This window comes from Kitasatospora sp. NPDC087315 (assembly GCF_044744345.1).
Taxonomy (GTDB): Bacteria; Actinomycetota; Actinomycetes; order Streptomycetales; family Streptomycetaceae; genus Kitasatospora.
Window position 1 is genome coordinate 1 of sequence record NZ_JBIUYD010000010.1, and the last position, 57,671, is coordinate 57,671.

Sequence of the window (57,671 nt, forward strand, 5' to 3'; positions counted from 1 at the left end):
GCCCCTCAAACGCGCCCAACACCGCAACTGGCCACCACCCCAACCAGCCACCGTCACGATCACCAAGCGAGACACGAATTAAGTCACCGGCATTGCGCCTAGGGTCGCCCGGCCCGCGCCGGGCCCGTACGGTCTAGACCGCGATCGCGCCCCGCCGCCCGGCCCACCGGACGGCGGGGCCCATGGCCAGTCCCGCGCCGGCCAGCAGCACACCGAGCGCGGCCCAGCCGAGCAGGCCGAACCCGATCACGGCGGTGCTGACCACGGCCGGGCCGATCATCAGCGAGGCGGCGCTGCCCGCGTTGTGGACTCCCTGGTAGGCGCCGTGGGCGCGTTCGTCGGCCAGGTCGTAACTGAGCGCCCAGCCACCGGCCTGGCTCAGCACCTCGCCGAGCGCCTGCAGCGCCACCCCGACGAGCACCACCACGGCCGCGACGACCGGGGGCAGTCCGTGGGCGAGGCCGATCACCACGCAGGAGGCGGCGAGGATCAGACCCGCCCGGCCGCAGACCCGGGCGGCCGTCGCCGGGTCCTCGGTGCCCCGGGTGGCCCGGACCTGGAGGGCGATCACCAGCAGGGTGTTGACGATCAGGGTGCCCGCCACGGTGATCCGGGGCGCGTCGGTCTGCTGGACGATCCAGAGCGGCACGCCGACCTCCAGCAGCGCGAACTGGAGGCAGAACAGCGAGTTCAGCGCCGTCACCACCAGGAACGGCCCGTCCCGCAGGGCCGGGTTGCGCTGCCGCCCGGGCCGGCCGGGCCGCTCGTGCCGTCCCGGGGCGGGGGCCGGGAGCCGCAGGTACAGCACGGCGACGACCGCGAAGGAGACGGCGTCGGCCAGAATCGCCGTCAGATAGACCGGCCGGGTATCCGCCTGGAGAGCGATCGCGCCGAGCGCCGTACCGCCGCACAGGCCCGCGTTGGTCACCACCCTGAGGTAGGCCCGGCCCGCCACCCGGCGGTCGGCGGGCAGCACTTCGGCGTAGAGGGCGTTGCGCACCGCGGCGGACCCCCGGTCGACGGCGGTGACCGCACAGGCCAGCGCGACGAAGGCCGGATAGCTGTGCACCAGCGCGTACCCGGCGGTGCCGACGGCCTCCAGCGCGACCAGCAGCACCAGCACCCGCCGCGCGCCCCAGCGGTCCGCGGCCCGCCCGGCCGGCATGCTGGCGGCGACCCCGCACAGACCGGCGACGGTGAGCCCGAAGCCGAGCCGGGCGGCGCTCAGCCCGAGGACGCGGGTGAAGAAGAGCACGCCGACGGCGAGCGAGAGGCCGTTGCCGAGGGTGTTCACGAGGGTGATACCGGCGAGCCTGCGCACCGCCGGATCGGGGTGCAGCAGTCGTGATGTCCTGGCCGGTCCGGTTTCGGGCAGGTCGGAGCCGCGTGCGGAGGTCTCCGCCGGTGAGGTGGTCATGTCCTCGATCCCACCGCCTCCCGCTCCCGCACAGTACTGATTTAGGCTCTGGCTAAAAGGACGGCGACGACGGGGGGCGGACAGGTGCACCGGTTCAGGCTCGGGCTGTCCGACCTCGCCACCACCTGGTTCGCCTGCTCGCCGATCCAGGAGGCCGCGCTCAGCCTGCGGATGTGGACCCACCCGGGCTTCTACGCGCTCCAGTCGTCCGCCTTCGAGCGGCTGCGCCCCGCCTTCGCCCGGCTGGACTCGACGCTGCTGCTCTCGCTGGTGGGCGCGAACCGCTGGATCCCCGACTTCCTGACGCCCCGACCGGCCTCCCCCGCCCCGGACTTCCGCACCGAACTGGCCGTCGTCCGCGCGTTGCCGCCCGAGCGGCTGCGCCCCGAGCTGGAGCAGGTCTTCCTGCCGCACGGCCGACCGCTGCCCGCCGTCCTGTCGGCCGGGCTGGCCGATCCGGCGCGGCTGCTGGCCCGGATCGCGGACGGGCTGGAGGAGTACTGGGAGGTCTGCCTGGCGCCCTCCTGGTGGCCGCAGGCGCGTGCGGTGCTCGAGGCGGACCTGGTGTACCGGGCGCGGCTGCTGGCCCAGCACGGCGCGGCGGCGCTCTTCGCCGACCTGGACCACCGGCTGCGCTGGGAGGACGGTGTGCTGTCGATCAACCGCCGCTGGACGGACTGGGACGGCGAGATCACGGTGGACGGTCGCGGGCTGGTCCTCGTCCCGACCTTCTTCGCCCGCGGTGCGATCACGATGATCGACAACGACCTTCCGCCGCAGATCAGTTACCCGGCCCGCGGCCAGGCCGGCATGGCCGGGCCGACCGCCCCCGTCACCCCGCGCGCGCTGGAGCTGCTGCTCGGCGCGCCGAAGGCCCGGCTGCTGACCCTGCTCGCCGAACCGGCCTCGACCACCGACCTCGCCTACCGGCTGGGCGTCACCCCGGGCGCCGTCAGCCAGCACCTGGCCGTGCTGTCCGACACCGGCCTGGTGACCAGGGCCCGGCACGGCCGTTCGGTGCTCTACTCCCGCAGCCCGCTCGGCGACGAGCTGACCGGCGGCCCCCGGCGCGCCTGAGGTGCGCCGCACGGATCCTGCCGGACCGCCGACCCAAGCCCTCGGCCCAAACCCCCGATCCGGTTAATCAACTCGCCATTGGTACAGACCTGTTGACGCATTGGTCCAGTCCTCCTACAGTGCCCATGCCCCCGTCTCCCCACGGCGCGGGCACCGATCGGCCACGCACCACCCGTACGGTTCTACGTCACCCTGTCCAACCCCCACAGCCACAGGGAGAACCATGTCCGCTCGACCCCGGGCACACCGCCCGCGAGCGCGCAGCAGACTGCTGACGCTGCTCTCCGCCCTGCTCCTCCCGCTGGCCGCGCTCACCGTGCTGGCCACCCCTGCGAACGCCGCCGGAAAGCTCACCGCCACCTTCACCACCGTCAACAACGGCTCCTGGTGGCAGGGCACTTACGTCGTCCACAACGACAACACCGCCGCCGTCTCCGGCTGGACCCTGGAGTTCGACCTGCCGGCCGGCGCCACCATCGCCAACAGCTACAACGGCACCGCGACGGCCAACGGCAGCCACGTCACCGCCACCAACGCCTTCTACAACGCGAACGTCCCCGCGCACGGCACCACCGAGCCGTACAGCTTCTGGTTCGTCGCCAACGGCCCGCTCGGCACGCCGACCGGCTGCCGCATCAACGGCGACAAGTGCGACGGGAGTTCGGACGTCCTGCCGTCCGCGCCCGGCACCCCGACGGTGACCGACTCCACCGCCCACAGCCTCGCGCTGCACTGGCCGGCCGCCACCGGCGGGGACTTCCCGGTCGTGTCCTACGAGGTGCTCAACGGGAGCACGGTGGTGGGCACCAGCACCACCACCGACGCGCTGGTCACCGGGCTCACCCCGGCCACCTCGTACACCCTGACCGTGCGCGCCAAGGACACCCGGGGCAACACCGGCCCGCTGAGCGCGTCCGTCACGGCCTCCACCTTCGACCCGGCCACCGACCCGGTGCCGCCCACCGCGCCCACCAACCTCCGCACCACGGCGGTGGGTTCGTCCGACGTGACGCTCGCCTGGAACGCCGCCACCGACAACGTGCGGGTGGCCGCGTACGACGTCTACCAGGGCGCCACCCTGGTCAAGACCGTCACCGGGTCCACGCTGACCGCCAATGTGGGCGGCCTCTCCCCGTCCACCGCCTACACCTTCACCGTCAAGGCCCGCGACGGCGCCGACAACGCCTCGCCCGCCTCGGCGCCGCTCTCCGTCACCACCGCCGACCTGGTCGGGGCCGGAAAGTACGCCCGGGTCGGCTACTTCACCCAGTGGGGCATCTACGGCCGCCAGTACTTCGTCAAGAACCTCGACACCTCGGGCAGCGCGGCCAAGCTCGACGTCATCAACTACGCCTTCGAGAACATCGATCCGGTCAATCTGACCTGCCTGGCCGGCGTCACCAGGGGTACCACCTCCAACCCGCAGGACCCGGACCAGGGCACCGGCGCGGGCGACGCCGACGCCGACTACGCCCGCCCGATGAGCGCCGCCCAGTCGGTGGACGGCGTGGCCGACGACGGCTGGGGCAAACTCCGCGGCAACCTCAACCAGTTGAAGAAGCTCAAGGCCAAGTACCCCAACCTGAAGGTGGTCGTCTCGCTCGGCGGCTGGACGTACTCCAAGTACTTCTCGGACGCGGCCGCCACCGACGCCTCCCGGCAGAAGCTCGTCAAGTCCTGCATCGACACCTGGATCAAGGGCAACCTGCCGGTCTACAACGGCGCCGGCGGTGACGGCGTGGCGGCCGGGATCTTCGACGGCATCGACCTCGACTGGGAGTGGCCCGGCTCCGGCGACGGCCACCCCGGCAACCACTACAGCGCCAACGACAAGGACAACCTCACCCTGCTGCTCGCCGAGTTCCGCAAGCAGCTCGACGCGCTCGGCGGCTCGCACAAGCTGCTGACCGCCTTCACCCCGGCCGACCCGGTCAAGATCAACCAGGGCTGGGACCTCTCGAAGATCTTCAACTACCTTGACATCGCCAACGTCCAGGGCTACGACTTCCACGGCGCCGGCAGCGACAACTCGTGGGAGCCGAACCGCACCGGCCACCAGGCCAACCTCTACGCGGACACCCAGGACCCGTACAACTTCCACTTCAGCGTGGACGCGGCCGTCCAGGCCTACCTGGGCGCCGGGGTCAACCCGCGCAAGCTCACCATCGGCTTCCCGTTCTACGGCCGCGGCTGGCAGGGCGTGGCGGACGGCGGCGCGGCGGGCGAGTGGCAGACCGCGACCGGCGCGGCGCCCGGACAGTTCGCCGAGGAGGCCGGCACCCGCGGGTACAACAACCTCATCACCACCTTCCCCAACCTCACCGTCTACCACGACCCGCAGTCCATCTCGACCTACGGCTACACCGGCCCCGGCGGCCAGTGGTGGACCTTCGACGACACCTGGTCGATCGCCCAGAAGACGGCCTACCTGAAGTCGAAGAACCTGCTCGGCAGCATGATCTGGGAGATGTCCGGCGACACCCCGAACGGCGCCCTCATCACGGCGCTGGACACCGGGCTCAAGTGACCGGAGCCGCCGGGGCGGGCGCGACCAGCGCCCGCCCCGGCGGCACCCCGGTGCCTCGTACCCGGTGGGCCCGCTACCGGGAGGCCAGCGAGGTCAGCCGCCGGGCCACGCGGTACTGACGCAGCACCTGGGCGAAGGTGGTGTGCCCCTGGGTCGTACGGGCGAAGGCCCGCCAGGCCGGGCTGACCAGGCAGACGGCGGCGTGGAACAGGTACGGGCGGCGCTCGAACGCGGCCAGCATCTGCTTGCCGGCCCGCATCTCCACGCCCAGCCCGGCCTTGATGGCGAAGGCGTAGTTCAGCCCCTCGCGCCGCACCTCCCCGGCGTTGCCCGCCTCGGCGACCTTCACCGCCCACTCGCCGGCCAGCCGGCCCGAGCGCAGCGCGTACGAGATGCCCTCACGGGTCCACGGCTCCAGCAGCCCGGCGGCGTCCCCGGCCACCAGCACCCGGCCGCGGGAGAGCGGCGAGTCCTCGGCCCGGCAGCGCGTCAGGTGCCCGGACTCCACGCTCGGCGGGAAGCCGGACAGGCCCAGCCGCCGGATGTAGTCGGCCAGGTACTGCTTGGTGCGCTCGCCGTCGCCGCGGGCCGAGATGACCCCGACGGTCAGGCTGCTCGTCCCGGTCTTGGGGAACACCCAGCCGTAACTGCCGGGCAGCGGGCCCCAGTCGAGGTGGATCCGGCCCGCCCAGTCCTCCGCGACCTGCGGCGGGACGGGGATCTCCGCCTCCAGGCCCAGGTCGATCTGGTCGAAGGAGACCCCGACGTGCCGGCCGATCCGGCTGGCGCTGCCGTCCGCCCCGACCACCGCGCGCGCCTCGAAGGTGCGCCCGTCGGCGGCGGTGACGACGGCCGTCCGGTGCTCGCCGCCGCGCTGCTCCACGCCGGTGACGGTCACTCCGGTGACCAGCACCGCGCCCGCCTGCTTCGCCGCCTGCACCAGGCGCAGGTCGAACTCGTCCCGGTTGACCAGCCCGAACAGCATCCGCCTGGAGCGCCGCGTCCGGGTGAACCGGCCGTCGTACGCGAAGGTGACGGCGTGCACGCGGTCCTGCAGCGGCAGCCGGAAGTCCGGCGGCAGGCTGTCGCGGGAGGGGCCGATGATGCCGCCGCCGCAGGTCTTGTAACGGGGGTGCTCGGCCTTGTCGAGCAGCAGGACGCGGCGGCCCTGGGCGGCGGCGGCGTGCGCGGCCGACGCTCCGGCCGGTCCGGCGCCGACCACGACGACGTCCCAGACGCCGTCGAGCGGGCCGCCGGACCCGGGCCGCGGCGTCTCGGGCGTCTCCACGGCCGCCTGTTCGGCCGGCTGAGCGGCCGGCTGCCGCTCGGGTTGACGCGGCTCGGACGGCAGTGCCTCGGACGGCTGTCCGGACGCCTCGGCGTCGAGCGGGCTACGGGAATCGGAGCTTCCGGAGTCAGTCACGTCGAGCAATCCTATGCGTCCCCCCGACCGCCGGTCGCCGCGCCGCCCCGAACCCCGGAGGATCCTCCCGGGCGTCCGTTCGACTCCGCCTATGATCGGCGGTACCCCCAGCCGTCGCCGTCCGCCCGGACCACCCCTCGGACGGACCAGCCACCCTCGGAGCACCCCGATGCCACAGCAGCCCCTGGCCGACGCCGTCCGGTCCCTGATGGACCGTGCCCGCACCGACCTCGCCGAACTGGTCGCCTTCCGCTCGGTCGCCGACCCGCGGCAGTTCCCCGTCGAGGAGTGCGAGCGGGCCGCCCGCTGGGTCGCCGACGCCTTCACCGCCGAGGGCCTGACGAACGTGCGGCTGCTGGACACCCCCGACGGCACCCAGTCCGTCTACGCCGAACTGCCCGGCCCCGAGGGCGCGCCGACCGTCCTGCTGTACTCGCACTACGACGTGCAGCCGCCGCTCGACGAGGACGCCTGGCTCAGCCCCGCCTTCGAACTGACCGAGCGCGACGGCCGCTGGTACGGGCGCGGCGCGGCCGACTGCAAGGGCAACATCCTGATGCACCTGACGGCGCTCCGGGCGCTGCGCCAGGTGTACGGCGACGGCTACCCGGTCGGGCTGAAGATCATCGTCGAGGGCTCGGAGGAACAGGGCACCGGCGGCCTGGAGCGGTACGCCGAGGCGCACCCCGAGCTGCTCACCGCCGACGTCATCGTCATCGGCGACACCGGCAACTTCGCCGCCGGCCTGCCCACCGTCACCGCCTCGCTGCGCGGTATGACGGTCGTCGAGGTCGCGATCACCACACTGGGCGGCAACCTGCACTCCGGTGCCTTCGGCGGTGCCGCCCCGGACGCCCTCCAGGCCCTGGTCAAGGTGCTGGCCTCGCTGCACGACGAGCACGGCGACGTCGCGGTGGCCGGCCTGACCCGGGACCAGACCTGGTCCGGCGTGCAGTACCCCGACGAGCAGTTCCGCGCCGACGCCAAGGTGCTGGACGGCGTCGCGCTAACCGGCACCGGTACCGTCGCCGACCGGCTCTGGGCCCGCCCGGCCGTCACCGTCCTCGGCATCGACGCCCCGCCGGTGATCGGGGCCACCTCCTCCGTCCAGGCCGCCGCCAAGGCCCTGGTCAGCCTGCGGGTGCCGCCGGGCACCGACACCGCCGCCGCCCAGGACGCGCTGGTCGCCCATCTGGAGGCGCAGGTCCCGTTCGGCGCCCGGATCCGGATCGAACGGCAGGGCAACGGCGCCCCGTTCAGCGCGGACACCACCGGCCCGGCGTACGAGGCGATGGGCGAGGCGATGGCGGAGGCGTTCGGCACCCCGATGGTCGCCTCCGGCGAGGGCGGGTCGATCCCGCTCTGCAACACCCTGCGCTCGCTGTACCCGCAGGCCGAGATCGTGCTCATCGGCGTCGAGGAGCCGACCACCCAGATCCACGCCGTCAACGAGAGCGTCGATCCGCGGGAGCTGGAGCGGATGGCCCTGACCGAGGCGCTCTTCCTCCGCCGCTACGCCGAACTGCGGTCGGTCTGACCCCTCCCGCCCCCGGCCGGTCGCCGCTACGCGGACTCCCGCTCCGGCCGGGGCCGTTCACCGTTCCCGCGATCGCCACGTCCACCGTCGGCACCGCCCACCAGCGGTGCGTCAGCCGGCCCCGACCGTAGACCCCGGGGAACAGCGACTCCGCGAAGAACGGCACGTCGGGCGCCATCGACCCGGCGACCAGCGCCGACGCCACCAGCGGCCCGCGCTCCCCCGCCACGCGCAGCAGGGGCAGGACGGCCGCCGGGTGGCTCAGGGTGAACGGCATGCCCTCATCCTCCCGCCGCCGGCTCCGCCGGGGTGTGTCCGACGACGCGCCCGCCCGGCGCGACCTGCCGGGGACACCCCTTACGCCGCGTCGGCCGCCCGGGCCAGGCCGAGCCCGGCCCGCCGTCCGGCCTCCAGATAGCGCAGTTCGCCGCAGCGGCGGGCGTCCAGCGCGGCGGCGAGCCGCCGGTACCGGCCCGGGGGCAGCAGGCCGGCGGCCTCCTCCAGGCTGACGAAGCGCCAGCCGCGCAGTTCCTCCTGCTGGAGCAGCAGCCCCTGACGGGCGGTGGCGTCCAGCAGGCCGCCGTCGTACACGAGGCGCAGGCCGCCGCGGCGGGGGCCGGTGCGCGGCTCCCAGTCCACGGCGAGCAGGCGCAGCACGGACGGGTCGAGGCGCAGGCCCAGCTCCTCGGCGGTCTCCCGGAGGGCGGCGTCGGTCGGCGCCTCACCGCGTTCGACCACCCCGCCGGGGAACTCCCAGTCCGGCTTGTACACCGGGTCGACGAGCAGGACCCGGTCCTGCTCGTCGAAGAACAGCACGGCGGCGGCCACGGTGTCGCCGGTCGCGTCGGGGGTCTGGGCGATGGGGCAGCGGGCCGAACCGTCCTGGACGAGGGCGGCGAGCCGGACGGCGGTCTCGCGCGGGGTGAGGCCGCCGGTGTCGAGCAGCCGGGCGTCCCGGCCGAGCCAGCGCCGGGCGGCGCGGTAGCGGGGCAGGTGCTCCAGACACCAGCGCCGGACCAGCGCGCTGCGCTCCGGGTCGCCGGGGCACTCCTCGCGCTGGGCTATGCGCTCGCGCAGGATCGTTTCTCCAGGGTCCAGGACGAGATGGTGCACCGCGATGCCGTGGGAGGCGAGTCCGCCGAAGATCTCGTCCCGGTAGTCCTCCCTGAGCAGGGTCATCGGGACGACCAGCGGGCCCGGCACCTCGCCGAGCAGTGCGGCCGCCGTCTCGGGGACGAGCCGGCGCCAGGCCGGCAGGTCCTGGAAGTCGGAGACCGCCGCCAGCCGGTCCGCTGGCAGCATCCCGCGCAGGCCGGCCCCCACCAGCTCGGGATCGAACAGCGTGCTGCCGGGCAGCAGTTCCACCAACTCGCGGCAGGCACTCGTCTTGCCCGCCCCGAACGTGCCATTAACCCAGACGATCACTCGTACTCCAGGATGGGAAGGCCGCTGAACAGCGACGGAGCAGGATTCGCGGGGCTGTCTGGGAGAGGCATGGGAAAAGTCGGCGTCCACAGCGCGGCCCCCACCACTTCCTTCTCCCACACTCTCTGGAGATACCCAACTATCCGCTCCTCCATCACGAGTGTTACCTCGCTGTAGGTGCCCTCCACTCCCGGCAGCTCATGGCCCATCCGCTCCTCGACTGCCACCCGTGGGATGTCGCCTGGCTCGTCCAGCTTCGCCTTGTGCCAGTGCCGCAGCCGATAGATGGCCTCTCCAGCCATCTCCTCGACGGCCGGCAGCGCTGGCCGGGCCCACCGCTCGTACCGAGGCCGGGACGCGCGCTCCTCGGCGCCGTCCCGGATTGGGAACCAGTAGGTGTTATCGAAGTTCGTGCTTAACAGCGGCTTGCCCTGCATCGACAGGAACATCCACGGCTGGTCGTGCGACGCCAGGAGGGCCTGGTGCATCTCGTGCAGGAACGGCGGGATGACGATCGTCCTCCAGCTGTCGTACTTCGGCGTAGCCAGCACTGCTCTCTTGTCGGCCCGATAGGTCTGGTACTGCACCCGGAGAGCGTGGAGGGACTCGTACCGCTGGAGGGCTTCCACGCGCAGCTCGGCGTCCGGCTCGGAGGCGGGCCAGTACGGCGAGGCGTAGCCGCGCTGCAGTCCGAACATCTCACCCGGCGGCCGCAGTCCGGTGAAGGCGATGGTCCAGATATAGGTCCACCCAGCGAATCCCCAGACGTAGTAGGCGTTCTGGGCCGCCTGGTGCACGGATCGGGTGGACAGCTGCCGCTTGACTCGGCGCACCTGCTTCTTCTTGTACAGGCCTCGCCGCTTCTGCTCCACGATGGGCGACTCCTCGCGGTATTTGTACTTCACTACCGCATCGTCCATGATCATCTTGAATGTATTCAGGACCCCCTTCGCGTAGTTGTGCGAGTATTTGGCCTGCACGAATTTCCTGAACGCGTCGTACTGGATGGGCGTGATCTCGTCCACCGTGCTCTGCGCCCAATAGGGGCGAATCACAGCCGACAGCCGGGACTTGTACGACAACATAGAATTGCTGCGCAGACTGACCCCTTTGAACCAGAGGTCGCAGTAGTCCGCCATGTTGATCGGGGCGGCGACCCTCTGGCCCCGACGGTTCCGCACGTCGGACTCCCGGTCGAGGCCAAAGGTGAACGCCTCATCCTCATCCGCGAACGGCATACCGTCCAGATTCTTGGACGCGGACCCGTACAGCTTCGTGGTCGTCGGCTTGCCGTCGTCGTCCAGCTTGTACTGCCCGGTCCACCACTTCACGCGGATGCTGTTCCCGCGGACTTCCGTGTACGGCACCTGTCATCTCCCACTTCGATGATCGGCGCGCGGGTGCCGGCGGACACTCCATCCGCTGATCCCTTCCGCCACCCGTCCTACCGTGAACGCCCGGTCGGGCATCCACGACATGACAGGCAATCACGGCCCTGGGCTTCCATGAACTGCCTCACGCGCTTTCGGACCACGTGATCTTCGGCAACCCCGGACGGCAGGACGCACACCGTCTCTCCTGTTACTTGTTACTTGCTACTTGAGCCGTGGTAAGGCGCAAAGGTTGTACGGGGATTGAAGCGAATCCTTTTCATTCCACCATATCGCCCGACCTCCGCAGCGCCTCCACGAACTGCTCACTAAAAGCGTCAAGCTCCCCGATCGATACGTTCGGCATCGCCTTTCTCGCAGCGTTGAACACAGCTCCGCGGACGGCATACACACTTAGCCCGACCCCAGTCGATGCCGACTCGCCGCCGGCGGAGCCAACAAGGACTGGCTCGGCGCCTTCAGTCCCCTCAACACAGCCCCCGTAGCCCACCCGAGCGTCCGGTCGACCTTTGCATAGGCCACCTCGCGAACATCTACCCCCTCCTCAACTCGTCGCCACATGCCCTTGGAGATACCTGCCGCCTCGACGACCGCGAAGCGCGAGGGGTAGAGCTCCAGTCGGTGCGCCTTGACACGTGACGCAAGTCGGGCGAGATCGCGAGTTCCCATACTGACATCCTCACAGGGCCAGCCGTCGCCAGCTAGGCCCATCCGCGAGACAGGCCGACTCATGATCGAAAGACCCCAGACAAGGCCATCCAGATCCATTCGACTACACCATACAGCCCACCAGATAGCCCACTAGAAGGCTATCTAGATCTATACAATCGAGGCTGACTAAGGTTAGATTGCTGGGGTACACCAACCGTTGACCTGCGGGGTTGACGGGGACGCGAGCCGCACGGAACGCGTACACAGCTGGCACCACAGGCGGGGATAGCCGCCTCCGTCACCTCGAAAACGGCACTCGTAGATACATGAGCCCCGCCACACATCACCCTCCGCGCAGCCCTCGGCACCGCCGACGACCGCCTCGCGCCGCATCCGGACGAAGCACACCAGCCTGAAAGGACATGACGATGGCCACCAAAGCCTACGAGCTCTACGGGGTGCCCACTGCCCCCGAGGACCCCGCGCAGGAGTACATGACGGTCCAGGAGACCGCCTATGTCTTGAAGTGCTCCGTCTCGTGGCTGCGCCGCTTCCTCCGCAACCATTCCACGCTCTGCGGCCGGACCGGCCGCGGCGGCCGGATCATCACCAACCGCGAGCAGCGCGCCGCGATCCATGCCACGCGCTCGGCCGGCGACCCACGTACGGGGCGGCCGATACCGCGCCGACGCAGTCCTCGCCGCGCGACTGTGAAGACGCCCGTCGCCCCCTGATCAGACGAACACGCCGCCTGCAGCGATGCACCGTCGCTGGGCGACGAGGAGTTATTGACTTCGGCTCGTTAGGGTGATTCTTCTTGAAGTTCCTGATGGGCTCGGAGTGTTGTCTGTTTCCCGTGGTGTATGAGGTATGCGGATGGGGGCAGGCCAACTCCTGCGGGGCGTCAGCGCCGTGAGACGGTACGGATGCAGGCGGCCGGGCTGTTCGAGCGGAACATCGGACCGCCGGAGGTGGGTCCGTATGGTCAATGGTGGATCTTCGAACAGGAAGTGACACCTGATGACAGACGTGACCGTCTCGGCCGAGGCCGTTGAGGAAGCAGAGCCCGCCGGCCTGGATCCGGTCGTGCTGGATGACCAGCTGATCGGCCGGCTGGCGACGGGCTCTGACCCCGGAATTTGGACACCGGAGACACTTGGATCTTGAGGGTCCAGGAGAACGGAGTCTCCGTGGGGATGAAGCACTACCCCGCCGAGTTCAAGGTGGACGCGGTCGCGTTCTACCGGTCGAGGCCGGGAGCGACGTTCAAGTCCGTCGCTGGTGGTCTCGGGGTGAACACCGAGACGCTGCGGAACTGGATCCGGGCCGCGGCGGGCTGCCGGATCCCCGCGCCGCCACGCCACCGCTGCACGGCGACATGCGTGGTGCCCAGGGCGATGCCGCGCTGCGCGGCGAGATCCCGCATGCGTTTGGCCAGGCCCTTGTTCGAGGCCCCCGCCTCCGCCATCAAGGCAGCTAAGCGATCATTCGGCACTTCTGACCCCCGGGCCATCCCAAAAGCGACGACGCGAGCACCCATGGTGACACAGGCGGCACGGGGGGGGTCAGGCGTGACCCCCCCCCGTCCACGGCAAAGCGTTCACGTGAACCCCCGCACTGGGGCCACCAGAAGTGCTTACAGACATGCGACAGCGATGTTCGGCGCCGGCGGGGCGGATCCGGCCTGTTTGTTGAGGAAGACCTCGACGTGTTGGCGGCGAAGCTCTTCGCCAACTGGCCGGAGGTCCGCGAGGAGTGTAAGGCTGAGCTCGGCCGCCTCCTGGCTGGCCCCTGAAGCACGAAAACTCCCCGGCTCACCGGGGCGTTTTCGTGTGTGCGCTCAGGTCAGCGCAGGCCGTCTGTGTCGTCGTGCTCTTCGCCGACCGGGAGTAGCCGACGACTGCCCCCCTGGTCCTCCCTGTAGATGACAGCGGAGACCGCGCTGTCGTAGGCATCGTTGAGGCCGTTGCCGCTTGCGCCTAGCATGTTCTCCCAGTCGATTCCCATGCCTACGAGCCTAGCTGTACTGCTCGAGGAACACGGAACTGCCGCTCGGGATCGGCGTACACCGTCACCGGGCTCGGGCCCGGCGCTCTCCCGCTCCGAACAAAGCTGTTTGCATAGCTTCTGCACCTGCTGGCACAGGTCGGTTATCACTGTGTCCTTCTCCCGCAGCATCTGCTCCTCCCCTACGAGCCGGCCCAGCTCGGCCTCGCGCCGGTCGGCGTCCTCTGGGCTGGGGCGAGCCCCACGGTCAATGGGGGCCCGGGCGGGCATACCGGCTGCCGCGCGCAGGTGTGCGGTGATCTGCCCGAGGGCTACCTGGGGCCGGGCGGGGTCGACCCTGTTCAGCGGGTGCCACTGCCAGGGGTCGGGAGGCGCGGCAGCGATCGACCTGTCGGGTACGCCGACAGGGGCGGCTTCGACGTCGTTGGTGGCTCTTCGGTTACCACCGAGCTGAGCCCAAACGGTTTACGGGGCGATCTCGGCGGGGCAAGGTGGGCAACCTGCCGTACGGATGGAATGCCCCCTGGCTCGCCCGTAGGAGGAGCAGCGTGGAACCCACCGTTCTGCCGTGGCTGCGGCATCACGCGTCGTGCCCAGACCCATTGCGTCGGCCGGTGGCGGCCGTTCAAGAGTTCTCGGCCGCCGAGTTCAATCCGTCCGGAGACTACGTCGACGGCCACCGCGGTCGCGGACCGATGCCGGGCCTGCGGCAGAGAGTTCGACCAGAGCCGACCGGAGGCGGAAGCCCGAGACGGTGAATGTCTACGACCGGGAGTTCGACCAAGCCGCCCGGAACAGCGTCATGAGCCTGGGCCTGGGACCTATCCAGCCAGGTTGTTGCGGGCATCACGCATCCGGGCGTCGAGAACGGCCTGGGTCTCAGGGTCGAGTTCGTAGTCGCCGGCGGTTTCAGGGTTGACGTCCAGCGCGTGAGAGCGGAAGCCCTCCCGCTCGGCGGAGAGCTGCTGGATGGTCCGGGTGATCCGGTGGATCTTCTGGCGCAGCCTCTCCCATTCCTGCTCGGCGAGGGCGAGCTCGGCGAGCTGGTTCTGGATCTCAGCCTCGTTCTCCCGGGCGTAGCTATCGCTGACCAGTGTGATCAGAGGAACCCCGAGAGCCTTGGCGGCGGTGACCGCCTCATCTAGTCTCACCGCGCGGGTCTGCTGCTCGATGCGCGTGATGGCGGTGGCGTCAAGGTTCGTGCCGAGCAGTGCGGACATACGGCGCGCCAGCTCCGCCTGGCTGATGCCGAGGCGTTCGCGTTCTTGACGGAGTCGGCGGGCGAAAAGGTCCCCGGGCAGTGGGTTCATGGCGGTATGGCACTTCCTGGTCAAGATCGCGATTGACGGGGCGTATGGGGGTGGCCCGCCTCGAAATTGAGCAGGCCAGCGTCGCAGCAGTGCTGGGGCAGCACATTACACATCTCGCACTGCGGATTCCACAGGAGTCCACCACGACCTGCGGTCGCGCGTTGCGGCGTCGATTCACCTAGCTTCCGAGCACCTTTCAACTGCTTGTCGATAGCCTTTCACGAACCTCTGCTATCCGCAGTTCGAATGGGGTACATTAGCCATCACGGACGTTCACATACATGAGCCGACAGGCGGGTCGGCGGCATGCAACCAGTCACTCAAGCTCTATCGGAACCCGCCCGGGTGGGCGAGCTGCGCTTGTCGCCTTGTGACTCACTGCCATGTCACTGAATGATTCGAAAGGCGAGAGGAAAGAACTATGACGAAGATCTACGAGGCAGCCGTCCTCACACAGGCCTCCCTGCCGAGCGCAGCCTGGGACCTGACGAGCTTCCTGCAGAACGCCAAGTCCCAGATCCAGCTCTGGGGCGGTCTTCTGCTCATGCTGCTCGGCGCCGCCGGCTTGATATGGGGCGGTGTGCTTCTGATCAAGAAGCTGATGGCCAACCCGCAGTCCGCGGGCAGCCAGCAGGGCTGGGGCACGATCGCGCTCCTCATCCTCGTCTGCGGAGCCCTGGGTACCGGCGGATGGTCGCTGATCTCGACGATCGGCTCCGGCGGCCAGCAGACCATCACGGACCTCGGCGGCGGCACGGTGATCGTCCAGACCGCCGATCAGGTCAGCGGGTTCCTGAGTGGCCCTTCCAAGTAGGAGGCCGTCACAGACCGTGCACAAGACCGGGGATAGAGGCGTCGAGCGGACCGGGTCGGTTGAGGTGCAAGGCCTCCTCCGGCCCGGTTCGGCATTTCCGGGACCGCAGCACAGCGCAGGCACGAAGGAGAGCAGAACATGGGGATCAAGGACAAGGCACTGGCCTTCAACAGGAAGTTCAAGCTCGACTCGCACCACGCGATCGAGCGCTTTGGGGTGTTCTTCGGCATCTTCGCGGTCACGGGTGCGATCGTGATCAGCGCATCGGGTGCCTTGGCGTACCAGGCGGAGCGTGACTCGCTATCGCAGACGGCGCTGTACACCAGCGACTTCAAGACGTCTAAGACGAATCTCGACGGCAGCGTCGACGGGGTCTACACCAACAAGAGCGGCAACAAGGCGCTCGTGATGATGCACTTCAGCCCGACCGCTCAGATCTCGTACAACGCCGCGGACTACAAGGCGTTCCTGCTCGGGTCGGACACCTCGCTGAACAGCGAGCCGGTCAGCACCAGCGGGATCAAGGGATCCTTCTACGTCTTCGGCTCGACCGGCTACGTCGGGGTCCTCCTGAACGCCGACCGGCCCTTCGACCGCCAGGTGCTGAACCTGACGGTCCGTGGGAACGCCGAACTCACCACTCCCGGAGCGAAGCAGCCGCAGAGCAGCGGCAAGCTGGCTAGCGACGAGACCTTCTCCAAGTACGACCAGTGGCGGGTCTTCTTCAATCCCGGCGCGTCCGGCGCCCAGAAGATCGCGGCGCTCGACGCCCTGGCCTTCGACCCTGCGCAGGCCTACTACGAGGTCGCGCTCAAGGCGAAGGAGGCCGAAGCCAGGGATGCCCTGGACCAGAAGCTCGTCGAGATGCGCACGAATCTGACGCAGATTCAGTCCTACACGTCCGACCTGCAGACGACGAAGCTCGACGGCCTGTTCCTGCGCCCGCCGACCGTCCCGGTCTCGATCGCCACCGACAAGATCACGGGCGTCTCCGCAGCCGAAGCGAAGGACGGCGTCTCGACGCTGGCACTGCAGACCGAGCACGTCGCCCCGGGCGGCTTCGACCTCAACTGGCGTCCAGGCAACGTCTACGACGGCTACCTCCACGCCCTGGTGCCGACCGGACAGAGCTACGCCCAGTTCTTCACCAAGAAGCGTGACGGGGGCTCGGATCCGACCAGCCGTCAGACCTCGGACATGCAGTGGATTCTCTCGGACGGCACCAGCCTCACCAGGGACTACCAGTCCTCTGACGTGACGATGCGCCCGCTCATGAACATCATGAACAACCTTTCACAGGCGTATCAGAACTACTCCAGGAACAAGTCCCAGTACGAGTCGGACCTCTCGCTCGACCTGCTCCGACTGGACGTGAGCTTGAGGGATGTGCAATCCAACAGCACCATTCGCGACGACAAGGACTTCCTCACCACGCTCTATTGAGTGCGGCGAGGAAGTTACGCAGCCCACCACCTGGCATTAAGCAGGAAAGGAAGACAACATGGCCACCGACAAGCCGAATCGGAGTCTCAAGAAAGGGACGGCGAAGGACCAGCCGAGCACGTCGGTGAGTCAGGGGATGCCCCGGCAGGGTCGTGGGACCAAGAGCCTCGGCCCTGAGGAGGGCACCGAGGGCCCACCCGAAGGCAAGGCCTGCGTGCCCAAGCAGTTCCCGGGGCCGGGAGCTGATTCTTCCGGTCCTTCTGGCGCGGCGAACACTGCGCCGAAGATGCCGGACGCGGCAAGCACCGCAGACACCACAGATGGTGCAGCGACCGCAGGCAAGGCGGCTGGCGCCGCGAATGCCGGGTCGAAGATCAAGCAGGGCATGAACGGCGTCGCCGGGAACATGGCCGGAGGCGCGGCCCAGAAGGCGATCGAGGGAGACGGCAGCAGCGCGACCCGCCGTAACGCCGGGCGCTACGCGGGGACTGCCGTCTCCGGTGCCGTGGCAGGCGCACAGGCCGGCGGGCTTCCGGGAGCTGCCATTGGTGCAGCGAAGAACGTCGGAGTCGAGGGGGCCCAGGACGCGGTCAAGGGCGTGTCCAAGGTCACCGGCGGCGGCCCGGACGCCAAGCCTGCCGACCAGCGTGAACTGGGTGCTGGCGGCACGGGCTACGAGCGCGGCGCGCCGAAGGACGACGAGGGCCTGGGCACGAAGGCGGCCAAGGGCGTCGCCGTCGGCGGTGGCGCGGCCACCGCCCCGCCAGCCATGGGCGTGGTCATGGCCATGGCCTTCCTGAACTGGCTGAAGGCCATGTTCTTCGCGGCCATGGCGATGGCTATCAACGCCGGGAAGCTGCTGTGGACGCTCTTCGTCAACATCCTCAAGGCGGTCGGCCACGCGATCGCTGCACCGTTCATGGCGATCGGCAGCTTCATAGCCAACACGGCCGGCGCGGTCTTGGGTGTCACGGTGACGGCCACGGTGGCCCCTGTCGCCGCCGCGATGACGGGCATAGCTGCGGTGACGGCCACCGTGGCCCTGCTGGGCACGGTCCTCACGGGCGTCCTCAACTCGACGGCGCAGACCGAGGGCAGCATCAACGCGAACGGGGCAGCGTGCGCCGTCAACGCAGGCAGCGTCGGCAACGGCTCCGGGGCTACCGTACCGGCGGACGTGGAGAAGAACGCCAAGGAGATCTACTCGGTGCTCAGCAGCTGGGGGATGCCGAAGGAGAACATCGCGGGCATCCTCGGCAACTGGTCACAGGAGTCCGGGATCGACCCGACGAGTGTGCAGAACTTCCCCACGGGAACGTACGCCATGACCGCTGCGAAGGCCAGCGCCGCACAGAACACGGACAACGGCATCGGTCTCGGACAGTGGACGGGCGGCCGTAACACATTGCTGCGCCAGTACGCGAAGAGCAAGGGCGTCGACTGGTTCACGATCAAGGCTCAGGTGGCCTTCATGGTCGATGGTGACAACCCGGGCGATGCCAGGGTCCTCAAGGACATGCTCAAGAGGTCGCAGGGCTCGCCGCGTGCGGCGGCGCTGCACTTCCACGAGAACTGGGAGCGCTCTGCCGACGGCGCGGCCGGGCTCACCGCACGAGGCGGCAAGGCCGAGATGTGGTTCGGCAAGATGAGCGGCTGGTCGGTCGACAGCTCGATCGTGGGCGGCGTCGAGAACATCGTCGGTGGGATCATCGAGGACGGAATCAACACGATCCTGGGCAACTGCACCTCCCAGGGCGGCAGTTCCGTCTTGCTGAAGAACGGCGGGATGACACAGGAGGAGGCCCAGGACCTCGTCGACCTTTTCAACAAGGAGGGCGACAAGTTCCTCGACGATCGGTACGGTCCGGGCGGAGGCCCTGGCTCCTGCGGCGACAACCACGCGATGAACTGCGTGAGCTTCTCGACGTACTTCGTGAACAAGTACACGACGTTCCAGACCTACCCGGTCGGCGACGGCAAGGAGACGGCATACACGATTGCCAGGGAGGCCGGCAAGCAGATGTCCTCGACCCCGACGGCGTACTCGGTGGGCTCCGGCCCGGGCTCAGGCCCCGCCGGCCACACTCTCGTGGTGCTCGGCGTCCAGGGCGACAAGGTCATCCTCGGCGAGGCCGGCTACTGCGCCTTCATGGGTCGGGTTCGTGTCGACAGTGCGGCGCGGATGGCGGCCGAGGGCTGGAAGTTCGTGGACATGTCGGATTCCATGCTCCCCTCCGGGGGGATCAAGACGGTCTGATGCGCTGCATCTGACCTGGGGGTGAGAAGCCGGTGCAGGGCGACCTGGGCACCGGCTTCTCCATGTCCGGCGCAGGCCATGCGTGCCGACTCTACTTTTCGACACTCCCATTGAATGGGTTCAGACTCGGCCGTTAATGCCTTTCTGTATAGACTTGAGTCGCCTATGAGGGCAACATGGAGTGAGGAGTGCGTTCGGTGACGACAGCCCATGACGAGTCCGATAGCCCGGGACCCGACCAGGAGACCGGATCGATGCCCGAGGAGAAGCCCGCGGCACCGAAGACGCGCAAGAAGGTCACCGGAGCTGAACTCGAAGAGCACTTCGCGGGCTGGGCGAAGCGCCAACGAGAACGGGGCCAGGTACCCAGCCGGGAGGACAACGCGCGTCTGATCCGACGCAGTGTGACCGCGGCGATGGGGGTCGGGATCCTTGCCCTGGTCGTCGCCACGGGCGTGGCCGGCGAGAGTTTCAAGGCGAGCACGGCGGACAACGAGGTCCAGCTCGTCCAGCTCAAGGGGCATCTGGACGATGCCCAGTCCACGCCCGTGACGACGGACGACGGCGCTCAGCTGTCCAAGCTCACCGAGGCGGCAGCCGCCGACGCGAAAAAGGTCGCGTCCGGGGAGCAGACCTTCGCCACGCTGTACCACCAGGCCGGCGTCCAGCCCAGCCCGAACAACGGGGTTCCGAACCAGGCCACGCTGGAGATCATCAAGCACCGCAGGGACATGGCCCCGCTGTTCAGCAAGAGCTCCTTCCTGGTCAGTGACGAGGAGGCGTACAGCACCTCGTCGCTGACGCCGTTCGATGCGACCACCGAGATCGACCCGCGCCACGCCTGGTACATCCGCTACGACGGCCAGAACGCAGCCGCCCCGAGCACGTACGCGTGGAAGGTCGAGACGGTGATGCCCGATCTGAGCGCGAAGGACGGCTCGGTCGCGACAAACCAGGCAAAGGTCGTCTGGCTGTGCCGGGACACGGAGAGCGGCGAGGTGCTCGCCTGGGCGAGCGCGCGCTACGTGCACAACGGGACGACCGGGGCCTTCGACCGCTTGGCGCTCGTGGTGACCGCCACTGGGGCTCAGTACGAACACCAGGTGATCAAGGTGGCGGCCGGGTCCGGAGTCCCTGAACTGGGCGACACGGGCCCACAGAAGAAGGACGGGAAGCGGTGACGGAGCAGCCGGCAGCGCCCACGCGGCGGGGATCCCTCCGACGCAACCTCGCGGCCCTGGTGACGGCGGCGACCCTCGCGGTCGTCGCGACGGTTGCCGGCGTGACCTGGAGCAGCCAGCGCGCGGCCCTGGCCGAGCAGGAAGCCCAGATCAACGATGTCGAGGGTCACCTGGCAGGCATCCAGAAGAAGAACGCCGAGCAGGTGAACGCGGACGTCATGGCGGCCCTGGGTGTCAGCCGGAACCGACTGAGCACCGACGGTGAGCGCATCACGTCGCTTCTCTCGACGACCTTCACGTGGGACTCGGGACAGGGCTACGAAGCGGCGCGCGAGAACCTGAAGAGCCGGTTCGGTCTCACCGAGAACGAGACGTTCCTGAAGTCGTTCATGCCTCCGTCGAGGTTCAACAAGGACGCCCAGGGGCGGCGTTACTACTACATCGACACGGTAGGCCTGAACTCGGCCCTCGGCGCGGATCCGGGCATCGAGGTCGTCGACGTCAAGGCGGGCTTCTACACCTACGCCGTGCTGGCCGACGTCGAGGTCACCTCCGACGCGGCGTCCCAGAACAAGGCGAGCAAAGCCAGCGTCACGGCGCACCGGCGCGCGCTGCTCTTCGTCACGGTCGACGCCCAGGGCAAGGTCTCGAATCTCTCCGGCACCCCAGCGAGTGGCGAGACCCGCCATTCCAAATGATCCAGACTCCCTTTCAACTCGCCTTATTGATAGAGTTGTATTGATATCTGAGTGGTACGGCGAGTTGGGGATCAATGGCATCGACACAGACCGGTGAGTCGGGTGAGGGCGTGGTACGCAAGACGCGCTTCGTCGCGACTTCCGCGTCCCCGTGGGAGGGCGCGGACACTCCTGAGCAGACGGAGCCCGCAGGCGGACTGTGCAAGCGCACGCTCGTAGTCGGCGTGAGCATGGGTGTGGGCGCGCTGCTGTGCTTCGCATTCTCCGCGGGGTTCTCCGGCGGTCAGGGCGCGGTGAGCGATACGGCTGCGCCGGAGATCTCCTCACTGCAGGAGCAGATCAGGATCACCGAGGCGAAGACGGCGGCGCTACCGAAGGCCGACGACGCCGAGCGTGGTCTGACCGCGGCCCTGACTGCGGCTGGTCAGGTCGCGGAGCTGCAGAACGACTACCGCTACCTGACTCCCAGCGTTGCAACCGATGTGGGAGAGCTCGACACGGCGACGTCTCATCGGACTCTGCGCAACCTCATGCCCTACTTCGCCCCCTCGGTGCACCAGGCGGACCTGAGGCCGTGGTATCTGCTCGCCAGTGACAAGGACGTGGCGGCTGGTGTCGGGATCCCGATGAGCTTCAACTCCGGCTTTGAGTGGATCGCCCAGGTGCCCTACCTGGTCAATGACGACGGCACCGTCACGGTGACCTGGCTGGCGATGGAGACCAGGACGGGTGCAGGCGAGAAACCGGCGGTGCTGGCCTGGGCCCGCGCCGATTACGGCCTGGTCCGCAAGGCATTCGTGAGTATCCAGACCGGCACGACGGCCCCGGGCGAGGCCCTGAAACAGGGGGTGAAGGCACCGTGAACGAGGAGATCAAGGACAGGCTGCGCCAGCACGCCGGGAAGATCCTGCTCGGCGGCAGCGGGGCGCTCCTCGCGCTCTCGGTGCTCACGCTCGTCTCCGGCCTGCTCAGCGACGGCACGGTGACGTCGCTGGACGCCTATCGGGCCTCCGGCAAGACCCGCGATGCCCTCGCTGCCGCCAGCGAGGAACGGCCCTCCCCCAAACCGACCGGGTGAGCGGAGCGCCCGCCGCTTCAGCACGCACCCCAGAAGACCCCGACGAGACGTGAGGACACGAACATGTCGACCCAGACCCTGGAGAAGACCGAGACGACCGCCCCGACGAGCACGGCCGCGACGGCGAAGGAGGCCACGGCGAAGGCCGTGAAGGAGCAGAAGGACTCGAAGCCGCGCACCGGATGGCGGCGTCTGGCCCCGAAGAAGGAGGCCGGCGGGTTCTCCGTCGTGGTGTGGGCGGGGTTCTTCCGGGCCATCGTCCTTCTCGCCGACTACGTGCTGGCGTTCGTCACGGCCGTGGTCATCATCCCGCTGCTGGGCGCATGGCTGCACCAGCAGTCGGGAGCATCCCGGGGCGCGCTCAGTGCGGACGGAACCGTCGCCATGTGGCTGATGCCGCTCCTCTTCCTGTCCGCACTGCTCGCCGCGGGCGAGATCGTCGTGATGCGCGGCATGTGGCGCTGGGCAACCCGGATGATCGCGAAGATCCGGAACGCCCGGGGCGAGGCGGCCGGGGTCGACGTCACACCGAAGTCCACGACGAGGACCACCAACCAGAGCAAGACCAACCGCAAGAGGAGCAAGTGATGCGCACCGCAGGACTGACCATGAACGACGTATGGGCCCACCGTGTCCTGCGTGAACGGGGAGTGGAGACGTACCGGCTGGAGGGGGTGACCGCCGAGCTCGGCGTCATGGTCGAATCGCTCGACCTCAAGCACCGGAGCAAGGAGGAGAACTACCGACCGTATCTGCACATGACGGGCGAGCTCCGCTCGGTCACCCCGGCCACGGCGCTGCCGTTCGGCATCTCCCAGGTGACCTACTCCCCCGGCCAGGGCGAGAAGGTCGATGCTTTCTACGAGTTCGATGACCAGCAGTTGGTCGTGCTCGCCAGCAAGGGCTACTTCACAAGCGGCTTCGCCGTGCCCGAGCAGGTCACTGGAATCGAGTGGGAGCTGCCGGCCACGGCGGACATGCTCGTGCTCGCTCCGTCGGGGGCACAGACCGAAGACGGTACGCCCGTGGTCTTCACCCAGATCCACGGCATCGGGGGCCTGGAGATCGATCTCGAGTCCAGCGGCTACGACCTCGCTGGCTACTTCGCCGACCACTCCAAGAACGGCGTCCCGCGGACTGAGGCTGTGGTCGATGCGCGCGGACTGAAGGCGCGCTCGGACGCGATCAACTCCCTGTTCACCGAAGCCGAGCTGGGCCTGGACACCGACGTCGAGCAGATCGTCGGGGCGCCCGTGCCCGAGGCAGCGCCGGTTGTCGACGGCATGAGCGCTCGCCTGCGGCAGATCGAGGCGGAGATCGCCGCCGAACGGGAGCAGTACCAGACCGAGCGTGCGAGCACCGAGGGCACCACGGAGAACCTCTACCGGAAGCGTGTGGCCGCACCACTGCACAGGGCCGAAGAGCAGAAGGCGCCGTCCGCTCCCCCGGTCCCGGCCCGTGAGGCGCAGCGCGACCTGAACCCGGATCTCGGCCTGGAGCTGGAGGAGCGGGAGCGAGAGGCCCGTCGACGTGAGGCCGGGCCCGTCCCGAGCCTGCACGAGCGCAAGCGCCAGGTGGCCCAGCGTGCGGCCGATCTGGACTTCGGCGAGGACGGCGAGCAGAGCCTGGGTTCCTGAGGACGGATCAGGCACGACGAGCAAGGCCCCGGTTGCTGGCGTACGGCAGCCGGGGCCGTAGTGCATCGGTAGCGAGACAGGAAGGAGAGCAACGATGAGCCTGAAGCAGGGCATCGTGATCGTCAATGAGTTCAGCGTGCCGCTGCCCGGCGGCAAAGGATCGCGCGGCGCGACGCCGGGCGACTACGTCACCCGGTACATGGCCCGCGAACAGGCGACGGAGTCACTGGCTCCGATCCAGCGCCTGCGCACCGACGACTTCATCCTGCGCTACATGGCGCGGGAGTCAGCCGTCGAGCGCGCCGGTATCTCGCGGGGCGCGGCGAAGCGTGAGATGCGCCAGGCCCAGGGCAAAGGCGGCGTGGCTTTCGGCTACGGCTCGGTCTCGCTCTCCGACGAGCAGCTCAAGGCGGCCAGCAAGGACATCCAGCACTACTTCGACGCCGGGCACACCGTACTGAAGACCGTGCTGTCCTTCGACGAGAAGTACCTGCGGAAGCACAAGATCGTCGACGAGGACTTCCACTGCGAAGCCCGCGGTGACTACCGCGGGCACATCGACCAGATGAAGCTGCGCATGGCGATCATGCACGGCCTGGAGCGGATGAGCTCGGGCACCAGCGGCTTCGACGACCTGCGCTACGTCGGGGTCATCCAGATCGACACCGAGCACGTGCACTGCCACCTGGCCATGGTCGACGGCGGCCGGGGCCAGGTGACGAAGAACGGCACACAGCGCGGCAAGCTGCTGGACCGGCACAAGTCCCGGCTGCGCCGCGGCATCGATACCTGGCTCGACGAGAAGCAGGCGGTGGCTCACCTCTCCAGCGCCGTCGGCTACGAGCGGCGCAACGTCACCACCTTCATCAAGCGGTGGGCGCACGAGCGCATCCGCGCCGAGTCTCTGCCGCAGTTCCTGCTCGCCTGCCTACCCGCGGACCGAACTCTGTGGCGCGCCGGCTCGAACGACGCTCGCATGCGCAAGGCGAACCAGCTGGTGACCGAGCTCGTTAAGGAGCAGCTCGAACGTGCCGGGTCCCCGATGCCGGAGGCCATGGAGCAAATCGTGGACTACGCCAACGAGCGCCGCGCGAAGGAATCCCTGAGCACGGAGGAATGGCAGAAGCTGGTCGAGCGGGGACGCGTACAGATCATGGAGCGCGCCGTCAACGGCGTCTACCAGATGCTGAGGGCCATACCGGAGTCGGAGCTGCGCGTGCGTACGCCGATGCTCGACGTCATGGGGATGGACTATCAGCAGATGGCGGTGCTGGCTACGGATCGGCAGGGGGGCGACGAGAACGCGGGAGCTGATCTGGTCTCCTTCGGCTTCCGGCTGCGCAGCTACGCCTCACGTCTGCAGCACCACTGGGAGAAGGTCGGGGTCTACCGCGACCTCGCGCAGCAGTGGGAACGGGCCGAGAAGGCCGGCACGGCCGCTGAGGACTCGCGCCCGCTCTATGACTTCTACCGCTTCGAGGAGGGCTACCACCGGCAGTTGGTGAGCAAGTACAGGCGCTTCCTGCCCCTCCTCGGGGACGGCGGCCAGTGGTACGAGCAGCAGCAGGAGATGGCGACCTACGGCCAGCGGCTGCTTTCGCTCATGGCGCTGCGCGCGGACACCTCCCTGCAGCGGATGAAGGACCCCGAGGAAGCCGAGAGGCTGGGCCGGACAATCTACGATCAGCCCGGCGGCAGGCTCCTGGCCGAGGGCAAGCACGGCCGGGCGGTGCTGGACGCCCGCATCCGGACGATGAAGCAGTCCTATGACCAGAAGGTGGACGATCTGCGGGCCGATCTCGCTTGCTCCGGCCTGGTGCTGCGCGTGGGGTCGAGCGCCGGGGATCCGGCGAGCACGGAGACCGACGTGGTCAGCGCGGACTTCGAGATTGTTGCCGGTGCCGCGGATGACTTCGACGAGGTCAAGGCCTTGGACCTGCACCACCTGGGCTACGACTTCGTCACCGACGTCGAGATCGGGCCGCGCGCACGCCAGAACTTCGCCGGGACGACCCTGGACCGCCGACGGCTGCTGCTGGCGGCGATGGACTACCTGGACCAGTCCGGCCAGGCCGAGGCGATTCCCGACCTGCCGGTGGACGATGTCGCGGCGATGACACGGGTCTCCCGGGAGCTGACGTCTCAGCGGACGGACAGGGGATCTGGCCCGCTCGTGTTGCGTTCCCGGATCGCGGAGCTGCGCGCCGAGCGCGAGCAGGCCGAGCGGATGCGGCGGTCCGAGGCTCCGCCGCTGGACGCCGGTCTCGTCGTGCGGGTCCAGGCCCAGGTCGATCAGGCGGTGACCTCAATGGACGCCGGAATGGGATTGGACTCGAATCCATCCCCTATCTCGACCTACTCAGAGCTCGACCAGAAAGACTAGTCAAAGACTTGCCGAATGTCACATCGCAGCATTAGCGTAAGGAGCGTTCGACGGGGAATCGACTCCCCGTCTGGGCAATGTGACTGATCACGTCCGACTTGTCAGAGGGCAGTCGGAGCAAATGAGGATGAGATCATGGCACTTCTCAAGGGCAAGGGCGCGATGACCGGCGTCAACCTCATCGCGAAGGTCTACAAGAACGGCGTTACGAGGGACAGCAAGTCCCAGTACGCCGACGTCCAGCTCGACGCTCGAGATCCGCGCGGCCCGGCACAGACGGACCTGCACCTGAAGTCCGATCGGATCCAGGGCGAGAACGGCAAGGTCCACTACAACAACGGCGCTCCGTACTCCACCCGCCAGATGGAGGAGATCGCCAAGGCCGCAGGGCCGAACACCGAGCCGATCCTGGACAAGGGCGGCAACGAGGTCGGCACCATCTACGGCTTCAAGGGCAACGTGATGCCCGCGACACGTGGCACCGGCCTGGTGGTCAACACCAAGTCTGTCGAGGCCTCCGAGTTCAAGGTCGACAACAAGACGCTGGACAACCAGTTCGCGTCCATGCGCGCCGCCCGCGAGGCACAGGCCGCGGCCAAGGAGTCGCAGGCTCAGGCCGCGGCTGTCGAACCCAAGCAGGCGGTCGAGGTCGACGAGCCGACGGTCGGCTGAGGCTGAGTCAAGCCCCTTCTGAAAATACCGGTGGCCGTCCCTGTTCGCGCAGGAACGGCCACCACTGACTCGCCCGAGTCGCTACACCACCAGCACTGGAACCCAAACCAACCACTGGGGTGCCCTGGCAGGCGCGTATTACCGCGCCGTGCTCAGAATAGTCATGTCCGGGATCAGCTGGAGTCCAGCTCCAGGGTTCGGCTGGCTGTCCGACAACGCCGGGGCCTCTGGGCCGACCAGTGGAAGGCCGACAGCGCCAAGGGGCTCGCGGACGGCGTTCTACAGCTCGACTGGCGCAAGTGCTGTGGTGGGTACCACAGTCACAACTTCACGGCCTCACCGGTCGTCTAGCGAGCCCAGCTGACCAGCCCTTCAATGGCCGCCGTGCCGTCAGGCCGGTTCCGCCCGCCCGAGCATTCAGAGGGCGCCGTCAATCCCCGACGGCGCCCTCTCCCCCTCAGCGAAGCACCGGAACTTGTGACCCGCAGACCGCGCAGTGCGGGGCCCGACAAAGGCCTCGGTCCGCGAGCCCGAGTACGGGGGGGTGAGCGACAGCAACCAGAGCACGTCACGAGAGGCGCCGGAGTCCATGGTGCGACCTCTCTCATTTCCCCGCCATATCTGCACTCCAGTGGAGAGGTCTTGCGCGGCATGTTTCAAGAGGCGCAGCTCAACGAGCGCTACCGGCTCCTTTCCAAGCTCTCGGAGCCGCTGAAGAAGGCCGAGCGCGACATCGTCGGCCGCGAGCACGAGATGACACAGCTGCTGGCCTCGATGAGCCGTCCCGAGCTGTGCAACGCGCTCCTGCTGGCCGAAGCCGGCACGGGCAAGACGGCCCTGGTCCAGGCCACGATGCTGGTCGACAAGGACCGCCTCTACCTCGAAGTGGATCCGGCGCGCATGGTCTCCGCGGCGGGCAGTGCCGAGAACATGGCCGCGATGCTCAAGGGCTTCTTCGACGAGGCCGAGGACTTCGTCAGGGACGAGATGCACGAACTGGTCCTCTTCATCGACGAGTTCCACCAGATCGCTCAGCTCTCCGACGCCACCGTCGAGGCGATCAAGCCGGTCCTGGCTGCCTCGGGAACCCGCGGCATCAGGATCATCGCGGCGACGACCTACGAGGAGTTCCACAAGCACATCTCGCCGAACCAGCCGCTCGTCGAGCGACTGCAGCGCATCAACCTCAGCCCGCCGGACCAGGCGACGACCATCAAGATCCTTCAGGGTATGGCCGAACGGTACGGGGTGGCGGGCGAGTTCTACGACGACCACATCTTCCGGCAGATCTACGAGTACACCCAGCGCTACATGCCGGCCAGCGCCCAGCCGCGCAAGTCGATTCTCGTGCTCGACTCCATGGTCGGCTGGCATCGCCTGACGCACCGGCCGATGGACCGGGCCCTGCTCTCGGACGTACTCATGGAGACCCTGAACGTCAACGTGGCCTTCAAGGTCGACGGCGCGAAGATCAAGAAGCAGCTGGACGAGAAGGTGTTCAGCCAGGACTGGGCAACCGGCGCGGTGGCACGTCGTCTGCAGCTGTCGGTGGCGGACCTCAACGACAAGGGAAAGCCGATGGCGAGCCTGCTGTTCACGGGCTCCACCGGTGTCGGCAAGACCGAACTCACCAAGCAGCTGGCGAAGCTGCTGTTCGGCGACGACCAGCGGCACCTGATCCGGTTCGACATGACGGAGTACGCCGAGGACACCTCGTTCGCGGCCTTCCGCTCCGAGCTCACCAAGCGTGTGTGGGACCTCTCCCACGCTGTGCTGCTTTTCGACGAGGTCGAGAAGGCCTCGGCGATGGTCACGCGCGTGCTGCTGCAGGTGCTCGACGACGGCCGGCTCAACGACGACAACAACCGTGAGGTGAGCTTCCTCAACACGTACATCGTGCTGACGACGAACGCCGGCTCGGAGATCTACAAGAGCATCTCGCAGTACGCCGCCGACGACACCGGCTCGGGCAAGCAGCTGATGGAGTACGAGAAACTCATCCGCCGCTCCATCTCCTCGACGACGGGCGACAACCGGTTCCCGCCCGAGCTGCTGGGTCGTATCGACGCGATCGTCCCTTTCCAGCCGCTGTCACTGCCGACGCAGCAGAAGATCGTGCGGAAGAAGCTGCGCCAGATGGTGCAGGAGGTGTTCGTCAAGCACAACGTACGGGTCGACGTCGATTCAAGGGTCCTGCAGTACCTCATCGAGGACAAGGGCGACACCGACTCCGATGCCGGTGGCGCGCGTGCGGCCGTGTCGAAGCTGACCGATGAGGTCACCACCGCGGTGGCGACGTTCCTCAACGAGCACCCAACGCAGCGACGGATCCGCATCGACGTCGTCGGCGACCTGGTCAGCGACGACAAGAACCTGCTGAGTTCCGATGCCTACGTCGAGGTCAGTGCGGTGCGATGAGTCAGTCAAGGACGACGGCAACCAGTGACCAATGAGTCGATAGCCCATCCACTCCCTTTAGTTGCCTACTCGGATAGGGCGGCGATAGGGTCTCATAAACTAGGCGAACTGTGTTCTTTTGGCGAAGGGATCGGGATCAATGGGCATTCTGGGAACGGCATCGGTCCGCCAGAGGAAGGAACGGAAGAAGAAGCCCGACGAGCTTCTGGCCTCCGTGGTGAGAGAGACGGCGATCCCGGCCGCAGTCGAGCTGCTGCGGTCGAACACTCCGTTCGTCCTTCCCAGCGGTACGGCCTGGGTGATGCTTGTGCTTGCAGCCGACGACATCGGCGGCTTGAGCAAGCGGCACGGCCGGGACGAAGCGAAGGGCTCGATCATCGAGCTCATCAGCTCCGACCAGATCCGCACGGTGGCCACGGCGGAGATGATCGAAGAGGAGGTCTTCGGCATCATCCCCACCGGCGAGACTCTCGCGCGCGCGGAGGAGTACTCGCTGCTCACCGGCGCCACTTACGCCTGGGCCGTCGTGTGGCAGAAGCCCGGCGGCGATCTCCTCGTCGATCTGGTGAACGATGCGACCTTCGCGCAGGCGCGCTCCGTCCTCGCAGGCACCACGAGTCTCGAAGAGGCCCTGGGCGAGAAGGCGTGGGCGGAGCACAGCGGCCTGGTCGCCGAGGCCGGGGCCATCGGCACTGTCCCCGCGGTCCTCGGGGAGGACGAGGGGGATCCGATCTTCGACGAGATCCCCGAGGACGAGGGGGCTGACGAGGGCCCGGACGACGAGCCGCTCTTCAGCGACGTCGTCGACGACGAGGAGGCGGACACACCCATGTTCGACGAGGACGACGCGGGCACCGCTCCGGTCGAATCGGGGCCGGACTACGACGGCGACGAGGTGGCCGGCTACGAGGGTTTCGACGAGACCGACGCCGGCTACGGCATCGAGGGTGACTACCAGGAGGCCGGCGACACTGTGCTGCCGGCCGATCAGACCCAGGTGCGCGACGTCATCGCCCGCCGGTTCCTCTCCGAGGAGCTGAACCTGGATATCCGGCTCGATGAGTTCAACGCGACCTTCGCCATCGGCGCACCGGTCGTGCAGATCGCTGTGCCCGAGGGCGCGACGGAGTGGCTCGGGGACCAGGTCGCCCAGCTCAACAGGCAGGCCAACGCCGACCTGACGCAGCTCCGTTCCGCGCACGAGGATGAGCTGCGTGCGCTCTACGTCAACCTCATGTCGGCGCACACCGAGCAGGTCATCCGCGATGTGGCCACCGACCGCGCGGGCTCCCGGTACAAGCTGCTGAAGGACGCCGCCGAGTCCGAGCACCAGCAGCGGCAGACGGAGAAGGACGAGAAGATCCGGGCCCGCCGGGCGGAGATCGCCAAGGACTACGAGTCGCAGGCCTCCAAGGTGGCCCAGCAGGCGGCGCTCTCGGCGGAACTGCAGTACAAGGAGCGCAACCGCTCGAAGATGGAGCGCGAGCAGATCGACTCCGTCGCCGTGATCGAACGGGACATCGAGGATACCCACGCGCACAACCGGCAGGAGATCCTGCGGGTCCGGCGCTCGGACGCGACGCTGAAGATGCAGACCGGGCAGACCCGGATCTTCGAGGTTCTGGCCGAGCGGCAGTCGGAGTACCTGGCGGCCGAGGAGAAGCGCCTGAACCGGTGGAAGTCCGAGATCCAGCGGATCGTCGACGACAACCGCAAGGCCGACATCGCCCAGTCCGAGACGCTGGCCGAGCACCTGCGGACCAAGGACGAGATCGGCGTCCTACGCCGGGAGCAGCAGGGCCTCCTGGAGTCGGTGCGCGCTGAGCACGCCGACCGGATCCGCCGGATGAGGGAAGAGCTCGAACGCAACCGCAAGGACGCCATCACGCAGATGACGGCTCGGGACACCGAGTGGCAGCACAACCTCGACCTGGAGAAGGAGAAGACCAGCTCTCAGGTGGCGCGGGCCACCGACCTGCTCCAGCAGCTGTCGACGGTCGAGGATTCCGTGGCCAGGCGGTATGAGGTGCGCCTGGCGGAGATGCAGGCCGACAAGGAGTCCTACGCCAACGAGCTGGCGCGGGCCTCCGAGATGCAGAGCCGCTCGAACAAGATCCTCGTCGTCATGATCGTCACGCTCTCGCTCCTGATGGGCGTGGCCGGCTTCATCGTCGGGGTGGTCTTGGCCCGTTGAGCGATCCGGTCAGTCCGACGGGGTGATCTTACGGCGCATGGGGCGCGTTCCCCATGCGCCGTCGGCGTCTGCGCAGGCAGGCGCGCTGGACAGCAGGAAAGCAGAACGGGCGGGACCCGAAAGCAAGGGATCACGATGGCCACGAACAGGCGGAAGGCGTCACGGCCTGAGGCGAGCAGCTGGGACAAGATCTCAGCGCGGTCGCCCGGCGAGACGCTGACGAACCGAGACGTCTACGACAACCAGCAGCTCGACCGCAGCAAGTTCTCGACCCTGAGGTCGACCAGACCGGGCATCGTCGTCGCGGTGATTGCCGGCGCGCTGGTGACGGTCGTCGTCTGGGTCCTCTACTCGCTCATCGCCACGGCGGCGCTCTCGGCGGGCGCGTCCGCGGGTTCGGGCAGGCCCGGCAGCAGCACCGGCATGCCGAGCACGTACTACGCCCAGGACACCACGACCGGTGCGGGCGGCTCGGTCGTGAAGTGCTACCGGCCTCTGACCAAGGACGGCAACCCGGACGTGAAGGCCAGGTGCTATCCCAGCGCCGAGGCTGTCCCGGTCCCCCGCTGGTACACCGCGGCGAAGGACGGCAAGCCCAGCGCCGAGAGGCCGTCTGAGCCCAAGAAGAGCTCGACGACTGTCGGCGAGCAGCTGGCCGACTTCTCGGGGTTCAAACTCTTCATCACGCTCGGCTCGGGTCTGATGGTCGCCCTCATCATCGGCACGTGGTTCTCGCGGAAGGTCGCCGCGGCGAACCTGATGAACGACACGAGCGACATCAACCAGCACCACAACGACCAGCACATCGCCCTGCCGGAAGAGATCCAGCAGAACTACGACTGGTTCCCCGACGCCGGTGCTCACTCGAGCGTGCAGGTCAGCTCGATGCTCAGCCACATGATGCTCAGGAAGAAGGGCCTGGGCACCGTCGAGGTCGCCCAGCGCGCCAAGAAGGACGTCATCGACAAGAAGGGGAACCTCGTCTACTACGCCGGCGAGGTCATGGACGACGACGAGGGCAGTCCGCTGACGCAGACCCTGCCGATCATCGACGAGGACTTCGGCGACGAGCTGTTCGAGGCATCAGGACTCCCCGAGGACAAGGGGCTGCGTCAGAAGTACGACACCAGGCTGATCCCGTACAACCCTGACGGCAGGAACCGGGACAAGCTCGGCTTCGGGTCGGACAAGTACCAGACCGTCGCTGACCTGATCAAGGAGGACTGGGCGTTCCCGGCGTACGAGGTCCAGCGCCCGGCCGGGGCGTACGTGGTCGACACCGCGCCGGTGAACACCATGGTGCTGGCCATCACCCGGGCCGGTAAGGGCCAGACATACATCGAGCCGGTCATCGACATGTGGTCGCGTGAGAAGAAACCCTCGAACATGGTCATCAACGACCCCAAGGGCGAGTTGCTGGTGAAGAACTACGTCGCCCTGGTCACCCGCGGGTTCGAGCCGGTGCAGTTCAATCTGATCAACTCCATGAAGACCGACATCTACAACATCCTGGGGCTGGCGGCCGACGCGGCGCGTGAGGGCAACTTCACCAAGTGCGCACTGTACGTGGAGAACATCGCCGGGATCTTCTTTCCGCTCGACGGCAGCGAGGACCCGGTCTGGCCCAATGCCGCCAACAACGCCTTCAAGCGCGCGGCCTACGGACTCATCGACTTCTACCTGGAGGAGGAGCGGGAGCTGCGCAGCGCCGCGGCCGTGCTGAACATGGATCTGGCCCTGGTGGAGCAGAAGCTCGATGACCTCTGGGGCAAGGTCACCCTCTACAACTGCTACCAGCTCTTCGTGCAGATGAGCTCGAAGAAGATCAAGAACCCTGAGGCCGAGCTGGAGAAGCGGGTCAAGGCCGGCGAGTTCGAGAACAACGAGGACGCCCTGGCCGAGGAGCAGGAGAAGGCGGCGGCCCAGGCCCTCATGTGGGAGGGCAAGGCTGACCAGGACATGCTCAGCCTGTACTTCAACGCGAGCGAGGAGCTGCCCCGCAACAACATGCGCACGCTGGTGGGCAACGCCCACAACGCGCTGCGCTCGATGGCCGGGGCGGAGAAGATGCTGGCCTCGGTATACGGCATCGCGATCACCGCCATGTCGTTCTTCACCGACCCCACGATCTCGACGCTGACCTCGGGCAAGCCCTCGCAGAACACCGACCTGGCCGGCCTGAGCTTCCCGCGTCGCCTCGGCGTGCGCTTCGCGCCGAACTACGTCAAGCGCGACCACCTCGTCGGTCAGCAGGCCGTGTGGTCGGCCTACGCGGACCCGATGTTCACCGAGAACCTGGGCGAGGACTTCACGCACGAGGAGATCGTCGGCCGCGAGGGCTGGGCGCGGTACAACTTCAAGGGCAAGTTCCCCGACGACGATGCCTGGCTCAAACTGGAGCTGGTCAACCCGCAGACGAAGATGCTGGTGCGGAGCTTCTACTTCAGCTTCACGAAGAACTACCGGCTCTCGCTCAACGGCCGGCACTACGTGGTCGAGCCGGTGACGGGCAAGAAGATCGTGAAGAACGGTGTGATGCGTGAGCTCAAGCCGGTACGCGAGGGCGGCACCCGGGACGGGAAGACCCTCTCCTTCCAGCCCGGGGACACGCTCTACCCGGACACACGGCTGGACTTCTCCGGCGGCGGCAACCCGGAGAAGGTCTCGTACCAGGCACGGGCGATCACTCAGACACTGGCGCGCTACTCGGAGTCCCCGAAGGCGCTGTTCCTGGTGACTCCGCCTCACCTGATGAAGTACGCGAAGCTGATCCTTATCCTGGTCAAGCAGCTGTTCGACGTGAGCGCCGACCAGGCGTACATGACGAAGTCGAACCAGAAGCCTCTCTACCGCACGCGGTTCATGCTCGACGAGCTCGGCAACCTGCAGTCGGAGGGCAAGGGCATCGACGGCTTCGAGACGATGCTCTCCATCGGCCTGGGGCAGGAACAGCAGTTCACGCTCATCCTGCAGACCCTGCAACAGCTGCGCGACGTCTACGGCGAGTCGGTCGACAAGATCGTGCAGGGCAACACCTCGAACATCGTGTTCCTGAAGTCCACGGACGACTCGATGATCGAGGTGTTGGAGAAGATGGGCGGCAAGACGCACCGGGTGTACAGGGACAGCAAGCAGATCAGCCAGGATCTCGACAAGGTCATCGGCGGCAAGACCGAGGGCCGGGTCTCCTACACGATGAGCACCAAGGAGGAACCGCTGATCAGCTACAACGACATGGCTTTCCTCGCGCCGCGCAACTCGATCGTCTTCCGGGCCGGCGACGCGCCGATCTGGAACCGCAACCAGACGATCCTGCCGATGTCGTTCCGGCTGCTGGGGAACACGATCAAGCACCCGGGGCACACGTACTCGCTGCAGACGATCCCGACGCTGTCCAGTGCTGTGGACTTCGACGTACGGATGAACCAGCCGGACTTCGTGAAGATGCTGGAGAAGCGTATGCGGCAGGCGGTCAGGGCCGCGGACGCGAAGGCGCAGTACAAGGAGATCTACGGCTACCGGGAGGTCGACATCGAGCGCCTGGACCCGGATGTCTACGCCGACGAGGTCATGGCGGTCATCACCACGATGACCACGGTCGACGAGGGTCAGGACCCCAACGCTCCGGTGGTTGTCGACCCCGACGAGTACGCCGGGATGAGTATGTTCGACGAGGACCAGTTCATCGAGAACGTCGAGGTCGGGGTTGCGGTCGCCGAGAGTCGGGCGGTCAGCGTCGAGCGGCAGCGTCTGCTCTACGCCGAGGGGACGATCAGCAAGGAGATGCTGGTCAACCCTGACGGTTCGGCGAAGGTCAAGAGCCTGGACATCGAGATCGGTGAGGCCTACAAGTCGGCGCAGACCGAGCTGGAACAGGATCGCGAGCACTTCTCGGTCGGCGGCGACGGCGAGCTGCGCAGCGCCGATGGGTCCCAGACGTACATCAGCCGGATCCGCTCGGACGCGTACGCCCATGCGGCCCGCCGGATCAACGGTCACGTGAACGACGTGGACTCGCGGGTGTTCGCCGAGGAGGACGTCACCGAGCAGGACCTGAAGTCGCTGGTGACGGTGAAGGTCCACTCGGCCTTCTACCAGTACCTGGCCTCGCTGCCGAGCTGGGAGGTGCTGGCCGACGGCCGGCTCGACCGGGCCATGGCCATCGAGATGAACTCGAAGTAGCCGGCGCCCCCTTGGGGTGCCTGGCGAGGATCACGACCAGTGCCGAGGCCGCCTCTCGACTAGGAGAGACCGCCTCGGCACTAACCTTTCGAATGGCCTATCGCTTCCTTTTGATGGACGGGTTAGTATCTATGAATACTTATGCAACTCCGAGTGTTCATAGGGGCTTGATTAGCAGTGAAGAAGGCGCACGGACTGCGAAGGTACTTCTACGAGTACGTCTACTACAAGGCAGTCGAGCAGGCCCGGGAGCAAACCGGACAGGTCATTCCGATCTCCCAGGCCAAGGCGATCCGCGCCCGGGTCGATGAGATCCTCGGCCGACGGGGCACCGCGCTGGCCGACCCGCGGCTGGGCGTCACCGACTGCCTCACCACCATCGACCAGGCATTCGGTGAGCGGGTGGCCGGCTACGAGCCGCAGTTCGGTGACCATTCCCCGCGGAACGAGCGCTACCAGCAGTCGCAGCGGGAGTTCACCCGCGCCACCGGCGTCGGTACCCAGGTCGACCCGAAGTCGGCCCGGCTGCCGATCAGCCCCTACGACCCCCACTGGTCCGAACGCGCGACGGTGAAGCGCGCCGGGACTGCGCTGGTGTACCTGCCGGACGAGACGATCGGACGCGTGGCCGGCGGTGAGGTGGAGACCCTGGCCGACCCGCGGCGCGGAAACATGGTGCTCTGGCGCATCGACGACGATGGCAGGCCGTTCGAGGCAGGCCGCGCGATGACGAGCGACGACGCCGCCGGACTCACCGCGCTGATGGACAAGATGAGCCAGCGGGAATACGACCAGGTCCGCGAGTGGGTCATCGACGGCGGCCGGACCCCACAGACGAACCACGTCGACCGCAACCGCTTCATGTCCCAGCGCGCCGTGGCGCGCTCGGCGGCACTGCTCGAAGAGCTGAAAGCTCAGGGCGTGTCCTACGAGGTGATGCGCGACCGCGAGCCGGGCCAGATCAAGGCGAGGATCGCCGGGACCGGCATGGAGATCCGCCTCATCGACACACGTCAGGAGGAGTACGCCGGGGCACGGATCTACGACAACGGCACCGTGCTGCGCTACTCGACGAACTACCGGGTCCCCGGCAGCATGGCGGTCTACTCCCCCTCGCCGGCGGAAGCTGTCCAGCTACTGCGCTTCGCCCAGGGCCATCGCGTCGAGCGCACGGATCTTCCGGGGCACGCCGCCGGTGAAACCGGCACGACGCACCAGGAGCGCGGCCGCGGCCGCACGGTGGTGGATGTGCCCGACAGCTACCACGTCGACCGCGAGTCGATGTTCGTGGTTGGCGACTACACGGTCCCCGGCGAGTCTGGCCCCCGGCCCGGGGCGAAGGTGATGCTGCGCCGGGACGCGAAGAACCGCTCGCTGCCGGCCTTCTTCATCGACGCCGAGCCGGCCGAGGCCTACGCGAAGGCCGGCGTCGAGAGTGCTCGGGCGAACCTGCAGGCGGCCCTTGGCGTCGAGTACCTCATTGCTCGTGCCGAGGACGAGCTGGAGCGAACCGGCGGACAGCTGGATGCGATCGAGCCGCCGGAGTACTCGGCTGACGCCGAGGTCGCTGCGATTCAGCGCTCGTACTGGGATGTGCTCACCGGCGCGAACAGCGACCTTCTGCGCCCGGGCGCGACCGAAGAGATGTACCAGGAACGCCTGGAGGAGATCGGCGAGCTGCAGCCTGGGGAGGTACCCGAGATGGGCAACCTCGCCTACGGCGGCACCGCCGTCGAGAAGGTCCGACAGCACGGCGAGGACGTCCCCTTCGAACTCGTCGGGACCTGGGAGGCCCAGCCCCACCACATCGACGGCGAGTGGGTCGACCAGCGCTTCAACCCGGACCGGGTAGCGCGGTACATGACCAGCCCCACCGGGCAGTGGTCGAACCTCGACAACCTCGCCTCGGCGCTCCGTCGCTGCGGAATCTCCCCCGACGAGATGATGGGCTCGACCTTCCAGACAACCCGGTTCAAGGACCGGCTCGTCCGCTTCAACGCCGAGCGCTCCGTGCCGATCGCCGATCACGAATCCGCGTTCATGCGGCGCATCGGGGTCACCGTGCGTGACAGCATCGAGCGCAACGCGGCGACGGTCTCCGAGATCCTGATCGACGAGCAGGGCGTCATCCGCTGGAGCGGCGAGAAGCTGCGCCGTGACGGCAAGGGGAGCCCGATCTCGGGTGAGATCGGCCAGGTCTTCGATGTCGGCGAGTACGGCGAGATCACCACCGCCTTCGCCAGCGGGAACAACGCCCTGGTCGTGCCGGGCTACGAGGCCACGATCACGGCCCAGACTCCGGGCGAGGCTCCGACCTCGGTCGAGGAACGCACACGCCTGCGCGGCTACGAGCAGCTCATGCACGAGCGCATCCAGTACCAGATCGCCGGCGACCTCATCGCCGGGCGCAGCGAGACCGGCGAGCCCTCCTCGCTCAACGCGGTCTACTCGCAGCTGTACGGCACGAAGCACCCGATCGACTTCATCGAACGCGCCACCACGTACCGGCTCGACGAGTCCACCGGCGAGATCAAGGAACACCTGGACGAGTGGACGGCCGCGATCCTGCAGACCGAGGCGCGCCGTGCGCGCTACTCCAACGAGATCAAGGCAGGCTCGACGATCTACGCCGAGTACCGCGCCCAGCGCGACCGAACCGACCCGGCTGACGACAACCGCTTCGACGCCTGGCGGCTCACCGGCGGGCGGAACATGACGGTGCTCACCGGCAAGGACCGGAACAACGTCGTCGCACCCAGCGGCTACTTCGACCCGGTGATGACCGGAGGCGCGACCAACCAGGGCATCGTGCGGTACCTGACGGCTCAGGCCCGGGTCGACGCCGACGGCCGGATCGTGCCGGGCGACGAGAGCGTGGGCGGACAGCGTGCGCCGCTCATGGCTCTCCCCGAGCTCGAGACGCTGCGGTACGACCCGTTCGACCGCCAGCAGATGACGGCCTCGACGATCATGCAGTCTTCTGAGGTCACCGCGCCGGCGAAGACGGCGCTGATGACCTTCGGCGGCTGGACGGCTGACGATCCGATCGTGGTGTCGAAGGAGTTCGCCGAGCGCCACCGCATCCGCGGGGCCGGCGGCCGGGAACGCGATCTCGTCGTGGGCGACAAGATCTCGGACCTGCACGGCAACAAGGGCGTGATCTCGCTGATCGTCGACCGGGACATGCCGCTGCAGGACGCGCAGGAGCAGGATGTCGTCGAGGAGGTCAACTGGTTCCGGGTCAACCCGGGCCTGGACGTGGTGATGAGCCCGTTCAGCCTGATCTCCCGGCGCAACGCGGGCTCGGCGCGCGAGCTGATGAGCGGGAACGTCTCCGACCTGCGCTCCCCCGACGGAGAACTGCGGCCGAGTGCCCTGGGCGAGATGCGCTTCGTGGTCACCCACATGGCCGTCGACGAGAAGACGAAGATCTACGACGACCAGCAGGTGCGTGCCGGCAAGGGCCGTAAGGCCTCCTCGCAGCTGGCCTGGGCGCTGCAGTCTCAGGACTGCCCGTCGATCATGCACGAGTTCTACGGCCACAACAGCGGGGCCGAATCGAACCTGCGCGAGTACCTGCTCGTGACAGGCATGGACGTGGAGGCTGACGGCACGCTGCGGGTGGTCGGCCAGGCCGAGGGCCTCGACGAGCGCCCCGAGCGCCGGTTCATCCCGATGCCCGGGCTGCTGCGCACTCAGCCGCGCAAGGCGGGCCAGCTCCCGGGACTCAACACCACGGCGATGCGCAAATCCTTCGGCGCCCTCATCGGCGACCGCGGCGGCGACATGGAGATCCCGTTCCCGCTCACATATCCGACCGGTGAGCAGACCGAGACGGTGAGCGCGAGCTCGTGGAAGCTGCCGGTGATGTCCTCGTATCTGCGCAGTGGCCAGGAGTTCGAGGACGGGTCCTCCGTCACGCACGACTACACCCGCGGCTACCAGGACGTCTTCGTCGAGGCCTGCCGCTACCGCTACATGGCCGAGCAGCTCGCCAGCCAGGGCCTGTCCGCGGAGAAGCGCGCCGAGGTGCGCCAAGGCATGAGCGAGTCGGTCTCGCGCGCTCAGCGCGCCTTCGAGGCGATCACGACCGACGTGCAGAACCGGGTGCTGACAGGCAAGAACAACATCTTCAAGACCGGGCTGATGGCCTCGCGGCTCACCGACTCGGCGACGATGGTGTGGACCTCAGACCCGCGGCTGGACGTCGACCAAGTTGCGCTCAGCTCGGCCAAGGCCGAGCAACTGGGGCTGGCCAAGGGCGACCACGCGCTGGTGTGGCGTGACCCGGTGCTCCGTGACGCCGGCGTGCGCTACATGCGGGTCGCGATCGACGACCGGCTCACCGGCGCCGCGATCAACCCGGTGATGGACGCCTGCTTCGACGGCGACTTCGACGGCGACGCCGTCGCCGTGGTGAAGCTGCACAGCGAGGCCGCCAAGGCTGAGGCCCTGGCGAAGCTCTCGGTGCCTGCCAACCTGCTGGACACCGGCGTGGTCAAGGGCGACGGCTCGCACCCGCTGGCCATGCAGGTGTCGCTGGACACCCAGGTCGCACTCTCCAAGGACGTCGCACTGGCTGAGGAGTTGCAGAGTTCGCGGAGCGAGGCGAACCGGCTCCGGCTGCAGGCGCTCACGGGCGCAGAGCAGCCGGAGGACATCACGCTCGCCCAGCAGGTCGTGACGGAGGAGCTGAGCGGGCTGTACCGTCAGGCGCAGCGTGGCGAGTTCGGTGCGGCGCTGACGTTCTCGGATCGCGAGGCGCACCTGCAGAGTGTGCGCGAGGTCTGTGTCGAGACCGGTGCCAAGGGGAGCGAGAAGAAGCTCACCGACTACGCCCGGAACCTTGGCGATGCGCAGGGCACGCCTGGCATCACGCAGGCCGACCAGGAAGCCTCGATGTTCGCCACGGCGATCAAGGCCCACGGCACCGGTCTGGGCGGCTCGTTCAGCCAGCGCGCCGTTCGCGCGCTGCGCGGCGAGGACCTCAAGGCCGTCCTGGAGGTCACCTACCCGGTGACCCAGTCAATTCTGCAGGCCAAGCACGACGCTGCCGAGGCCCGACACAAGTACGCGATGCTCCAGGGCCCCGGCCGCGATCTCTGGAGGGGCCACAGCATCGAGCACGTCGGCCCGGGCCAGTGGCGCACGGCGTTCCTCGACGGTGAGCCCGTCCAGGCTACGGCTGAGGAGTGGGAGAAGCAGTTCATTGAGTTCTACGAGTCCAAGGAGGGCTTCGGAGTCACGGTCAACCCGGACTATGTGGCCCGCGTGGCCAGTGCGCTGGAGGACCCGAAGACCGGCCTCATCCGCAACTTGGAGGAAGACGCGTCGCTGCGGGGCACCGTGATGGACCGGATGGCCTATGGCGGCGCCTTCGCCGATCTGGTCGAGGCTGCCAGGAACCGCGAGAGCGTCTACGCCGGCGAGAAGAACGAGCAGTTCGCGTCCTCGGGGACTCGGAAGGCTCGGGCGGAGATGTCCCGGCAGCTCGACCGGCTTGGCTCCGCCGAGACGCACAGCCTGGACAACGCCGTGATCGCTGTCGATGACTCGCTGGTCAAGCGCGACGTGATCTCTCAGGACGCGGAGACCTCCCGCACCCGCGGCGCGCATCGCCGCTCTGCGCATGCCGTGCGCGTGGGCGCGGCGCGTCCGGTGTACACGCCGAGCATCGAGATCGACCAGCCGCAGGGCGACGACGACTACGGGATGGGGTATTGAGATGGCACAGCACAAGGAGCTGGGAACGGGACCCCCAAGCCGTCGGCGCGCGGCCAAGGTGCTTCCCGTGGGCGACGATCGGCATCAGGCCGGTGAGCCGGGAGGCAAAACGTATGCCGAGTCGGACTCGCGCTCGGACGAGCCGATCGACGCTGAAGTGATCGGCGAGCCGGGACCGGAGGATGCTGACGGTGCGCGCGTCTGGCGCGATCGGCTCCGGGACCGTACCCGCGGGTTCTTCGGCAAGAAGACCCGGGAGCGGATGGCCGACCGTGAGCGCGTGCACCAGATCGACGTCGACCGGGCCGAGGACGAGAGCGAGGGTCTGGATCAGCGCGAGCAACTGCTCAAGCTCCGGGCGGAGACGCGGCTGGCCGGTGAGAAGTACATGGCCTCGCTGCGGGACTCGAAGCTGTTGGTGCCCGGCTTCAACGACGCGGAGCGGACGCGGGATCTCGGCGTCATGCATCACGTCTACATGCAGATGATGATGCAGTCGTGCCTCAAGCCGCTCTCGCGCGGCGTGAATGCCAACTCGATCATCCAGGCGGTCGGCATGGTGATGACGATGCGGATGCTCGCCCCGGACTTCAAGAAGGAGATGGACAGCTACCTCCAGCCTCTCAAGGACAAGATCCAGGAGCGCATCGACACCAGGACCCGCGGCATGGTCGCCTCTGCCGAGAGCGGCATCGCACACCGGCAGAGGATCTTCCATGACGTGCCGAGCGACGCCCGGCGCGGGCGCCTGGTCGGCAGCACGGATCCGCGTGACCACCTGACGACGAAGTGGCGCAAGCGCTTCGACGCCATGCGGCACCGTGAGCGCGGCCACCGGGAGATGTTCACTCCGGACTCGGCAGCCATGACCGAGGTCGCACTCATGGAGAACGCCTTCTGGAAGATGCGTGAGCCGGGCGCGGACATCGGCCTGATCCGCGATAGCTACTGGGCAATGCGCAAGCGGCTGCACGAGCAGATGAGTGAGGACGGCCTGGAGCGCCAGGAGGTCGTCCAGCGCGCGCGACGGATCATCGGTGAGCGGATGGAGTACGAGCCCGAGCTGTGCACGATGTTCAACGGAGTAGCCCACGGTCGGATCGTCAAGGCACCCGCGCACGAAGAGCGGATCGCGGGCTCGGACCGTGTCCGTACGGTGTGGAGCGGGGAGTTCGACGACCAGCTGGGCCGGCGTCTGCCCGAGGACGCGATGTTCACGCTGCGCCGGCCCATGGACGCGGACGCCCACCAGATCCAGCTCGCCGAGACGATGAAGACCTCGCTGCTCGACGCGATGGGCCGCGGCGACCAAGAGAGCTACGGGGGCAACATGCTCGGCTACCTGGTCGGCTTCGCGGCGCAGAAACAGGGGCTGGACACCAGCGGGCTGCCCGACATGCTCCAGCACCGCCTGGACCAGTCCGAGGTGATGATCGCGAGCATGGACATCGACGGCCTGCCGCCCGAGGATCAGCAGCGGGTCTACTCCAACGCGTACGTCGATGCGATGGAGGCAGTGAACGAGAAGTACCCGGATCTTGAGGCCGAGCTGAAGCGGACCCTCGGAGAGAACTGGCAGCAGACGCTGCAGGCCGCGGTAGACGACCCGGGTGCCTTCTTCGAGGAGCAGCGGCGCAAGCCGCGGCCGCGCCCTATGGGTCCGTCGGCCGAGCAGCGGGCCGGCCCGCAGGATGAGGCCGGTTCCGAGGACTACCAGCCCGCCTGAGGGCGATCCGAGAAACGCGAACAAGGAGCAGGAGGAGGGGTCATGAGCCAGGAACAGAGCGAGGAACAGCAGGTCAGGTTCGGATCTCGTTTCGCGCGGATGTTCGGCTACGTCACGCCGGAGGACCGGAGCCGATGGGAGCAGCAGCGGGCGCAGAACAAGCCGCACGTCAACGCGATCAAGCATGGCGCGAAGTCGTCACTGAGCTCGATGATGGAGTTCGGGGAGCGCAACATCGGCGCGAAGCTCGACGCGGCCCACCGCGTGGCGGCGCAGCAGCGGTTCGAGGAGTCCCACAACAAGGTCGTGAACCAGCGCCGCGATCCGAACACACGGAACATCATCGAGTCGGTCGACTATGCGCCCAAGGACGAGCGAGAGGAGATCGAGCCAGATCTGGAGCTCTAGCAAAATGAGTCGCGATAGACATCGCGAGTGCGCTCGATAAGATCGACCACCCCTCTCGACTCATGGCTATATTCGGTAGACTGGTTTCTAAGTAAAACATCTGCATGAACGACGACAGGGCAGGGTGTAGGCATGGAGAAGACGAATCCGCGTGTCAGCAAGCGGGAGTTCATCTCGCGGGTCGCGTCTCGTAGCGAGTTGCCGATCCGAGTGGTGAACAAGGTGTACGAGTCGTTGCTTGGTGAACTCACGGGTGCAGTCGGCTGCGGAGAGACGGTCGTGCTCACGAGCTTCGGCCGCTTCTACCGACAGGACCACAAGGGTCACAAGGTGCGCTTCGGCAAGAGCAACGTCGACGACTACGTGGTTCTGAAGTTCTCCGCATCGAGCAGCTTCAACCGCCGACTGGGGGGCAATGAGGACGACATCTCACCGGAGACCCACGGGGCGATCAAGGATGCCGACGAGTTCGAGAACGTCACCGAGGATCGTGAGCTACGGGCCGCATCGTAGACAACGAGGAGCGAGCAGAAAAGAGAACCCCCATGATGCACAGGCATCATGGGGGTTCTCTTCATGGTGGGACGAGTGCAGTTGCGAGGCTCGGCCGTCGACGATGGCGAAGATCGGCACAAGCACGATGACCAGGACGATGAACACGCCAGCCTCTGCGAGGTACAGGTCACTCGAACTGGAAGTCCGGCTCGTTCGTGGATGGTGTGCCGAAACTTCCGATCGAGCGCTGTCGGGGTCGCGGGTCCCTCGCGATCGGCTCGCGCTGCGCAGCCAGCTCGGCGAGCGTGAAGCCCACGGGGCGACCCAGACGCTGGCCGGCCATGTAGTAGGCCTGCCCATTCGCGCGTTCGCCCAGGGCGATGATCTCGCGAGTGACGGGCTCGCCCGGGCGCTGGGGCGCGCGCTCCCGCCAGACGATCCGGTGCGAGGGCTTTGCACCCGGATCTGCGCCGACGTACGTGGTCTCGCAATCGGAGAGGTCGGGATAACTGGACAGGTATTCCAGCGGGTGCGTACTTGGCGCGCCCTGCTTGATCCGTCCCAGCTGATTGAGAGCCACCCGCAGGAGCCGGTCTTCCGGTCCTTGGGGGTGCATCACCGCAGCGTCATGGAGCGCCTGGAGGTCCTGCTTGAAACCGGTCGTCGGCAGGAAGCGGATGGGAGGCTGATGCTCACTCATCACGCTTCTCCTGCTGGACAGCACGATGCTCATCCGCCCACTGCTGACCGAGCGGGCCAAGGCTCTCGGCGAGCTCCTCGACGGTCATGCCCGCCTCGCCGGTGGCGTCGGACTCCTGGATGCGGCGGGAGAGCTCGGCCTGGAAAGCACCCTCAGCACGGACGTGGGCCGCGTGGTCGTACTTCATGAGGCGCACGAACGCGGCGAAGGGGATGATCACTGCCTCGGGCTTGTTGTGGTCTCCGAAGATCAGCGGGGTGATCTGGCCGCGGCGAAAGGTGTTCAGCACCGTGGCGAGGTCCTCGCGCCTGAGCTGGTTGGCCGGGACGACATTGACGGGGAACCTCGGGAGGTCGGCGTCGGGAGTGCTGCTGTCGTGAGCATTGCTGTTGTGAGTCATTCCTTCAGTCTACTCATCCGGGAATAGCTTGTTGTCGACTCGAATGCGACGGTTCTCGCCGAGTCGATATGGGCGGCAATTGATGGATCGCTCCATCTCCGATAGGCGGGCCGGGCAGGAGAAAGAGGAGACCGTGCTGCGACTTCGCGCCGTGCGAGGCCGGAGCGCGGGTCCTGTTGGATGGGCGGTCGCGGCTTCAGAAGTTCCCCTCGTCGACCTGCAGGCAGACGATGCCGAGTGAGCGCCACAGGGCCACCACTCGGTCACGGTCGTCCAGGGCCAGGAGGACGTCGTAGGCGTCACGAATGTGGGCGTTGAACAGCTCGTGCTTGACCGCGTGGTCAGGCGCCTGTCCCCCTGGCCACGCATCAGCAGCAGGGAATCGTCAGCCCACTCCCCCAGGTGCCGGCCCAGCCAGCGCCGGGTCGCAGCGCGGACGCTGTACCCCCGGTCGTCACGCTCGGGCCGGCCAGAGCAGAAGATGATCTGGTGACCAGCGTTCCACAGCGCGTTCACAGTATCGATGACCGGCGGGTTGGGCAGATCCCGGACCACCAGGCTGTAGTCGTGATGGCCCCGCAGCAGTGTGCCGTCGGGCAGCACATGCTTGGCGGCCATCCCGTCGATGTCGACGATGACGGCCCGGGGCCGCGAGGGCGTCTCCATGGCCGTGCGTGCGTTCATGGCTGGCGTTCCCCTCGTCGTCGAGGCTGGTGCTTCAGTCGGCCTCCGGAGGGGGGGCTTGGAGGGACTCGGGGACGAAGTCGCCGACCATGGGGGCACGAATGAGCCCGCCGTCCTGGACGATCCAGTCGGAGCGGCCGGCCAGGGTGTGATTGTCGGCATCGAACAGCTCGTCGGGCACGACGTTTTCAGGCACCGGTGGACTTCCCTCCGCTGGCAACGGGCTCCGGCAGCGCCGGGGCACCGAATGGCGGGGCTTCGATGGAGGGCGCGGCACCCGTCACCCGGACGACCTCCAGGACGTGGGCCTCGATGTCGGCGCGGGCCTGGGCGACGACCTGTTCACCAGCCTCCACCAGCGAGTCGACGGCGAACTGGGCGTTGCTGCCCACATGGGCGACGGCGTTCTCGAGCGCGTTGAGCGCTTCCTTGGTGGCCCTCACGCCCTTTTTCGCGTGGATCGCGTCGTGCAGCGCCGCCGTGGCCTCCTTGACGCGGACGTACATCCGGTCGGTGACCTCCCGGACCTCCCGCAGGTTCTCGGCGGTGCGGGGCTGGTGCGGGATCTCGGGCAGGAAGGCGTCGCGCTCAGTACTCCGGATGGTCACCGGCACGCCACTGCCGAGACCCATGGAGGACACGAGCGAGCCCCACTGTGCGAGGCTCATCTCGATCTCCACGAGCTCCCGGCCCGGATGGACCCAGTCGTGGTTGAGGTCTCGCTTGCGTACGGCCTCGCGGACGGAGAGCGAGACGGTCTCGTTGTGGAGCAGGTCGGATTGGAACAGCGAACGCCCTCCTCCGCTTCGTCGCGTGACAACCGCGACGCCGAAGGCGGGGTGGATCTCACCGCCGTGCTCCGCGTCGATCGCTGGTTCCTGGGCCGGACGGCGGCTCATGCGGGCATCACCTCAGACGCCTTGATCTGCTGGGCCTGGTGGCCTCGGTAGAGCCTCAGGCCCAGCACGATGCGGTAGCAGGTGAAGATGCCGCCCACGTCGGCGCCCCAGAACGACGAGTCACGCAGCGGTCGCAGGGGGGCGCGCGGTCGCGCGGGCTTGAGGTCGATTCGCTCGGTCATGCTCACTCCTCGGTGGTGTATTCGATGACGATGGCGTCGTCGCGGACGTGAAAGCGGAGGGCATCTCCGGGGATCGGCTCTGTACTGGCGAGCTCGTGCGTCTCCCGGTAAGCGTCGGCGGCCATGGCCCACGCTTTGCTGATCTCTTCCGCTGCGACGCCCCAAGGCTCGGGGGCGGGGATGATCCATCGGTACACACTGTGGGTGACCGTCTCGAACGTGTAGTCAGCCACGAGACACCGCTACCTCGGACGGGGCTTCCACTATCACGTCAATGTGGGTGAGGTGGATGCCGCCCGGGTAGCCCTCGACGGACACCACGGGGTCGCCGTGGCCAAGCGTCCAGGCCGGAGTACGCGTGACGATCGTCAGGGCGCGGCACAGGTCCGCGTCGGCCTCTTCCAGGAATCGACCGTCCGCCTGCCGCTTCCGGACCGCGGCCGCGAGCGGGTCCTCCGGGCGGACACCGGGATACGCGACCACCGGCGTGCCGATCGGGTGCAGGGCGTTCCACTGCTCGGCGTTCACGGGTTGTCCTCCTCGTTGTCGGCTGGTGGCCGGTGCAGGATGTCGACCCCTTCACCCAGGGCAGGCGCGTTGTAGGAGTCGAGGACCGCCTGCCACTTGCGCCGGAAGCGGGCGGCCTGGAAGAGCGACCATGCGGTGGTCATGATCTGCGCGCACACCAGCCCCGTCATCGGCGACGGTGTCTCACCTGTGGTCACAAGCCAGATGCCGGTCACGGCCAGGGCTCCAGCCATGCCGCTCAGGAAGGCTTGGGCGAGCAGCCGGAGGAGCGGGAACCACGTCACGACGGTGCCTCTCCCGTCACCGGGACATCGCGGTGGCCGGCCGAGAGGTGGGGATCCCCGTCGACCTCCCCTGTCACTTCGCCGACGTACATGGCCAGGAAGCTGTCGTCGAGCGGATCGACGGCGTGCTTCTCGGTGAACTCGTCCTGGTATTCGCGGGGATCGCGGCCTCCGGGGTGGCTGCGCACCTTGCCGATGGTGTCGGCGATCCATGCGAGGGTGTGTTCACCGGGCCAGTCCGGGGAGGTGCCGAGGCCGAGCGCGATCGCGTCGACTACGTCGGTGTCGGTGAGGGGCGTATGGTTCCCGCTGCCGTTCGCGCGAGAGAGCGGCAACTCGTGGTCCGGGGCGAAGCCCATGGCCACCAGCACGATCTCGGGCAACTTGTAGGCGTTCCAGATCGCGCTGGTCGCATCCGTGGGGCTGCCGCCTGTGGAGAGTCCGCCTGAGATGTAGATCCTGTAGTAGGCGGCAGTGAGGAAGGTCGTCTCTCGGGAGTCGAGGGCCTTTTCGAGGTTGCCGATGATGGCGAAACCGGCGCGCCGGGCGTACTCGATGAGTACCGCACCGTCCTCGCCGACGAGGTCGGCCTCGCCGTCAAGGCCCGTCAGCAGCAGCTCCAGCTCGATCTGGGGGTCGCCGAAGTTGAAGAGTGTGGGATCCTCGATCTGCTCAAGCAACTGGCGGCCGCGGTCGAAGTTCGGTGGCTCGGTACGTTCGGCCGGGTAGGCGATGGTGGCGGTGAGCATGCTTGCACCCATGGTGATCCGCTCCTTCAGTGAGGGTGGTACAGCAGGTCGTGGTGGTCAGTACCTCTTGCGCCAGCGCGCGAGACGCCAGCTGTAGAGGGGGCTCGGCACGCGGTTGGACTTCCGCCGGTTGTGTCGGCGGCAGAGCAACTGGCCGTTCCACATTTCAGTCGGCCCGCCACGGCTCCAGGGGTGGATGTGATCGGCCTCCGTCCCCTCTGCCGGGCACCGGAACCACAGGGGCGGCGTGTGCTCGCACCGGCCGTTGGCCTGGCGGATGAGCTGCTGCTTCTGGCCCCAGCTGAAGAACCTGGTGGGGTCCCGCCAGCGCCGCTTAGCTTGGCGTTTAACGTCGCCGGTCACTCGACCTGCTGATCTACGGTTCTTCCCGGGACAGCAGAGGCGGCCGTTCCTCACGCTTCGAGATGTCGAGTAACGAAGCTGAGGAAACGGCCGCTGATGACGAGTCTCCCCATGCAACTGCCCGCCGTCGAGCAGTGGGGCGTCCTGTCCCGCTTTCGGATGGACTTCTACGAGTGCCTGTACATGCGGGCGGACGCCCTCTTCGAGCTGACGGACGCGGTGCTGTGCGCGGACGGGCCGGTGAAGACGCTGGTCGAGTTGTCGCTCGCCCTTGAGCACCGACGCGGGCACGGTGCGATGTACCAGGCACTGGACCGAGGCTGGTTGGAGCCGACGCGGCTGCGTCGCACCCTGGCCGGCCTGCCGCTGCCACGGCTCGCGGACGGGCGCATCGGCCTGGCCGTGGACGTTTCCAACTGGCTCCGCCCCGACGCCCCGACCAGCGACGAGCGCCTGTTCTGCCACGTCTACGGCCGGGGCAGAAGCGCTGACCAGCTCATCCCCGGCTGGCCCTACTCCTTCGTCGCCGCTCTGGAGTCCGGGCGTACGTCCTGGGTCGGGCTGCTGGACGCGGTCCGGCTGGGACCCGCCGACGACGCGACCGCCGTCACCGCGACCCAACTGCGCGAGGTCGTCGACCGCATCATCGCGGCAGGCCAGTGGCACCGAGGCGATCCGGACATCCTCATCGTGATGGACGCCGGCTACGACGTGACCCGCCTGGCCCACGTGCTCGCGGACCTGCCGGTCGAGGTGACCGGCCGACTGCGCTCGGACCGGGTCATGCTCCGCGACCCGGGTGAGGCCCGCTCCGGCCCCAAGGGCGGGCGCCCACGCCGGCACGGCGGCGTTTTCTCCTTCGCCAAGCCCGACAGCTGGCACGAGCCCGAGACCACCACGACCACAGACACCACCCGCTACGGACAGGCGGAGGCCCGTGCGTGGGACCGGATGCACCAACGCCTGCAAAAACGCGGTCCGTGGCTTGATCACGAGGGCGAAATCCCTTTGATCCACGGCACGTTGGTCCGCCTGAAGGTCGAGCGTCTGCCCGGGGAGAGGGACGCGAAGCCGCTGTGGCTGTGGTCCTCGGCCACCGGCATCAACACCGTGCACCTGGACCGGATCTGGCGCACGTTCCTGCGCAGGTTCGATCTTGAACACACCTTCAGACTGATCAAGCAGACGCTCGGATGGACCACCCCGAAGATCCGCCGTCCTGACACCGCGGACCTGTGGACCTGGCTGATCATCGTCGCGCACACCCAGCTCCGCCTCGCCCGGCCCCTCGCCGAGGATCTGCGTCGCCCGTGGGAGAAGCCCGCGCCGCCGAACAGGCTCACGCCCGCCCGGGTCCGACGCGGGTTCCGCAACATCCGCGCGAAGACACCCTGCCCGGCAGCCGTGCCACAACCGACACGCCCCGGCCCAGGACGCCCACCCGGCACGAAGAATCGCAGGCCGGCGCCCCGTTACGACGTCGGGAAGACCGTCAAACGCGAACCCACGCTCGAAGCCCACCTCGCCAAGACCGCAGCGGCGGCTTAAAAATCAAGCTTAGAAGCTGTTGTCTTTCCGATCTTGAGGTCTGTGTTATCGCTGGTCGGGCATAGGGTCGTCGCCTCTGTGGGAGTGGTGACCTGTCATGTCGTCGCTCCGGTGGAGGTCGGGAATGCCGTCGGTCGTGGGACTGCTGGAACAGCGCGAGCTCGCTGCTCGCCGTCGCGTGGACGAACTGCGGGAAGAGGCCGACCGCATCCATGCCGAGTTGGCCGTAGCCGAACAGGATTGGCAGGAATGGGTTATCGCCCGCTCGCGGGTCGGGGAGGTGCCGGCCCCCGTGGACGAGACCGGGCAAGGCCACGCCCAGGCCGTCCGGACAGCGTCGGCCGCCGCCGAGGGACGGGCCGGGAAGACGCCTTCGGAGCCGGGGGGGCGCGAGGCCGAAGTCGCAGGTGCCGGTGTGGCGTAGGGGGCTTTCCTGCTCGGCGTTGCCGGTGGGCTACCAACGTATCCTGCAGGCTCTCGTGGACAGCGCACGGCTCGGCCAAGGAGCCTTGACCTGTCAGGAGTTGGCCGCCTGCTTCGGGATGGAGGTGGTGCCGGCGAAGGTGGAGGCGTTGCGGTCGAAGGCGAAGCGCCTGGTGGCCCGTGGCTGGCTGGCCGAGCGCGCACCGGGCCGGTTCACGCTCGCGAAGGACGTGGCCGGGCCAGGCGGCGGGTCATGAGCAGGGTCATCGACCAGTAGACCATCGCCTCGGCGGTGCTGGTGCGACGCTCGTAGTCGCGCACCAGGCGGCGGGTGCGCATCAGGTGGGCGAAGAACCGTTCGACGATCCACCGCTTGGGCAGCACGACGAACCCTTTCTGGTCGTCGTTGCGTTTGACGATCAGAAGAACCAGGGCCAGGGCGGTGAGGCAGTGCTCGATAAGGCCGCCGGTGTAGCCGCCGTCGCCCCAGACGAGTTCCAGTTGGTGGTGTGCGTCGGCCACTTGGTGGAGTAGGGTCTTCGCGGCGGTGCGGTCGCCGACGTCCGCGGGAGTGACCGTCACCCCGAGCAGCAGGCCGAGCGTGTCGACGACGACGTGCCGTTTACGTCCGTTGATCAGTTTGCCGCCGTCGAAGCCGCGGCTGTCGGCGCCGACGACGGCGTCCGCCTTGACCGACTGGGAGTCGATCACGCCCGCGCTCGGCTCGGAGTCCCGGCCTGCACGGGTGCGGACCTCGCCCCGCAGTCGGTCGTGGAACTCCTTGACCAGGCCCAGGTCGCGCCAGCGGCGGAAGAACGCGTACACCCGGTCCCACGGCGGGAAGTCCGCGGGCATCGCCCGCCACTTGATGCCGTTGTCGACGAGGTAGTGGATCGCGTCCAGCATCGCCCGGTGGCAGTACGCCTCCGGCTGCCCACCCCTGCCCTCCAGCCACCCGGGCGTGGGCAGTGCGACGCGGACCTGGGCCCACTCGGCGTCGGTCATGTCCGACGGATACCGTCGCACACGCTCACCATGGTCGGCCGCATTCCCGTACGTGTGAGCGAGGCAATCACACGACGACACGCGGGAGTTGGACGCAACAGGCACGAGCGCGACAGACTGGGACAACAGGGCCTCTCTCTGTTGCTCGGTAGGACTTCGACAATCCCCGAACTGTGCAGGAGGCCCTGCTTCTATGCGTCCACCGGCCCGTAATCACCCGATCGAGACTCGCGTTCGATCGACAAGCGCCCCGATCGGTACGACAACGGCTACTCACGCTCGTCCACACCCTGCACCACCTCGAGGCCGACGACGGACGCAGTTGCCTTCGAGTCCCCCGTCAAGTTCTCCGACGCAGTCCACCTCCGTACTGCGGATTCAGACGGCTGCCGGCCCCGGCAGCGTGATCAGGCGCCGGAGCAACCCTGACCGAGCGGCGGGGTCAACCCCGAGAAGCATGCCTGAATATGCGGCAAGCGCCATGCAGCCGCCAGCAAGGCCGTGCTCTTGCCAAGGGAGGGGCTCAAGGGCAGGAAGTCGGCTGAGAATCCGGCCGTCGACGGTGAGTGCAAACAGGCGTCCGATGCTGGCAGAGAGCGATGCGAGCCGGGGAGCTGGACCGACCAGCCGCCAGCCCTTGGCCAACTCGGCAGAGGCTGGCAGGTCCCTGAAGGGGAGGTAGCTTAGGTCACCCTGGCAGCTAACAAAGAGCCCTTCATGACAGGCCGCGAGGGTGTCGGCGCCGGCTGGCGCCCGGCCGACCAACAACCATTGGCGTGGCTCGGTCGTCGCGTCGCGGTAACGGATCGAACCGTCGGCACCCAATGCATATAGGCCCTGGGCCTGGCCGCCCATGGCCTCCCGAGGAGCAGTGATGGCGAGTGCCTCGAACGCTTCGCCGCCCTGGCTAATTACGCTCCAGGGAATGTTTTGGCACGAGATCTCCCTCGAGTGCAGGATGCCCGCGCCGTCCAGGCCGAATAGGCGGTCACCGGTCCCTACCAGGCAGCGCAAGGCAGGAGTGGGTCCGAGAGCCTCCCAACGGGCTGGCTCCGGCGGCGCCGTGAACCGTTCGAGGACATTGCGGGTGATCCGTTCCACGACCGGATCGTCCAACGCTCGGCCCCAGTTGATGGTTCCGGCGTTGAAGACGCTGCCGCGCCCGAGGGTGAACACCCCCATGGTGGCTGCGCCGCCTTGGCCGAAGTCCCGCCAATGTCGCAAGTCGGCGGTTGCCAGGACGGTGAAGCTGGCCGGGGTGCCGTCCCGTCCGGTCACCCTGGGCACTCCGTCGATCCAGGTCAGGTCGGCTGCGTCGGTCTCGTAGCCGAGGGCGCCGCGGGCGAAGGAGTCACCATCGCGAAGACCAGTGTCGGCGAGCGCCCAATGATCGCCGAACGCCACGCGGTAGCTGTCGTCGAGCATGAGGTCGAAGTCGGTCCAGCATCCCGCGCCCTGGCGGAAGCTCAGCCCGGTGAGGGTGTTCTCGGGGCGCCCAACCAGGGCACTCGACCACTCAGTGGTCGCCCGCCTCGGATCCGTCGCGGCCACAGGATCCAGGGCGGCGTCACGATAGCAGACCATGGTGCGTCCCTCGTCCTCAAGACGCATCTGCCACCAGCAGGTGTTGCCCGAAAAGATTGCCAGGTTGCCACCCGCGGCGACGAATCCCTCGACGGTGTCCCGCATCACCCACGTCCAGTACTCGTCATGGCCGTTGCAGACGAGCAGCCGGTAGTGGTCGAGGAGCCCCGGAACAAGGTGCAAGTCGAGGTTCGAACAGTAGTCGACGGTCTGCCCGGTCCGGTGCAGCCAGCGCATCAGCCCCTCCTCCCAGCGCTCAGGAGCAGGGCCGCCGCCGGGCCTATCGAAGCTCACCCGGTGGGCCCGATCGTGCTGTTCGGTCCCGTACAGTCCGTAGCCTGGGTCACCGACCCGGTTGTAGGCCTGCCAAGTGGCGAACGGCAGTGAGACTAGGATCGCCTGGTGCCCGCCGGGCCTGGCCGCCCGCACCGCGAACCACACCTCGCCCCCGTCGGGCTCGAACTCTGCCCGGTACAGCCCGCTGGGCCAACTGCGCGGTACCTTGAGTGTCCAGTGTTCTCTGGCCGCAGATAGCTGGTAGGCGTGCGTGAAGCCGGTGATCACGTTCGCGATCCGGACGCTGCGCTCGGGCGGCGCTCCGGCCGGTCCGTCCAGGAACCGGAACTCCAGGTCGCCCCCTTGGACGCAGGAGGTGGCGCGGGCGTAAGCGGCGTATCTGCCGCCCCAGCCCTCGGCGACGGTCTCCTCGATTGCGCTCATCTGCGCTCCCAGGTCGGTCTCGTTCAGGTAGGCCACTACGTGTAGACCTTGGACTGCAGGGCGAAGAGCTCCGCGTAGCGCCCGCCGAGGGCCAGCAGCTCGTGGTGGCTGCCCGTCTCGCAGACCCGCCCTTCCTCCAGCAGCACTATGGTGTCGGCCATCCGGACGGTGGAGAGCCGGTGGGTAACGAACACCGTGATGCCGCCGACGGTGGCGGACATGTGAGCGGCGGCGTGCTGGTAGGCGTCACAGAGCAGTGCCTCGGCCTGTGGGTCCAACGCGCTGGCCGGTTCGTCCAGGCACATCAGCAGGGCTTCTGGACGCATCAAGGTACGGGCGAGGCCGATCCGCTGCCACTGGCCGCCGGACAGCTCGGTGCCGGGGCCGTACTCCTTGCCCAGCAGGGAGTCCAGGCGCTCGGGCAGGGAGGCCACCGTGTCGGCGGCACCGGCAAGTTCGACGGCGCGGTGGACCGCCTCGGCGGAGTCGATGCGGTCGAGCTGGCCGATGCCGATGCTCTGCTGCGCGGTGAGGTTGACCCGGGCGAAATCCTGGAAGAGGTTGGCGGTGCGAGCGTGCCATGATTGCGCACCGACCTCGGCCAGGGGTCTTCCGTCCAGCAGGATGCTTCCACTGGTCGGCTGGTAGAGGCCGTTTAAGAGCTTGATCAGGGTGGACTTGCCGGCTCCGTTCTCGCCAACCAGGGCGATCGAGCGACCTGCGGGCAGGGTCAGGTCCATGTCCCGCAGCACCGGTTCGCGGCCTCCGGGATAGGCGAAAGAGACCTCGCGCAGTGTGATTCCGCCGGTCAGGGCGGACGGCGCCAGCACCGTCGCGACGCGCTCCTGCGGCGGGCCAGCCAGCAGGCCAGTGACCCGCTCAAACCTGGCGATGCCCAGCGCGGCCGCATAGACCTTGCTCAACAGATCCAGGCCAGTGGAGACCTGGCCGCTGACCTGGCCGGCCAGGGTAACCACCAGGACCACGTCGCCAACGCTGGCCTGGCCCTGCTGGGCCTGCCGGAAGACAAGCAACAGGGACCCGGCGTAAGCGAGCGCAAAGCAGAGCTGGCCCGCCGAGCGGAGCACCGCCTGCCGGCGGTAGGCCGCAGCCTGGATTGCGGAGACCTGCCGGTGCAGACCTTGGTGCTTGGCGAGAAGGAAGCCCTGGGCGCCGGCGATCCGGATCTCCTTCTGCGCGGCGGCCGAGGCCGCGAGGCCTCGCAAATGCCGGATCGCGCCGGTCGCCGGCGCGCTCTGCTGGCGGCCCGTATCCACCGCGCGCTCGGCGCGTTTGCCCGTGAGTACCGGAATCACAGCGGCCAGCGGAAGCGCCAGCAGGGCGGGCTGCAGCTCGGCCAACAGGACGGCGGTGAGAAGGAGCTGGGCCGCCAGGCAGACCAGGCTGAGCGAGGCATGCACGGTGTCCCGCATCCGGACAACATCCTGGCGTAGCAGGTCCAGGTCGTCGGCGAGTTCGGGGCGATCGAACGCGGCCAGTCCTGCGGCCCCGTTGACGCGAGCCAGCAGGCGTCGGTTTAGCGCGAGTTCGATCAGCTCACCCAGCTCGAAGTATGACAGGTGCGCGAAGTGCCCTAGCATCAACTCGCAGATGAGGGCCATCGCGGCAACGGTGGCCCAGCCGCCGGCCGCGCCGCCGTGCCCGTCGAGCGCAGCATTGGTGAGCCCCTTGAGCATCAGCGGGACTACCGGGGCGGCCAGGTAGCCAGCCAGCAGCAGGGACCCGCCGACAATCAGCCGACGCCGGTCGGTCTGCCAGGAAAGGACGGCGAGGAAGCGCAGGAGCCGCAGCAACAGTTTCATCGCTTCACCGGCCCGTCCTGGGCGGTGAACCGCTTCGCCTGCACCGTGAACAGTTCGGCGTAGGTGCCGCCTTGGGCGAGGAGCTCCTGGTGCGAGCCACGCTCGCTGATGCGGCCAGCATCCAGGACTAGGATCTGTTCGCAGCGGCGCACGGTCGAGAAGCGGTGGGATATCACCAAGCTGGTCACACCCTTGGTCAGGTCGAGGAAGGTCTCGAAGAACTCAGCCTCGCCACGCGCGTCCAGTTGGGCGGTGGGCTCGTCCAGGATCAGGAACGAGGCGCCATGTCGGACCGCGAACAGCGAACGGGCCAGGGCGAGCCGCTGCCACTGCCCCCCAGACAGGTCGGTACCTCCCGGGTGGCGGCGGGAGAGCGGGGTGTCCAGGCCAGCCGGAAGCGCGGCGGCCAGGTTCCCCAGTCCGACCCGGCCCAGTGACTCCCTAATGCCGTCAAGGTCGTCAAGGTGCTCGATCGAGCCGAGGGCCACGTTCTCGCGCAGCGTCAGGTCGTAGCGCACGAAGTCCTGGAAAGTGACGGCCAGTCGGCGCTGCCAGTCCGCCGCGTGCAGCGACCCGAGGTCAACGCCGTTGTAGCGCAGCGTGCCGGAGGTCGGCTGGTACAGGCCGGTGAGCAGCTTGACCAGGGTCGTCTTGCCGGCGCCGTTGAGGCCAACCACGGCGGTCGAGGAGCCTTCGGCCAGCACCAGGTCGACTCCGTCCAGGACGGGACCGGCACCGCCCTCGTACTGGAAGCAAAGCGAGCGCAGTTCGAGGGCGCCAGACGGCGGACAGGGAACGGCGGGCCGTGCGGCCTCGGCCAGGGAGTGCGCGCTGAGGCCTTCGAACTCGAGGATTGCCGCAAGAGCCTGGCGTCCGTACTGGAGCTTGGTGTCAGACTCGGGAAAGTAGCTGCCGAAGCGCAGGCAGATCACCCCAGCCTGCAGGGCGATCGCGAGCCGGGCGGTTCCCGTGCCGCCCCCGTCGGCGCTCTGGGCGACAGCTGCCAGGACCGCGCCGCCTACCAGCAGCCCAAGCGCGGAGTAGCGCAGGAAGGGCGGACCGTAGACTGCCCGGCGACCGCGCCAGAGCGGGTCGAGGTAGCCCTGCACCTCCTGCTGGTAGCGGCTGTCCAGCCAGTCCGACAGGCCGAGAGTGCACACCTCTTTGGCCGCGCCTGTGCTGGTGGCGAGCTCTCTGAGGTAGGCCATTCTCCGTCGTTCCGGCGCGAGTCGCCGAAACAGCCGGCCGTAGGTGTGGAAAGCCCCGGTCTGGCCCCGGCGGGTGATCAGGGCGACGACGAGGGCACCGAGCGCGGCCCACCAGGTGCAGGCAAAGCCGACCAGGGCAACCGAGCCAGCCAGTCTGGCGTAGCGCGCGATCAGCGCGAGCGCGCCCTCCGCGGCGGCCCCCGGGGTCAGACCCAGCGAGTCGAAGGCCAGGTTGGCCTCGCTGAGCTGATCCGTGGCCCGTTCGTCCTCGACCACTTCGGCTCGGGCATCGACAAAGGAGGAGCGCAGCATCCGGGCGACGCACGCGCCGTCCACCCGCTGGGCCACCGCCTGCGACAGGGACACCTGGAACGGCGCGAGCGCCTGCTGGCCCACGAACGCGGCGAGCGCCACGGTGAGCCAACCGCTCAGGCCGCTGCCGTCGCCGAGCAGGCCGTCGCGCACGGCCTGCAGCGCAAAGCCGACGCATAGCGCG

General features: G+C 67.9%; 47 protein-coding genes and 1 pseudogene (1 of these 48 running past the window's edge). 26 read left to right on the forward strand and 22 right to left on the reverse strand.

Annotated features, from left to right (window positions below; genetic code table 11):
• Positions 1 to 133: 133 nt before the first annotated feature.
• A complete protein-coding gene (locus ACIO5D_RS15785; protein WP_400658893.1) occupies positions 134 to 1,417 on the reverse strand; it encodes an MFS transporter in 1,284 nt (427 codons plus the stop codon).
• An 84-nt stretch (positions 1,418 to 1,501) separates the two neighbouring features.
• Between ACIO5D_RS15785 and ACIO5D_RS15790 the strand changes: the two genes are divergently transcribed.
• Complete coding sequence (locus ACIO5D_RS15790; RefSeq protein WP_363610551.1) at positions 1,502 to 2,494, forward strand: helix-turn-helix domain-containing protein; 993 nt, start codon at positions 1,502 to 1,504, stop codon at positions 2,492 to 2,494.
• A gap of 223 nt (positions 2,495 to 2,717) precedes the next feature.
• Positions 2,718 to 5,021 (forward strand): glycosyl hydrolase family 18 protein, encoded by a 2,304-nt coding sequence (locus ACIO5D_RS15795; RefSeq protein WP_400795553.1) that lies wholly within the window; start codon positions 2,718 to 2,720, stop codon positions 5,019 to 5,021.
• A gap of 73 nt (positions 5,022 to 5,094) precedes the next feature.
• On the opposite strand, the gene ACIO5D_RS15800 is transcribed toward ACIO5D_RS15795, so the two are convergent.
• Positions 5,095 to 6,309, reverse strand: coding sequence for a geranylgeranyl reductase family protein (locus ACIO5D_RS15800; RefSeq protein WP_363610659.1), 1,215 nt, complete (start codon positions 6,307 to 6,309; stop codon positions 5,095 to 5,097).
• A 304-nt stretch (positions 6,310 to 6,613) separates the two neighbouring features.
• On the opposite strand from ACIO5D_RS15800, the gene ACIO5D_RS15805 reads away from it, so the two are divergent.
• The gene (locus ACIO5D_RS15805) at positions 6,614 to 7,981 is read left to right on the forward strand and encodes a dipeptidase (protein WP_400795556.1); all 1,368 of its coding nucleotides are present in this window, start codon (positions 6,614 to 6,616) and stop codon (positions 7,979 to 7,981) included.
• Here the strand turns inward: ACIO5D_RS15805 and ACIO5D_RS15810 are convergent.
• The 3 genes from ACIO5D_RS15810 to ACIO5D_RS15820 all read right to left on the reverse strand — a co-directional run bounded on the left by ACIO5D_RS15810 (position 7,890) and on the right by ACIO5D_RS15820 (position 10,773).
• Positions 7,890 to 8,258, reverse strand: a complete 369-nt coding sequence (locus ACIO5D_RS15810) for a DUF4184 family protein (RefSeq protein WP_400760442.1) — start codon at positions 8,256 to 8,258, stop codon at positions 7,890 to 7,892. The two genes, ACIO5D_RS15805 and ACIO5D_RS15810, sit on opposite strands and share 92 nt — an antisense overlap.
• Before the next feature lie 80 nt (positions 8,259 to 8,338).
• The gene (locus tag ACIO5D_RS15815) at positions 8,339 to 9,406 is read right to left on the reverse strand and encodes an NUDIX domain-containing protein (RefSeq protein ID WP_363610543.1); all 1,068 of its coding nucleotides are present in this window, start codon (positions 9,404 to 9,406) and stop codon (positions 8,339 to 8,341) included.
• The gene (locus tag ACIO5D_RS15820) at positions 9,403 to 10,773 is read right to left on the reverse strand and encodes an integrase (RefSeq protein WP_400760438.1); all 1,371 of its coding nucleotides are present in this window, start codon (positions 10,771 to 10,773) and stop codon (positions 9,403 to 9,405) included. Before ACIO5D_RS15820 ends, ACIO5D_RS15815 begins: the two co-directional genes overlap by 4 nt.
• A 1,103-nt stretch (positions 10,774 to 11,876) precedes the next feature.
• Between ACIO5D_RS15820 and ACIO5D_RS15825 the strand changes: the two genes are divergently transcribed.
• From ACIO5D_RS15825 to ACIO5D_RS15835, 3 genes and pseudogenes are all read left to right on the forward strand, one after another.
• A complete protein-coding gene (locus ACIO5D_RS15825) occupies positions 11,877 to 12,182 on the forward strand; it encodes a DNA-binding protein (protein ID WP_400760436.1) in 306 nt (101 codons plus the stop codon).
• A gap of 286 nt (positions 12,183 to 12,468) precedes the next feature.
• The gene (locus ACIO5D_RS15830) at positions 12,469 to 12,615 is read left to right on the forward strand and encodes a hypothetical protein (RefSeq protein ID WP_400760434.1); all 147 of its coding nucleotides are present in this window, start codon (positions 12,469 to 12,471) and stop codon (positions 12,613 to 12,615) included.
• Between the two features lie 23 nt (positions 12,616 to 12,638).
• A pseudogene (locus ACIO5D_RS15835) lies at positions 12,639 to 12,776 on the forward strand (transposase); the annotation flags it as partial.
• A 517-nt stretch (positions 12,777 to 13,293) separates the two neighbouring features.
• Here ACIO5D_RS15835 and ACIO5D_RS15840 read toward each other — a convergent pair.
• A complete protein-coding gene (locus ACIO5D_RS15840) occupies positions 13,294 to 13,455 on the reverse strand; it encodes a hypothetical protein (protein WP_400760432.1) in 162 nt (53 codons plus the stop codon).
• 821 nt (positions 13,456 to 14,276) lie between these two features.
• Positions 14,277 to 14,765 carry a helix-turn-helix domain-containing protein gene (locus ACIO5D_RS15845; RefSeq protein WP_400760430.1) on the reverse strand — a complete coding sequence of 163 codons (489 nt, stop codon included), beginning with the start codon at positions 14,763 to 14,765 and terminating at the stop codon, positions 14,277 to 14,279.
• 421 nt (positions 14,766 to 15,186) lie between these two features.
• On the opposite strand from ACIO5D_RS15845, the gene ACIO5D_RS15850 reads away from it, so the two are divergent.
• The 18 genes from ACIO5D_RS15850 to ACIO5D_RS15935 all read left to right on the forward strand — a co-directional run bounded on the left by ACIO5D_RS15850 (position 15,187) and on the right by ACIO5D_RS15935 (position 44,093).
• On the forward strand, positions 15,187 to 15,579 hold the full coding sequence (locus ACIO5D_RS15850) for a hypothetical protein (RefSeq protein WP_400760428.1): 393 nt from the start codon (positions 15,187 to 15,189) through the stop codon (positions 15,577 to 15,579).
• A 138-nt stretch (positions 15,580 to 15,717) separates the two neighbouring features.
• Entirely contained in the window at positions 15,718 to 17,022 is a 1,305-nt protein-coding gene (locus ACIO5D_RS15855; RefSeq protein ID WP_400760425.1) for a hypothetical protein, read from the forward strand.
• A gap of 58 nt (positions 17,023 to 17,080) precedes the next feature.
• Entirely contained in the window at positions 17,081 to 19,279 is a 2,199-nt protein-coding gene (locus ACIO5D_RS15860; RefSeq protein ID WP_400760424.1) for a phage tail tip lysozyme, read from the forward strand.
• Positions 19,280 to 19,533: 254 nt separating this feature from the next.
• Positions 19,534 to 20,460 carry a hypothetical protein gene (locus ACIO5D_RS15865; protein ID WP_400760422.1) on the forward strand — a complete coding sequence of 309 codons (927 nt, stop codon included), beginning with the start codon at positions 19,534 to 19,536 and terminating at the stop codon, positions 20,458 to 20,460.
• Positions 20,457 to 21,158, forward strand: coding sequence for a hypothetical protein (locus ACIO5D_RS15870; RefSeq protein ID WP_400760420.1), 702 nt, complete (start codon positions 20,457 to 20,459; stop codon positions 21,156 to 21,158). The genes ACIO5D_RS15865 and ACIO5D_RS15870 overlap by 4 nt, the downstream gene beginning before the upstream one ends.
• Before the next feature lie 74 nt (positions 21,159 to 21,232).
• On the forward strand, positions 21,233 to 22,021 hold the full coding sequence (locus tag ACIO5D_RS15875; protein WP_400760418.1) for a hypothetical protein: 789 nt from the start codon (positions 21,233 to 21,235) through the stop codon (positions 22,019 to 22,021).
• On the forward strand, positions 22,018 to 22,236 hold the full coding sequence (locus ACIO5D_RS15880; RefSeq protein ID WP_400760416.1) for a hypothetical protein: 219 nt from the start codon (positions 22,018 to 22,020) through the stop codon (positions 22,234 to 22,236). The genes ACIO5D_RS15875 and ACIO5D_RS15880 overlap by 4 nt, the downstream gene beginning before the upstream one ends.
• Before the next feature lie 63 nt (positions 22,237 to 22,299).
• On the forward strand, positions 22,300 to 22,824 hold the full coding sequence (locus ACIO5D_RS15885; RefSeq protein WP_400760413.1) for a hypothetical protein: 525 nt from the start codon (positions 22,300 to 22,302) through the stop codon (positions 22,822 to 22,824).
• Positions 22,824 to 23,873, forward strand: a complete 1,050-nt coding sequence (locus tag ACIO5D_RS15890; protein ID WP_400760410.1) for a hypothetical protein — start codon at positions 22,824 to 22,826, stop codon at positions 23,871 to 23,873. The genes ACIO5D_RS15885 and ACIO5D_RS15890 overlap by 1 nt, the downstream gene beginning before the upstream one ends.
• Before the next feature lie 94 nt (positions 23,874 to 23,967).
• Positions 23,968 to 26,256 carry a relaxase MobL gene (gene mobL / locus ACIO5D_RS15895; protein ID WP_400760408.1) on the forward strand — a complete coding sequence of 763 codons (2,289 nt, stop codon included), beginning with the start codon at positions 23,968 to 23,970 and terminating at the stop codon, positions 26,254 to 26,256.
• A gap of 135 nt (positions 26,257 to 26,391) precedes the next feature.
• On the forward strand, positions 26,392 to 26,928 hold the full coding sequence (locus tag ACIO5D_RS15900; protein WP_400760405.1) for a hypothetical protein: 537 nt from the start codon (positions 26,392 to 26,394) through the stop codon (positions 26,926 to 26,928).
• 651 nt (positions 26,929 to 27,579) lie between these two features.
• Entirely contained in the window at positions 27,580 to 29,346 is a 1,767-nt protein-coding gene (locus ACIO5D_RS15905; protein WP_400760403.1) for an AAA family ATPase, read from the forward strand.
• Positions 29,347 to 29,485: 139 nt separating this feature from the next.
• Positions 29,486 to 31,540, forward strand: a complete 2,055-nt coding sequence (locus ACIO5D_RS15910; RefSeq protein WP_400795559.1) for a hypothetical protein — start codon at positions 29,486 to 29,488, stop codon at positions 31,538 to 31,540.
• A 135-nt stretch (positions 31,541 to 31,675) separates the two neighbouring features.
• The gene (locus ACIO5D_RS15915) at positions 31,676 to 35,722 is read left to right on the forward strand and encodes a type IV secretory system conjugative DNA transfer family protein (protein ID WP_400795562.1); all 4,047 of its coding nucleotides are present in this window, start codon (positions 31,676 to 31,678) and stop codon (positions 35,720 to 35,722) included.
• A gap of 177 nt (positions 35,723 to 35,899) precedes the next feature.
• Positions 35,900 to 41,446, forward strand: coding sequence for a hypothetical protein (locus ACIO5D_RS15920; protein ID WP_400795565.1), 5,547 nt, complete (start codon positions 35,900 to 35,902; stop codon positions 41,444 to 41,446).
• A gap of 67 nt (positions 41,447 to 41,513) precedes the next feature.
• Positions 41,514 to 43,172: a hypothetical protein gene (locus ACIO5D_RS15925; protein ID WP_400795567.1), complete on the forward strand. Its 1,659-nt coding sequence runs from the start codon at positions 41,514 to 41,516 to the stop codon at positions 43,170 to 43,172.
• 42 nt (positions 43,173 to 43,214) lie between these two features.
• Positions 43,215 to 43,580 (forward strand): hypothetical protein, encoded by a 366-nt coding sequence (locus tag ACIO5D_RS15930; protein WP_400760389.1) that lies wholly within the window; start codon positions 43,215 to 43,217, stop codon positions 43,578 to 43,580.
• Between the two features lie 132 nt (positions 43,581 to 43,712).
• A complete protein-coding gene (locus ACIO5D_RS15935) occupies positions 43,713 to 44,093 on the forward strand; it encodes an HU family DNA-binding protein (RefSeq protein ID WP_400760387.1) in 381 nt (126 codons plus the stop codon).
• A gap of 169 nt (positions 44,094 to 44,262) precedes the next feature.
• Here ACIO5D_RS15935 and ACIO5D_RS15940 read toward each other — a convergent pair whose 3' ends face one another.
• The 10 genes from ACIO5D_RS15940 to ACIO5D_RS15985 all read right to left on the reverse strand — a co-directional run bounded on the left by ACIO5D_RS15940 (position 44,263) and on the right by ACIO5D_RS15985 (position 48,918).
• Positions 44,263 to 44,775, reverse strand: coding sequence for a hypothetical protein (locus ACIO5D_RS15940; RefSeq protein ID WP_400795570.1), 513 nt, complete (start codon positions 44,773 to 44,775; stop codon positions 44,263 to 44,265).
• Complete coding sequence (locus ACIO5D_RS15945; protein ID WP_400795573.1) at positions 44,768 to 45,175, reverse strand: hypothetical protein; 408 nt, start codon at positions 45,173 to 45,175, stop codon at positions 44,768 to 44,770. The genes ACIO5D_RS15940 and ACIO5D_RS15945 overlap by 8 nt, the downstream gene beginning before the upstream one ends.
• A 718-nt stretch (positions 45,176 to 45,893) precedes the next feature.
• Complete coding sequence (locus ACIO5D_RS15950) at positions 45,894 to 46,055, reverse strand: hypothetical protein (RefSeq protein ID WP_400795575.1); 162 nt, start codon at positions 46,053 to 46,055, stop codon at positions 45,894 to 45,896.
• Positions 46,048 to 46,758 carry a hypothetical protein gene (locus tag ACIO5D_RS15955; protein ID WP_400795579.1) on the reverse strand — a complete coding sequence of 237 codons (711 nt, stop codon included), beginning with the start codon at positions 46,756 to 46,758 and terminating at the stop codon, positions 46,048 to 46,050. The genes ACIO5D_RS15950 and ACIO5D_RS15955 overlap by 8 nt, the downstream gene beginning before the upstream one ends.
• A complete protein-coding gene (locus ACIO5D_RS15960) occupies positions 46,755 to 46,940 on the reverse strand; it encodes a hypothetical protein (RefSeq protein ID WP_400795581.1) in 186 nt (61 codons plus the stop codon). Before ACIO5D_RS15960 ends, ACIO5D_RS15955 begins: the two co-directional genes overlap by 4 nt.
• 2 nt (positions 46,941 to 46,942) lie before the next feature.
• A complete protein-coding gene (locus tag ACIO5D_RS15965; RefSeq protein WP_400795583.1) occupies positions 46,943 to 47,173 on the reverse strand; it encodes a hypothetical protein in 231 nt (76 codons plus the stop codon).
• Complete coding sequence (locus ACIO5D_RS15970) at positions 47,166 to 47,468, reverse strand: hypothetical protein (protein WP_400795585.1); 303 nt, start codon at positions 47,466 to 47,468, stop codon at positions 47,166 to 47,168. Before ACIO5D_RS15970 ends, ACIO5D_RS15965 begins: the two co-directional genes overlap by 8 nt.
• Positions 47,465 to 47,752, reverse strand: a complete 288-nt coding sequence (locus tag ACIO5D_RS15975; RefSeq protein ID WP_400795587.1) for a hypothetical protein — start codon at positions 47,750 to 47,752, stop codon at positions 47,465 to 47,467. The genes ACIO5D_RS15970 and ACIO5D_RS15975 overlap by 4 nt, the downstream gene beginning before the upstream one ends.
• Positions 47,749 to 48,513 (reverse strand): hypothetical protein, encoded by a 765-nt coding sequence (locus ACIO5D_RS15980; RefSeq protein ID WP_400795589.1) that lies wholly within the window; start codon positions 48,511 to 48,513, stop codon positions 47,749 to 47,751. Before ACIO5D_RS15980 ends, ACIO5D_RS15975 begins: the two co-directional genes overlap by 4 nt.
• Before the next feature lie 45 nt (positions 48,514 to 48,558).
• Positions 48,559 to 48,918, reverse strand: coding sequence for an HNH endonuclease (locus ACIO5D_RS15985; protein WP_400795592.1), 360 nt, complete (start codon positions 48,916 to 48,918; stop codon positions 48,559 to 48,561).
• A gap of 42 nt (positions 48,919 to 48,960) precedes the next feature.
• Here ACIO5D_RS15985 and ACIO5D_RS15990 point away from each other — a divergent pair, with 42 nt between their 5' ends.
• A complete protein-coding gene (locus ACIO5D_RS15990) occupies positions 48,961 to 50,412 on the forward strand; it encodes an NF041680 family putative transposase (RefSeq protein WP_400795595.1) in 1,452 nt (483 codons plus the stop codon).
• A gap of 124 nt (positions 50,413 to 50,536) precedes the next feature.
• Positions 50,537 to 50,836 carry a hypothetical protein gene (locus ACIO5D_RS15995; RefSeq protein WP_400795598.1) on the forward strand — a complete coding sequence of 100 codons (300 nt, stop codon included), beginning with the start codon at positions 50,537 to 50,539 and terminating at the stop codon, positions 50,834 to 50,836.
• Positions 50,837 to 50,929: 93 nt separating this feature from the next.
• Here ACIO5D_RS15995 and ACIO5D_RS16000 read toward each other — a convergent pair whose 3' ends face one another.
• The 5 genes from ACIO5D_RS16000 to ACIO5D_RS16020 all read right to left on the reverse strand — a co-directional run.
• Positions 50,930 to 51,052: a hypothetical protein gene (locus ACIO5D_RS16000; protein ID WP_400795601.1), complete on the reverse strand. Its 123-nt coding sequence runs from the start codon at positions 51,050 to 51,052 to the stop codon at positions 50,930 to 50,932.
• On the reverse strand, positions 51,049 to 51,840 hold the full coding sequence (locus ACIO5D_RS16005; protein WP_400795604.1) for an IS5 family transposase: 792 nt from the start codon (positions 51,838 to 51,840) through the stop codon (positions 51,049 to 51,051). The genes ACIO5D_RS16000 and ACIO5D_RS16005 overlap by 4 nt, the downstream gene beginning before the upstream one ends.
• A gap of 378 nt (positions 51,841 to 52,218) precedes the next feature.
• Positions 52,219 to 54,180, reverse strand: coding sequence for a N,N-dimethylformamidase beta subunit family domain-containing protein (locus ACIO5D_RS16010; RefSeq protein ID WP_400795606.1), 1,962 nt, complete (start codon positions 54,178 to 54,180; stop codon positions 52,219 to 52,221).
• Positions 54,180 to 55,967, reverse strand: a complete 1,788-nt coding sequence (locus ACIO5D_RS16015; protein ID WP_400795608.1) for an ABC transporter ATP-binding protein — start codon at positions 55,965 to 55,967, stop codon at positions 54,180 to 54,182. The genes ACIO5D_RS16010 and ACIO5D_RS16015 overlap by 1 nt, the downstream gene beginning before the upstream one ends.
• Positions 55,964 to 57,671: the 3' portion of an ABC transporter ATP-binding protein gene (locus tag ACIO5D_RS16020; RefSeq protein ID WP_400795611.1), read on the reverse strand. The gene runs 146 nt beyond the window's last position; only the last 1,708 of its 1,854 coding nucleotides appear in the window; its start codon lies beyond the right edge, outside the window — the gene reads right to left on this strand; it ends in the stop codon at positions 55,964 to 55,966. Before ACIO5D_RS16020 ends, ACIO5D_RS16015 begins: the two co-directional genes overlap by 4 nt.

What these genes read in the sequence shown, in the direction of transcription:
- ACIO5D_RS15915 (WP_400795562.1), top strand. Translation starts at nt 31,676, where the DNA reads ATGGCCACGAACAGGCGGAAGGCGTCACGGCCTGAGGCGAGCAGCTGG.
- ACIO5D_RS15980 (WP_400795589.1), bottom strand. Translation starts at nt 48,513, where the DNA reads ATGGGTGCAAGCATGCTCACCGCCACCATCGCCTACCCGGCCGAACGT.
- ACIO5D_RS15850 (WP_400760428.1), top strand. Translation starts at nt 15,187, where the DNA reads ATGACGAAGATCTACGAGGCAGCCGTCCTCACACAGGCCTCCCTGCCG.
- ACIO5D_RS15795 (WP_400795553.1), top strand. Translation starts at nt 2,718, where the DNA reads ATGTCCGCTCGACCCCGGGCACACCGCCCGCGAGCGCGCAGCAGACTG.
- ACIO5D_RS15960 (WP_400795581.1), bottom strand. Translation starts at nt 46,940, where the DNA reads ATGACCGAGCGAATCGACCTCAAGCCCGCGCGACCGCGCGCCCCCCTG.
- ACIO5D_RS15955 (WP_400795579.1), bottom strand. Translation starts at nt 46,758, where the DNA reads ATGAGCCGCCGTCCGGCCCAGGAACCAGCGATCGACGCGGAGCACGGC.
- ACIO5D_RS15995 (WP_400795598.1), top strand. Translation starts at nt 50,537, where the DNA reads ATGCCGTCGGTCGTGGGACTGCTGGAACAGCGCGAGCTCGCTGCTCGC.
- ACIO5D_RS15885 (WP_400760413.1), top strand. Translation starts at nt 22,300, where the DNA reads ATGTCGACCCAGACCCTGGAGAAGACCGAGACGACCGCCCCGACGAGC.
- ACIO5D_RS15890 (WP_400760410.1), top strand. Translation starts at nt 22,824, where the DNA reads ATGCGCACCGCAGGACTGACCATGAACGACGTATGGGCCCACCGTGTC.
- ACIO5D_RS15945 (WP_400795573.1), bottom strand. Translation starts at nt 45,175, where the DNA reads ATGACTCACAACAGCAATGCTCACGACAGCAGCACTCCCGACGCCGAC.
- ACIO5D_RS15805 (WP_400795556.1), top strand. Translation starts at nt 6,614, where the DNA reads ATGCCACAGCAGCCCCTGGCCGACGCCGTCCGGTCCCTGATGGACCGT.
- ACIO5D_RS15825 (WP_400760436.1), top strand. Translation starts at nt 11,877, where the DNA reads ATGGCCACCAAAGCCTACGAGCTCTACGGGGTGCCCACTGCCCCCGAG.
- ACIO5D_RS15905 (WP_400760403.1), top strand. Translation starts at nt 27,580, where the DNA reads ATGTTTCAAGAGGCGCAGCTCAACGAGCGCTACCGGCTCCTTTCCAAG.
- ACIO5D_RS15830 (WP_400760434.1), top strand. Translation starts at nt 12,469, where the DNA reads ATGACAGACGTGACCGTCTCGGCCGAGGCCGTTGAGGAAGCAGAGCCC.
- ACIO5D_RS15860 (WP_400760424.1), top strand. Translation starts at nt 17,081, where the DNA reads ATGGCCACCGACAAGCCGAATCGGAGTCTCAAGAAAGGGACGGCGAAG.
- ACIO5D_RS15785 (WP_400658893.1), bottom strand. Translation starts at nt 1,417, where the DNA reads ATGACCACCTCACCGGCGGAGACCTCCGCACGCGGCTCCGACCTGCCC.
- ACIO5D_RS15990 (WP_400795595.1), top strand. Translation starts at nt 48,961, where the DNA reads ATGACGAGTCTCCCCATGCAACTGCCCGCCGTCGAGCAGTGGGGCGTC.
- ACIO5D_RS15855 (WP_400760425.1), top strand. Translation starts at nt 15,718, where the DNA reads ATGGGGATCAAGGACAAGGCACTGGCCTTCAACAGGAAGTTCAAGCTC.
- ACIO5D_RS15935 (WP_400760387.1), top strand. Translation starts at nt 43,713, where the DNA reads ATGGAGAAGACGAATCCGCGTGTCAGCAAGCGGGAGTTCATCTCGCGG.
- ACIO5D_RS15840 (WP_400760432.1), bottom strand. Translation starts at nt 13,455, where the DNA reads ATGGGAATCGACTGGGAGAACATGCTAGGCGCAAGCGGCAACGGCCTC.
- ACIO5D_RS16015 (WP_400795608.1), bottom strand. Translation starts at nt 55,967, where the DNA reads ATGAAACTGTTGCTGCGGCTCCTGCGCTTCCTCGCCGTCCTTTCCTGG.
- ACIO5D_RS16005 (WP_400795604.1), bottom strand. Translation starts at nt 51,840, where the DNA reads ATGACCGACGCCGAGTGGGCCCAGGTCCGCGTCGCACTGCCCACGCCC.
- ACIO5D_RS15810 (WP_400760442.1), bottom strand. Translation starts at nt 8,258, where the DNA reads ATGCCGTTCACCCTGAGCCACCCGGCGGCCGTCCTGCCCCTGCTGCGC.
- ACIO5D_RS15900 (WP_400760405.1), top strand. Translation starts at nt 26,392, where the DNA reads ATGGCACTTCTCAAGGGCAAGGGCGCGATGACCGGCGTCAACCTCATC.
- ACIO5D_RS15865 (WP_400760422.1), top strand. Translation starts at nt 19,534, where the DNA reads ATGCCCGAGGAGAAGCCCGCGGCACCGAAGACGCGCAAGAAGGTCACC.
- ACIO5D_RS15910 (WP_400795559.1), top strand. Translation starts at nt 29,486, where the DNA reads ATGGGCATTCTGGGAACGGCATCGGTCCGCCAGAGGAAGGAACGGAAG.
- mobL (WP_400760408.1), top strand. Translation starts at nt 23,968, where the DNA reads ATGAGCCTGAAGCAGGGCATCGTGATCGTCAATGAGTTCAGCGTGCCG.
- ACIO5D_RS15940 (WP_400795570.1), bottom strand. Translation starts at nt 44,775, where the DNA reads ATGAGTGAGCATCAGCCTCCCATCCGCTTCCTGCCGACGACCGGTTTC.
- ACIO5D_RS15930 (WP_400760389.1), top strand. Translation starts at nt 43,215, where the DNA reads ATGAGCCAGGAACAGAGCGAGGAACAGCAGGTCAGGTTCGGATCTCGT.
- ACIO5D_RS15845 (WP_400760430.1), bottom strand. Translation starts at nt 14,765, where the DNA reads ATGAACCCACTGCCCGGGGACCTTTTCGCCCGCCGACTCCGTCAAGAA.
- ACIO5D_RS15875 (WP_400760418.1), top strand. Translation starts at nt 21,233, where the DNA reads ATGGCATCGACACAGACCGGTGAGTCGGGTGAGGGCGTGGTACGCAAG.